Origin of the sequence: Bradyrhizobium sp. IC4059, assembly GCF_020193615.1 — a bacterium.
Classification (GTDB): Bacteria; Pseudomonadota; Alphaproteobacteria; order Rhizobiales; family Xanthobacteraceae; genus Bradyrhizobium; species Bradyrhizobium yuanmingense.
The window spans coordinates 57,672-115,342 of record NZ_JADYVH010000001.1 but is presented as its reverse complement, the minus strand read 5'-3'; the positions used below and the strand labels follow the sequence as shown (position 1 = coordinate 115,342).

55 protein-coding genes (2 of these 55 cut by a window edge) are annotated in these 57,671 nt (G+C 63.4%); 13 read left to right on the top strand and 42 right to left on the bottom strand.

The window, feature by feature from the left end; all coding sequences use genetic code 11:
• The 16 genes from fliP to motA form a co-directional block, all read right to left on the bottom strand.
• A protein-coding gene (gene fliP / locus I6F12_RS00545) for a flagellar type III secretion system pore protein FliP (protein ID WP_036007014.1) crosses the window boundary here: on the bottom strand, positions 1–582 show its 5' portion. The gene continues 159 nt to the left of window position 1, outside the view; the window shows 582 of its 741 coding nt (coding positions 1–582); the start codon lies at positions 580–582; its stop codon lies off the left edge, out of view.
• Entirely contained in the window at positions 579–1,022 is a 444-nt protein-coding gene (locus I6F12_RS00540; RefSeq protein ID WP_057030123.1) for a flagellar basal body-associated FliL family protein, read from the bottom strand. Before I6F12_RS00540 ends, fliP begins: the two co-directional genes overlap by 4 nt.
• A 42-nt stretch (positions 1,023–1,064) precedes the next feature.
• On the bottom strand, positions 1,065–1,763 hold the full coding sequence (gene flgH / locus I6F12_RS00535; RefSeq protein ID WP_036007011.1) for a flagellar basal body L-ring protein FlgH: 699 nt from the start codon (positions 1,761–1,763) through the stop codon (positions 1,065–1,067).
• Positions 1,764–2,510: a MotE family protein gene (locus tag I6F12_RS00530; protein WP_225155254.1), complete on the bottom strand. Its 747-nt coding sequence runs from the start codon at positions 2,508–2,510 to the stop codon at positions 1,764–1,766.
• Positions 2,511–2,577: 67 nt separating this feature from the next.
• Positions 2,578–3,708: a flagellar basal body P-ring protein FlgI gene (gene flgI / locus I6F12_RS00525; RefSeq protein WP_036007006.1), complete on the bottom strand. Its 1,131-nt coding sequence runs from the start codon at positions 3,706–3,708 to the stop codon at positions 2,578–2,580.
• Positions 3,705–4,181, bottom strand: a complete 477-nt coding sequence (gene flgA / locus I6F12_RS00520) for a flagellar basal body P-ring formation chaperone FlgA (RefSeq protein WP_074447553.1) — start codon at positions 4,179–4,181, stop codon at positions 3,705–3,707. The genes flgI and flgA overlap by 4 nt, the downstream gene beginning before the upstream one ends.
• Positions 4,182–4,194: 13 nt before the next feature.
• Entirely contained in the window at positions 4,195–4,983 is a 789-nt protein-coding gene (flgG, locus tag I6F12_RS00515) for a flagellar basal-body rod protein FlgG (protein ID WP_036006992.1), read from the bottom strand.
• A gap of 18 nt (positions 4,984–5,001) precedes the next feature.
• Complete coding sequence (locus tag I6F12_RS00510) at positions 5,002–5,331, bottom strand: flagellar hook-basal body complex protein FliE (protein ID WP_036006990.1); 330 nt, start codon at positions 5,329–5,331, stop codon at positions 5,002–5,004.
• Positions 5,332–5,333: 2 nt separating this feature from the next.
• The gene (flgC, locus tag I6F12_RS00505; protein WP_036006988.1) at positions 5,334–5,750 is read right to left on the bottom strand and encodes a flagellar basal body rod protein FlgC; all 417 of its coding nucleotides are present in this window, start codon (positions 5,748–5,750) and stop codon (positions 5,334–5,336) included.
• 11 nt (positions 5,751–5,761) lie between these two features.
• The gene (flgB, locus tag I6F12_RS00500) at positions 5,762–6,163 is read right to left on the bottom strand and encodes a flagellar basal body rod protein FlgB (RefSeq protein WP_036027427.1); all 402 of its coding nucleotides are present in this window, start codon (positions 6,161–6,163) and stop codon (positions 5,762–5,764) included.
• Between the two features lie 64 nt (positions 6,164–6,227).
• Positions 6,228–7,313, bottom strand: coding sequence for a flagellar biosynthesis protein FlhB (flhB, locus tag I6F12_RS00495; RefSeq protein ID WP_225155253.1), 1,086 nt, complete (start codon positions 7,311–7,313; stop codon positions 6,228–6,230).
• 13 nt (positions 7,314–7,326) lie between these two features.
• A complete protein-coding gene (locus tag I6F12_RS00490; protein WP_109144823.1) occupies positions 7,327–8,367 on the bottom strand; it encodes a flagellar motor switch protein FliG in 1,041 nt (346 codons plus the stop codon).
• Positions 8,368–8,369: 2 nt separating this feature from the next.
• Complete coding sequence (fliN, locus tag I6F12_RS00485; RefSeq protein ID WP_036006979.1) at positions 8,370–8,744, bottom strand: flagellar motor switch protein FliN; 375 nt, start codon at positions 8,742–8,744, stop codon at positions 8,370–8,372.
• Positions 8,745–8,820: 76 nt separating this feature from the next.
• A complete protein-coding gene (locus I6F12_RS00480; RefSeq protein WP_036006976.1) occupies positions 8,821–9,135 on the bottom strand; it encodes a hypothetical protein in 315 nt (104 codons plus the stop codon).
• The gene (locus I6F12_RS00475; protein ID WP_225155252.1) at positions 9,116–10,057 is read right to left on the bottom strand and encodes a FliM/FliN family flagellar motor switch protein; all 942 of its coding nucleotides are present in this window, start codon (positions 10,055–10,057) and stop codon (positions 9,116–9,118) included. The genes I6F12_RS00480 and I6F12_RS00475 overlap by 20 nt, the downstream gene beginning before the upstream one ends.
• The gene (motA, locus tag I6F12_RS00470; RefSeq protein WP_036006971.1) at positions 10,054–10,950 is read right to left on the bottom strand and encodes a flagellar motor stator protein MotA; all 897 of its coding nucleotides are present in this window, start codon (positions 10,948–10,950) and stop codon (positions 10,054–10,056) included. Before motA ends, I6F12_RS00475 begins: the two co-directional genes overlap by 4 nt.
• Before the next feature lie 143 nt (positions 10,951–11,093).
• Here motA and I6F12_RS00465 point away from each other — a divergent pair, with 143 nt between their 5' ends.
• The 5 genes from I6F12_RS00465 (at position 11,094) to I6F12_RS00445 (ending at position 17,515) form a co-directional block, all read left to right on the top strand.
• Positions 11,094–11,882: a DUF1217 domain-containing protein gene (locus tag I6F12_RS00465; protein ID WP_036006968.1), complete on the top strand. Its 789-nt coding sequence runs from the start codon at positions 11,094–11,096 to the stop codon at positions 11,880–11,882.
• Positions 11,883–11,885: 3 nt separating this feature from the next.
• On the top strand, positions 11,886–12,614 hold the full coding sequence (flgF, locus tag I6F12_RS00460) for a flagellar basal-body rod protein FlgF (RefSeq protein ID WP_036027436.1): 729 nt from the start codon (positions 11,886–11,888) through the stop codon (positions 12,612–12,614).
• Positions 12,615–12,654: 40 nt separating this feature from the next.
• Positions 12,655–13,980: a flagellar protein export ATPase FliI gene (fliI, locus tag I6F12_RS00455; RefSeq protein ID WP_225155251.1), complete on the top strand. Its 1,326-nt coding sequence runs from the start codon at positions 12,655–12,657 to the stop codon at positions 13,978–13,980.
• An 813-nt stretch (positions 13,981–14,793) separates the two neighbouring features.
• Positions 14,794–15,429, top strand: a complete 636-nt coding sequence (locus I6F12_RS00450; protein WP_057030112.1) for a MarR family transcriptional regulator — start codon at positions 14,794–14,796, stop codon at positions 15,427–15,429.
• A gap of 1,021 nt (positions 15,430–16,450) precedes the next feature.
• Complete coding sequence (locus tag I6F12_RS00445) at positions 16,451–17,515, top strand: 2-dehydropantoate 2-reductase (RefSeq protein WP_225155250.1); 1,065 nt, start codon at positions 16,451–16,453, stop codon at positions 17,513–17,515.
• A 22-nt stretch (positions 17,516–17,537) separates the two neighbouring features.
• Here the strand turns inward: I6F12_RS00445 and I6F12_RS00440 are convergent, their stop codons facing one another.
• Complete coding sequence (locus I6F12_RS00440; protein ID WP_128263913.1) at positions 17,538–18,122, bottom strand: LysE family transporter; 585 nt, start codon at positions 18,120–18,122, stop codon at positions 17,538–17,540.
• A gap of 242 nt (positions 18,123–18,364) precedes the next feature.
• Here I6F12_RS00440 and I6F12_RS00435 point away from each other — a divergent pair, with 242 nt between their 5' ends.
• A complete protein-coding gene (locus I6F12_RS00435; RefSeq protein WP_225126177.1) occupies positions 18,365–19,879 on the top strand; it encodes an ATP-binding protein in 1,515 nt (504 codons plus the stop codon).
• 3 nt (positions 19,880–19,882) lie between these two features.
• Here the strand turns inward: I6F12_RS00435 and I6F12_RS00430 are convergent, their stop codons facing one another.
• The 8 genes from I6F12_RS00430 to I6F12_RS00395 all read right to left on the bottom strand — a co-directional run bounded on the left by I6F12_RS00430 (position 19,883) and on the right by I6F12_RS00395 (position 27,763).
• The gene (locus I6F12_RS00430) at positions 19,883–20,620 is read right to left on the bottom strand and encodes an ABC transporter ATP-binding protein (protein ID WP_036006942.1); all 738 of its coding nucleotides are present in this window, start codon (positions 20,618–20,620) and stop codon (positions 19,883–19,885) included.
• Positions 20,617–21,465 (bottom strand): ABC transporter ATP-binding protein, encoded by an 849-nt coding sequence (locus tag I6F12_RS00425; RefSeq protein ID WP_225155249.1) that lies wholly within the window; start codon positions 21,463–21,465, stop codon positions 20,617–20,619. Before I6F12_RS00425 ends, I6F12_RS00430 begins: the two co-directional genes overlap by 4 nt.
• Positions 21,465–23,288 (bottom strand): ABC transporter permease, encoded by a 1,824-nt coding sequence (locus tag I6F12_RS00420; protein WP_225155248.1) that lies wholly within the window; start codon positions 23,286–23,288, stop codon positions 21,465–21,467. The genes I6F12_RS00425 and I6F12_RS00420 overlap by 1 nt, the downstream gene beginning before the upstream one ends.
• 53 nt (positions 23,289–23,341) lie before the next feature.
• The gene (locus tag I6F12_RS00415) at positions 23,342–24,499 is read right to left on the bottom strand and encodes an ABC transporter substrate-binding protein (protein ID WP_225155247.1); all 1,158 of its coding nucleotides are present in this window, start codon (positions 24,497–24,499) and stop codon (positions 23,342–23,344) included.
• A gap of 58 nt (positions 24,500–24,557) precedes the next feature.
• A complete protein-coding gene (locus I6F12_RS00410; RefSeq protein WP_225155246.1) occupies positions 24,558–25,133 on the bottom strand; it encodes an alkylhydroperoxidase domain protein in 576 nt (191 codons plus the stop codon).
• Positions 25,134–25,144: 11 nt separating this feature from the next.
• Positions 25,145–25,744, bottom strand: coding sequence for a CMD domain protein (locus tag I6F12_RS00405; RefSeq protein WP_225155727.1), 600 nt, complete (start codon positions 25,742–25,744; stop codon positions 25,145–25,147).
• Between the two features lie 38 nt (positions 25,745–25,782).
• Positions 25,783–26,820, bottom strand: a complete 1,038-nt coding sequence (locus I6F12_RS00400; protein ID WP_225155245.1) for a putative FMN-dependent luciferase-like monooxygenase — start codon at positions 26,818–26,820, stop codon at positions 25,783–25,785.
• A 160-nt stretch (positions 26,821–26,980) separates the two neighbouring features.
• Positions 26,981–27,763, bottom strand: coding sequence for a MetQ/NlpA family ABC transporter substrate-binding protein (locus tag I6F12_RS00395; protein WP_036027487.1), 783 nt, complete (start codon positions 27,761–27,763; stop codon positions 26,981–26,983).
• Between the two features lie 333 nt (positions 27,764–28,096).
• On the opposite strand from I6F12_RS00395, the gene I6F12_RS00390 reads away from it, so the two are divergent.
• On the top strand, positions 28,097–29,884 hold the full coding sequence (locus I6F12_RS00390; RefSeq protein ID WP_225155244.1) for a peptide ABC transporter substrate-binding protein: 1,788 nt from the start codon (positions 28,097–28,099) through the stop codon (positions 29,882–29,884).
• Between the two features lie 285 nt (positions 29,885–30,169).
• Here the strand turns inward: I6F12_RS00390 and I6F12_RS37435 are convergent, their stop codons facing one another.
• The 11 genes from I6F12_RS37435 to I6F12_RS00335 form a co-directional block, all read right to left on the bottom strand.
• Positions 30,170–30,448 (bottom strand): DUF2934 domain-containing protein, encoded by a 279-nt coding sequence (locus I6F12_RS37435; protein WP_036006918.1) that lies wholly within the window; start codon positions 30,446–30,448, stop codon positions 30,170–30,172.
• A gap of 129 nt (positions 30,449–30,577) precedes the next feature.
• Positions 30,578–30,763: a hypothetical protein gene (locus I6F12_RS00380; protein ID WP_074447556.1), complete on the bottom strand. Its 186-nt coding sequence runs from the start codon at positions 30,761–30,763 to the stop codon at positions 30,578–30,580.
• Positions 30,760–30,921 (bottom strand): DUF2934 domain-containing protein, encoded by a 162-nt coding sequence (locus tag I6F12_RS00375; RefSeq protein WP_074447557.1) that lies wholly within the window; start codon positions 30,919–30,921, stop codon positions 30,760–30,762. The genes I6F12_RS00380 and I6F12_RS00375 overlap by 4 nt, the downstream gene beginning before the upstream one ends.
• A 292-nt stretch (positions 30,922–31,213) precedes the next feature.
• Positions 31,214–33,238, bottom strand: a complete 2,025-nt coding sequence (locus I6F12_RS00370; RefSeq protein ID WP_225155243.1) for a S8 family serine peptidase — start codon at positions 33,236–33,238, stop codon at positions 31,214–31,216.
• 47 nt (positions 33,239–33,285) lie between these two features.
• Positions 33,286–33,516: a hypothetical protein gene (locus I6F12_RS00365; RefSeq protein ID WP_036006916.1), complete on the bottom strand. Its 231-nt coding sequence runs from the start codon at positions 33,514–33,516 to the stop codon at positions 33,286–33,288.
• Positions 33,517–33,577: 61 nt separating this feature from the next.
• Positions 33,578–34,726 carry a hypothetical protein gene (locus tag I6F12_RS00360; RefSeq protein ID WP_225126204.1) on the bottom strand — a complete coding sequence of 383 codons (1,149 nt, stop codon included), beginning with the start codon at positions 34,724–34,726 and terminating at the stop codon, positions 33,578–33,580.
• Between the two features lie 97 nt (positions 34,727–34,823).
• The gene (locus I6F12_RS00355) at positions 34,824–35,648 is read right to left on the bottom strand and encodes a BTAD domain-containing putative transcriptional regulator (RefSeq protein ID WP_225155242.1); all 825 of its coding nucleotides are present in this window, start codon (positions 35,646–35,648) and stop codon (positions 34,824–34,826) included.
• A gap of 449 nt (positions 35,649–36,097) precedes the next feature.
• Positions 36,098–37,273, bottom strand: coding sequence for a Gfo/Idh/MocA family oxidoreductase (locus tag I6F12_RS00350; RefSeq protein ID WP_036006871.1), 1,176 nt, complete (start codon positions 37,271–37,273; stop codon positions 36,098–36,100).
• A 15-nt stretch (positions 37,274–37,288) separates the two neighbouring features.
• Positions 37,289–38,344 (bottom strand): sugar phosphate isomerase/epimerase family protein, encoded by a 1,056-nt coding sequence (locus I6F12_RS00345; RefSeq protein ID WP_225155241.1) that lies wholly within the window; start codon positions 38,342–38,344, stop codon positions 37,289–37,291.
• A 144-nt stretch (positions 38,345–38,488) separates the two neighbouring features.
• Positions 38,489–40,609 (bottom strand): glucans biosynthesis glucosyltransferase MdoH, encoded by a 2,121-nt coding sequence (gene mdoH, locus I6F12_RS00340; protein ID WP_225155726.1) that lies wholly within the window; start codon positions 40,607–40,609, stop codon positions 38,489–38,491.
• Positions 40,597–42,102: a glucan biosynthesis protein G gene (locus I6F12_RS00335; protein WP_225155725.1), complete on the bottom strand. Its 1,506-nt coding sequence runs from the start codon at positions 42,100–42,102 to the stop codon at positions 40,597–40,599. Before I6F12_RS00335 ends, mdoH begins: the two co-directional genes overlap by 13 nt.
• 154 nt (positions 42,103–42,256) lie before the next feature.
• Between I6F12_RS00335 and I6F12_RS00330 the strand changes: the two genes are divergently transcribed.
• Positions 42,257–42,394 (top strand): hypothetical protein, encoded by a 138-nt coding sequence (locus I6F12_RS00330; protein WP_157785121.1) that lies wholly within the window; start codon positions 42,257–42,259, stop codon positions 42,392–42,394.
• A gap of 18 nt (positions 42,395–42,412) precedes the next feature.
• Positions 42,413–43,237 (top strand): SDR family NAD(P)-dependent oxidoreductase, encoded by an 825-nt coding sequence (locus I6F12_RS00325; protein ID WP_225123894.1) that lies wholly within the window; start codon positions 42,413–42,415, stop codon positions 43,235–43,237.
• A gap of 244 nt (positions 43,238–43,481) precedes the next feature.
• On the opposite strand, the gene I6F12_RS00320 is transcribed toward I6F12_RS00325, so the two are convergent.
• A complete protein-coding gene (locus tag I6F12_RS00320; protein ID WP_225155240.1) occupies positions 43,482–45,029 on the bottom strand; it encodes a tetratricopeptide repeat protein in 1,548 nt (515 codons plus the stop codon).
• A 1,196-nt stretch (positions 45,030–46,225) separates the two neighbouring features.
• On the opposite strand from I6F12_RS00320, the gene I6F12_RS00315 reads away from it, so the two are divergent.
• From I6F12_RS00315 to I6F12_RS00300, 4 genes are all read left to right on the top strand, one after another.
• A complete protein-coding gene (locus tag I6F12_RS00315; protein WP_225155239.1) occupies positions 46,226–47,923 on the top strand; it encodes a DUF262 domain-containing protein in 1,698 nt (565 codons plus the stop codon).
• A 250-nt stretch (positions 47,924–48,173) separates the two neighbouring features.
• Positions 48,174–49,688: an ATP-binding protein gene (locus I6F12_RS00310; RefSeq protein ID WP_225155238.1), complete on the top strand. Its 1,515-nt coding sequence runs from the start codon at positions 48,174–48,176 to the stop codon at positions 49,686–49,688.
• 747 nt (positions 49,689–50,435) lie between these two features.
• On the top strand, positions 50,436–50,822 hold the full coding sequence (locus I6F12_RS00305; protein ID WP_225134420.1) for a hypothetical protein: 387 nt from the start codon (positions 50,436–50,438) through the stop codon (positions 50,820–50,822).
• A 1,612-nt stretch (positions 50,823–52,434) separates the two neighbouring features.
• Positions 52,435–53,340, top strand: coding sequence for a TauD/TfdA family dioxygenase (locus I6F12_RS00300; protein WP_333913958.1), 906 nt, complete (start codon positions 52,435–52,437; stop codon positions 53,338–53,340).
• Between the two features lie 189 nt (positions 53,341–53,529).
• Here the strand turns inward: I6F12_RS00300 and I6F12_RS00295 are convergent, their stop codons facing one another.
• The 5 genes from I6F12_RS00295 to trbL all read right to left on the bottom strand — a co-directional run.
• On the bottom strand, positions 53,530–53,760 hold the full coding sequence (locus I6F12_RS00295; protein ID WP_225134418.1) for a DUF2274 domain-containing protein: 231 nt from the start codon (positions 53,758–53,760) through the stop codon (positions 53,530–53,532).
• 4 nt (positions 53,761–53,764) lie between these two features.
• Entirely contained in the window at positions 53,765–54,976 is a 1,212-nt protein-coding gene (locus I6F12_RS00290) for a TrbI/VirB10 family protein (protein ID WP_225155237.1), read from the bottom strand.
• Positions 54,973–56,007, bottom strand: a complete 1,035-nt coding sequence (gene trbG, locus I6F12_RS00285; protein ID WP_225155236.1) for a P-type conjugative transfer protein TrbG — start codon at positions 56,005–56,007, stop codon at positions 54,973–54,975. Before trbG ends, I6F12_RS00290 begins: the two co-directional genes overlap by 4 nt.
• The gene (trbF, locus tag I6F12_RS00280; protein WP_036006843.1) at positions 56,004–56,687 is read right to left on the bottom strand and encodes a conjugal transfer protein TrbF; all 684 of its coding nucleotides are present in this window, start codon (positions 56,685–56,687) and stop codon (positions 56,004–56,006) included. Before trbF ends, trbG begins: the two co-directional genes overlap by 4 nt.
• Positions 56,688–56,780: 93 nt before the next feature.
• Positions 56,781–57,671 carry the 3' portion of a P-type conjugative transfer protein TrbL gene (gene trbL, locus I6F12_RS00275; protein WP_225134415.1) on the bottom strand. The gene runs 336 nt beyond the window's last position, so only the last 891 of its 1,227 coding nucleotides appear in the window; its start codon lies beyond the right edge, outside the window; its stop codon occupies positions 56,781–56,783.

The following is a 57,671-nucleotide window of genomic DNA, read 5'->3' as shown; positions in this document are numbered from 1 at the left end:
CGGCAGGATGATGAGGAATCCGATCTCGAACGAGCGCCGGAGCTCGGAAATCATGAAGGCCGGAATGATGACGCGCAGATCGACCCGCTTGTCGTCGAACTTCCTGCGGAAGCTTTCGGCGGCGAGCGCTTCGAAGGTCTGGAGATCCTTGTCGCGGACATGGGCCAGCATGAACTCGCGGAACGGGTCCGTGATCTTCAGATAGGCTTCCTCTTCCGATATCTCGTTCTTCATCAGCGGCTGGACGCCGCTCTCCCAGGCCCGGTCGAAGGTCGGCGCCATGACATAGAAGGTCATGAACAGCGCGAGGCTGATCAGCACCAGGTTGGCGGGCGTGGTCTGGAGGCCGAGACCGGCGCGCAGGAACGACAACGCCACCGCAAATCGCGTGAAGCTCGTCACCATGATCAGCAACCCCGGCGCCACCGACAGCACCGTGATCAGCGCCATCAGTTGGATGATCCGGCCGCTTGTCGAGCCGTTTCCGGGCGGCAGCAGCGAATTCAGGTCGGGAATCTGGGCCAGCGCCGCTTCGGGCAGCACGACCAGAACCAGCGCGAGCAGCAGGACTTTCACCCTCACTGGATCACCAGCGTTTCGATGATCAATTCGCGGACCTTGCCTGACGAGCGGATACTGGCGCGCTCGGTCAGGTCGTCGCGCAGATGCTGGAGCCCGCGCGATCCCTCGAACTGCGCCACCGTAGCCGACCGCAGATAGGTCACGATGTCCTCGCTGATATGGGCGGCCAGAATGCCGGCATCCTCGTCGCTCATGCTGTCGGTCACCATCGAGGCTTCTATGCGCGCCCAATTGTTGGCTGGCGCCGCGAGATTGGTCACGATCGGAGACAATTTCCTGAGCCGCGCGCTGCCGGCGTAGCTCGACGCGATCGGCGGCGATGTGGCGTTCTTCTTGGCGTCGGCAACGCGTTCGGCGGTCGCGATCAGATGCAGACCGGCAATCGCGCCCGCGCCGATCGCGATCAGGGTCAGCACGACGATGGCAGCGATCAGGCGCATGGCGTCTCCTGCCATCGCGGCGCGATCCAGCCGGCTCGGGCCTCAGAATGGTGCCACGGCGTCATAGATCCGGTGTCCCCATCCAGGCTGCTGCACGTCCGACAGATTTCCGCGCCCGCCATAGGACACGCGCGCCTCGGCGATCTTGTCGTAGGAGATGGTGTTGGCTCGCGAGATATCGCGCGGACGCACGATGCCGCCGACCTTGAGCACGCGCATCTCCGTGTTGACGCGAAATTCCTGCGAGCCGCTGATCATCATATTGCCGTTCGGCAGCACGTCGGTGACGACGGCCGCGATCGAGAGCCTGATGTCCTCGGTGCGGTCGATCTGGCCGTTGCCCTTGATCTGGGTATTGGTGCTGAGATTGGCGTTGGCCGAACCCGTGTCGCTCCATCCAGCGATGTCCATCAGCCAGTCGAGCCCGAACTTGACCTGCGAATCGCGCGAACGGCCAGTCTTGTTGTCGAGCTTGGCCTTGTCCTGCATCGAGATGATCACCGTCACGACGTCGCCGGTGCGGCGGGCGCGCGGATCGCGGTAGAGATCGGTGCCGTCGTCCCAGGTCGAGCGATAGCTGACGGGCGTGCGCATGCGCGGCGTCACCGGGATCGGATCGGCCTGCATCCGCAGGCCGCTGCCGACGGGCGACATCTGCGGACCGGTCAGGACTTCGGCCGGATGGTAGCACCCGGCCAGGAGCACCGACGCCGCGAGCAAGGAAAGGATCGGCCTGTTCATCTATTTGCTCTTTCCGTCGTCGACGCGACGCATGCCGCCGAGCAGGTCTGCGAGGTGCGCCGCGCGTGCCGTGTCCATCTCGTTGAAGATCGCGCTCGAGCTGCGCGGGCTGAGCTTGGCGAGCACGGCGGCGGCGGTCTCGTCGGCCATGCCAGCGATCTGCGTCGCCGCAGCTTCGGGCTTCATGCGCGAATAGATCTCGACGACGCTCGCTTCGGCCTTCTTCAGGAAGTCGTCGCGCAGCGCCATCCACTTCTCGTATTCGGCGCGCTTGGCCTCGACCTCGGCGATGCGCTCGCGCAGCAGGCTCTCGGCCTTCTCGAGCTCCTTGAGCTGCCAGGCCAGCCTGGCATCGACGGCGGGATCGGCGACGTTGCTGCAGAACAGCGCGATTTCGTTGTCCGGGGGCGGCGCAGCCTGCGGCGGTGCAGGCTTCGGCGGCGCCGTGACGCTGCCAGGCTTGGCCGGACGGGCAGGCGCCGGTGTCTCCGGCACCGCACCGGTGACCACGGGGCCCGAATCTTCGGCCGCCCATGCCGTGGCCCGGACCGACGCATTGTCGACAGGTGTCGCGGTGGCCGACGGCTGCGGCTTCTGCGGTCCGCCCGCGCGGGCGCGGGCGAAGGAGAGCAGGTTGAGCGGTTTCGACGGCTTGGCCTCGTCCAAGGCGAGCGCGGGCGAGGCGCTCGCGAGCATTGCTGCCGCGGCCAGCAGGAGGAGTTTGCCTTTGTGATCCAGCTTCAGCATCGGGCCGCGTGCGATTCTCGCTTCAGACCTGAGCATTGAGCGACCAAGCTTGCACGACGCTTGCGGATCATTGCACGATGACGTCAGCCTGGAGCGCGCCTGCCGTCTTGATCGCCTGCAGGATCGCGATGATCCCCGATGGCTTCAGGCCAATCTGGTTCAGCCCGCGCACCAGGCGCTGGAGATCGACCCCGCTCAGGATCGCCACCTGCGATCCGGCCTCGTTGGCTTCGACCACGGTCTGCGGGACGACCACCGTCTGTCCCCGCGAGAACGGCGCCGGCTGCGACACAACCGGCATCTCCGTGACGCGAACCGTCAGATTGCCGTGGGTCACGGCGACGGTGGATATCCGCACGTCGCGCCCGATCACGACCGTGCCGGTGCGCTCGTTGATCACGACCCGCGCCGGCGTATCCGGCTCGACCACCAATTCGCCGATCTCGGCGAGGAAGCGGACAGGGCCGACATGACGCGGCTTCGACAGCACGATGGTGCGGTAGTCGCGCTCGAAGGCGATCTGCGCGCGGTAGCGACCGCCGGCGTAGCGGTTGACAGCGTCGAGGATGCGCGTTGCGGTGACGAAGTCCGGGTTCTTCAGCTGTAGCACCAGGAACTCCATCTCGTGGAGACTTCCCTGCACCTCGCGTTCGACCAGCGCACCGTTCGGGATGCGCCCGGCCGTCGGCGTGCCCTGGCTGACGTTCTGCGCCTGGCCTCCGACGCTGTAGCCGGCAACCGTGATCGCGCCCTGTGCCACCGCATAGACGGCGCCGTCCGCCGCACGCAGCGACGTCATCACCAATGTGCCGCCGAGCAGCGACGTCGCATCGCCGAGCGAGGACACGGTGACGTCCATGCGCTCGCCGGGCCCGATCGAAGGCGGCAGGTCCGCCGTCACCATCACCGCTGCGACGTTGCGCGTGCGCAGCGTGGTCGGACGCGGGGGATTGTTGGTGCTCGTGGTCTCGTTCCTGACGTTGATGCCCATGTTCTCGAGCATCGACTGCAGGGACTGTTCGGTGAACGGAGCGTTGCGCAGCGTGTCGCCGGTACCGTTGAGGCCGATGACGAGGCCGTAGCCGACGATCTGGTTCTCGCGCAAACCCTTGATGTCCGCGATGTCCTTGATGCGGACGGCGGCCTGGGCGCCGGCGGCCGACACCAGCAGCATGAGCGCAAGCAGGAGCCTGGTCATGACCCGTCCATGACCTTGACGCTGCCGTCCGGCTGGACGACGCCCCTGATGATCACGCCGGTGTCCGTATTGCGCACGGGGATCAGCGCGCCGGCCGCACCCGACTGCATGGCCGAGCCGTAAGTGACGATGGAGAGGCCGCTGTCCTCGACCACGACCTTGACCATGGCGCCGCGCGCGACGGTCCAGGGGTCCTCCACCGCGTTCGTCGGAATGGGCTGGCCCGGCAACAGCGCGCGCCGCGCCATGCGGCCGACCAGGATCTGACGCGCCTCGATGAACATGGCGACGCCGAGCAGGCTCGGCGCGAAGGCGCGCTCGGTGATCATCTCCTCGCGGATCAGCTCGCCGGCGCGGATCGAGACGGCCGGCACGGGAAGCCGCTTCTCCTCGGCCGCGGCGACCCGCGCCGTTACGAGAACCAGCAGCACGGCGGCCAACCCGCGCACGATCAGGCCCACCCTGTTCAACATCGAGACACCGGAACTAGCGCATGCCCTTCGAGACCGTCTGGGCCATTTCATCCGAGGCCTGGATGACCTTGGCATTCATTTCGTAGGCACGCTGTGCCGAGATCAACTCGGTGATTTCCTTGACCGGGTCGACGTTCGAGGCTTCGAGCCATTTCTGGTTGATCTTGCCATAGCCGGCATCGCCCGGCAGACCGACGACCGGCGTGCCGGACGCCGTGGTCTCCTTGTAGAGATTGCTGCCCAGCGGCTCGAGACCCGCTTCGTTAGCGAAGTTGGCGAGGTTGAGCTGGCCGATCTGCCGCGGATTCACTTCCGTGTCGAGCTTGGCAAACACCTGGCCGGTCTGGTTGACCGTGACCTCGACCGTCCCCTGCGGGATGGTGATCGCGGGATCCAGCAGGTAACCGTCGATCGTGACCAGCTGAGCGTTGGCGTTGACGTTGAACGAGCCCGCACGGGTGTATTGCACCTCGTTGTTGGGGCCGAGCACCTGAAACCAGCCACGTCCGTTGATCGCGAGATCATAGGGATTGCCGGTCTGCGTCAGCGCGCCCTGGATGTGCAGCTTGCGGATCGCCGCCGACTTGACGCCGAGGCCGAGATTGGCACCTTCCGGAATCGGCGAGGAGCCGTTGGTGTTCGCGACGCCCTGCATGCGGTCCATCTGGTAGAACAGATCGGTGAACTCCGCGCGCGCCCGTTTGTAGGAGGTCGAGTTGATGTTGGCGATGTTGTTCGCGATGACTTCGATGTTGGTCTGCTGGGCGTTCATGCCCGTGGCCGCGATGGCGAGCGATTTCACTGGTCCCACTCCTTCAGATCAAATCGACATCCGAACGACTTCCTGGTAGGCCTGGACGACCTTGTCGCGAACCGCGACCGCCGTCTGCAGGGCCTGCTCGGCCGACATCAGCGCTTCCACGACGCGGCGCGTCGATTCCTTGCCCTGCATTGCAGAGATCGATGCCGCCTCGCCCGCCTTCAGCGTCCCGATCGCATCCGACGTCACCTGCTTCATCACCGATTCGAAGCCGACGTCGTCACTGGTCTGGATCGCGGTGGTCGCCGCCGGCGAGACGGCCTGCGTCTCGGTCGCACGGCTCGCGGCTTGCCCTGCGGAAATCGCGGTGGATGAAATCGCCTCAAGCATGGTCAGCTCCTCAAGAGATCGATGGTCATGCCGAGCATGGACCTCACCTGCTTCACGACCTGGAGATTGGCCTCATAGGAGCGGTTGACCTCCCGCATGTCGGCCATCTCGATCATCATGTTCACGTTCGGCAGCTTGACGTAGCCGGCCTTGTCGGCGGCGGGATGCCCCGGATCGTACTCCACCCGGTAAGGCGTGGTGTCGACCCCGATCTCCTTGACCTTCGCGAGCTGTGCGCCCGAGGCGCGATCCATCGCCGCATCGAAGGTGATGGTCTTGCGCTGATACGGATCGGCGCCGGCGGCGCGCCCCGTCGAGGTGGCGTTCGCGAGGTTTTCCGAGACGATGCGCATGCGCGTCGACTGCGCTTCGAGCCCGGAGCTTGCGACCGTCAGCGAGGCGCTCAATGAGTCCAGCATGTCAATTCACCTCAGGCCTTTGCACTCGACAGCACCATGCGGTGAAACGACCGCACAATCGCCGCGTTCATCGAATAGTCGCGATTGACGTCGCTGCCCTTGATCATTTCCTGCTCGAGGCTGACGGAGTTGCCGGAGTGAACCACTTCCCAGCTGTCCTTCTTCGCGGTCGCCCGCGTGTCGGTCTCGGCTGCGGCCAATTGCATGTGCGAAGGCGACGTCGTCGCAAGCCTCACCGGCATGCCATCGAGCACCTTGTTGAACGGCTCGACGTCGCGCGCCCGAAAGCCCGGCGTGTTGGCGTTGGCGACGTTGGTGGCGATGGTCGACTGACGCAGCTCGAGATAGCGCGCCTGCGACGATGCGAGTTCGAAGAGAAAAAGCGGTCCCACGACGGCCCCATTCTGATCCATTCGGGACGAGCCTAGGGCGTTAAGCTTTCGTCAAGCTGTTGCGCGAAGTACCATCCTCGGAAATCTATCGGACGTTCTCGGGCCGTGGCGCCTGCTTGGATTGGAGGAAGTAGATGATCTCGGCAACGGGCCGGAAGAATTCCGCCGGAATCACCTGATCGACCTGGACTGCCTCGTAGAGCGCGCGCGCCAGCGCCTTGTTTTCGATGACGGGGATTCGGTTCTGCTCGGCAATCTCGCGGATCTTCAGCGCGATCACGTCCAGGCCCTTGGCCACGACCAGCGGCGCGGCGTTTTCCTCGCGCTTGTAGCGCAGCGCGATCGCGAAGTGCGTCGGATTGGCAATCACCAGCGTCGCGCGCGAGGCCGAGGCGATCATGCGCTGGCGCGAACGGTCGCGCGCCAGCGAGCGCAGGCGCGCCTTGATCAGGGGATCGCCTTCCGCCTGCTTGTGCTCGTCCTTGATCTCCTGCTTGGTCATGCGCAGCTCGCGCCGCCAGTGGAAGCGCGCCCAAGCGAGATCGATCGCCACCAGCACGATGGTGGCGATGCAGATCGCCGAGACGATTCGCATCGCGATGTTGAGGATCATCTCCGGCAGTGCGACCGGGTCGGTGTACATGGCCTCGAAGGCCCTTGCTTCGGATGAGCGCAGCACGAAGGCGACCACGGCGGTCACCGCGGCGAGCTTGAACAGCGACTTGGCGAACTCGATCAGGCCCTGCGTCCCGAACAACCGCTTCCAGCCGGTGACGGGAGAGATTCGCGACAAGTCAGGCTTGATCCGCTCGAGCACCAGGCGCGGCGCGTTTTGCAGCAGCGAGGCCGCGAGCCCGAACACCACCAGGATGACCACCAAGGGCACCAGGAACCGCAGCGCCTGCAGGCCGACCACGGTGAGCAGGTTCTGCGCGTCCGCACCGGTCGAGAGCGGGAAGCCCTCGGGATCGTCGAGCAGGCTCTTCAGCGTCGGCGTCAATTGCTGCACGCCCTGGCCGATCAGGAATGCCTGGATCACCATCAGCGCGGCCATCGAGGCGAAAATGGAGGCCTCCCGAGAGACCGGAATCTTGCCCTGTTCGAGCGCATCGCGGACTTTCTTCTCGGTCGGCTCTTCTGTCTTGCTCTCCTGATCGGATGTTTCTGCCATGCCCGTTCAGCGGTCAGCGGAAGACCAGCTCATCCTCCTGCTCGGGGTTGAGCTCGATTTCGCCCTTCTCCGCCAGCTCGAGCGCAAGGTCGGTGATCACGCGTCGCGCCTCCAGCACGTCGCGCTGGTTGGACGGCTCGCCGATCGCGAGCTCGGCCTCGACGACGCGGCGGACGCGCGAGGCGACCGCGGACAGGATCACCTCGCGGAAATGTTTGTCGGTGCCCTTCAGTGCGACCACGATGCGGTCGGTCGGAACCTGGTCGAAGATCATGGTGCGCGCCTTCGGCGCCAGGTTGATGACGTCGTCGAAGGTGAACAACAGCTCCTTTAGCACCTCGGCCGACTTCGGACGCTTCTCCGACAGGCTCTTCAGGATGTCCTCGATGTGGCCGCGCTCCATCTTGTTGATGATGTCGGCGACGCGGGCGTAGGTGTCGGCGCCGAGGTTGCGGGCGAAATTCAGCGTCAGATCTTCGTGCAGCGTCTTCTCGAGGACCTTCATCGCGTCATCAACGATCGGCTTGAGGCTGAGCACGCGCCGCATCAACTCGTTGCGCAGACTCGACGGCAGCTGGCTCATGACCTTGGCGGCGCAGGACGGCTTGACTTTGGACAGGATGAGCGCCGCGGTCTGCGGATGCTCCTTGGACAGGTAGGTGGCCAGCGAATTTTCCGACACCGACGAGACGCGGTCCCACACAGAGCGGCTCGAATTGCCGAGTAGGTCCGTCATGATCGCCGAAACCTGATCGGCCGGAAGCACGTCGCCGAGCACCGCTTCCAGGCCACCGAGGGTGCCGAGAATGTTCGCGCCCATCGAGAACTGCTGGGCGAACTCCTCGACGATCCCCTCGAGCTCCTGCGCGGTGATCGGCCGCAGCTCCGCCGCCGCCTTGGTGACGATGCGGATCTCCTGCGGCTCGAACTGCTGAAGCACGCTCGCCGCCGCCTGCCGGCCCATGGCCAGCAGGAGCGCGGCGACCTTTTCCGTGCCGCCCAGCGTGGTAACGCCTCGCTGCTTGACGGGAGCGATGCCGACCGGTGCCGCCATGGTCAGGTATCACCCTGCCCCAGCGGTCCGACGATCTCCGTGAGTGAGACGCCGAAGCGGGAATTGTCCTCTTCGACGACGACCACCTCGCCGCGGGCGACGATGCGGCCGTTGACGACGACGTCGACGGGCTCCCCGACCCGGTGATCGAGCGGAACCACCGCGCCGCGTCCGAGCTTCATCAGGTTCGCCACCGGAATGGTCGCCGATCCCAGCACCACCTGCATGGTGACGGGAATGCGCAAGATGGCGTCGACATTGGCGAACTTGCCGGTCTCCTCGGCCGTGCGCTGGGCGATCTCGGCCAGGCGTTCCAGCGGTGACGTCTCGGTCTCAGCCGATGCAGGTGCAGACTCGTAGTCGAATGATTGCGCCATATGGTATCGCCTCTTGGTACTTCCGCTGCCGGAGCGCCGTGGCGTTCCGGCCGTATTGCTCTGCCGGTGCCGGCATTCAGTGCTTGTTCAGCTCGGCGGTCGCGGCCGTCGCCGCGGGTGCGAGCCCGCTGCGCGCATCGAGCGCTGCGATCGCCTCGTGAGCCTGGTCGATCTTCGTGCTCAGCACGTTGGCGAGGCGTCCGAGATTCGCCGTGGAATCGTGCGCCGCGGTGATGACCGTGTCGAAGGCACCCGCGGTCTCGTGCATGATGGTTGAGAATTCGCCCTGATAGCTGCGCAGCCGCGCCAGCTCGCGATGCATCCTGGTCACCCGCAGGCTGGTGAAGGCGAGCGCAACCAGCAGCACGATATCAACGAGATAGGATATCATCGACGAACTCCCGCTTCTGATCGACGGGATCTGCCACCTGCATGGCGTAATAGCCGTCGAGCTGGCCGATCTGACACCAGAACAACACCTGATTGTTGCTTTCGAGACGGGCCAGCGTGCGCGGCGTGGCCTCGAGCTCGAGCACCTGCCCGACCTCGAACTTCACGACGTCGCCGAGCGTCACCATCTTCTCGTCGAGGACGGCGCTGAGGGTCACCTCGGTCCGCTGCACCTCGCTTTCCATCTGTTCGCGCCAGCGTGGGTCGGCGGCGCGACCGTCGCTGACGACCACGTGAGCGAGCTTCTGACGCAGCGGGTTGAGCGCGGAGTGCGGAATGATCAGGAACATCTGACCGCCGCGGTAGAGTGCCTGCACCATCATGTTCGCGCAGATCGACATGTTGCTGGCGCGTCCGATCGCCAGCGACGCCATCGCGGTCTCGACACGCTCGACGCGGAAGGTGACGTTGGACGTTCCGGCGAAGGCGCCTTGCAGCGCCTTGGCGAACCGCTCGAACAGCGCCTGGACCAGCCGTATCTCAATGTTCGAGAACGTCCGTTCGACGTCAAGCGGCGGTTCCGCTCCGTCAGAGCCGAACATCGCCTCGACCATCGTGAATACGAAGTCGCGGTCGAGCATGATAATGACGCGCGAATCCCACTGCTCGGCATAGAGCACGGCCGCGACCGCGTTGCCCTCGTAGTCCTTGATGATGTCGCCGAGCGGATCGTTGGTGATGCCGTTGACCGAGAAATAGCAGGGCGTTCCGGCCATCGGCTGCAGGCTGTCGGTGCACGATGCCGCCATGCGATCGAAGATCACATTGAGCATCGGCATACGCTCGATCGATATGCCGGCAGCGTCCAGCAGGTAGTTCGGCAGCTGCTTGCGCTGGTCGACTTCTGCGCCTTCCATCATCATGCGCGCGCCGCCTTGGGTTCAGCGTCGGCAGCGACGGGCTTGGGACCTGCGATCGTCTCGTTTTCGACGACGTCGATCGAGGGACGCTCGCTGCTGGAGATCATCTTGCGGCCGTGCTCGACGGCGATCTGCGGCATGGCACCGTTCATGAATGCCAGCAGCGTCTGCTTGACGATGATGTAGGGCCGACACTTCTTCTCGCGCGTCATCTTGATCTTGATCGCGAAGGGCGAAAGCACGCCATAGGACAGGAAGATGCCTGCGAAGGTGCCTACCAGGGCTGCACCGATAAAGCCGCCCAATAGCTTCGGCGACTGGTCGAGCGCGCCCATCGCCTTGATGACGCCAAGCACGGCGGCGACGATGCCGAGCGCCGGCAGCGCCTCGGACACCGTCACCAGCGCATGATAGGGCGCCAGCTTGCCTTTCACGATGGTATGGATCTCCTCGTCCATCAGCGCCTCGATCTCGTGCGTGCGCGCATTGCCCATGATGATCAGGCGGACATAGTCGCAGATGAACTGGAGCAGCGAGGGATCTCCGAGCACGCTGGGGAACGCCTTGAAGATTTCGGAGGAGGCGGGATCGTCGATATGCGCCTCGACTTCGTTGCGCCCCTTGCCCCGCAGCTCGCGCATCAGAGCGTGGAGCGCGCCGAGCAGGTCAAGGTAGTAGCGCTGGCCGGGCACCGCGCCGGTGATGGCCTGCATGCAGGCGACGCCCGTGTCCACCACCGTCTTCCATGGATTGGCCACGATAAAGGTGCCGACCGCGGTTCCCATGATGATCACGAACTCCCACGGCTGCATGAGCACGGCCAGGTGCCCGCCCATGGCGGCAAAGCCGCCGAGCAGCGCCGCTACCGTGATGAAAATCCCCACGAAACTGCCCAACGCGCCGCTCCATCGCCGATCCCACCTGGAATACCTAGTCGGCGACGCTTGCGCGAAGCTGGCTTCGAGGTCGCCAGCCCCGCGCAAGCAATTGGCGGCAGCTTGAAGCGGGGTCGCGACCTGCGGCCAGAGGGGCGCGTGTCATGCTATCCACCATCGCGGACTACACCAGGCTGACCAAAGACATGGGCAAGTCGCTGACGCAGGTCGCGAAGCAGCCGGACGTCAGCCGCGACACCGACTATTTCCTCGGCCATATCGGCAAAGTGAAGACCATCGACGATTTCCTGAAGGACTATCGTCTCTATTCCTATGCGATGAAGGCCTATGGCCTCAGCGACATGACCTACGCCAAGGCGTTCATGCGCAAGGTGCTGACCGAGGGGGTCACGAGCAAGGACGCCTTCGCCAACAAGCTGACCGACACCCGCTACCGGCAATTCGCGACCGCCTTCAATTTCGCCGCACTCGGCGACAAGGCGACCCAGACCGCCGCGGCCACGACCGGCACCGCGACCCAGTACGTCACGCAGACGATGGAGGAGAAGGCCGGCGATCAGAACGAAGGCCTGCGTTTGGCGCTGTATTTCACCCGCAAGGCTTCCACGATCACGACCGCCTACCAGATCCTGGCCGACAAGGCGCTGACGCAGGTGGTGCAGACCGCGCTCGGCCTGCCGTCGACGATCAGCGCGGCCAACATCGACGCCCAGGCCAAGATGATCGCGGACAAGATCAAGCTCACCGACTTCCAGGATCCGGCCAAGGTGACCAAGTTCGTGCAGCGCTTTGCGGCGATGTGGGATGCGACCCAGGCCCGGAACGACAGCTCGACCAATCCCGCGCTGGTCCTGATCGCCGGCGCCGCGACGTCGGTCAGCATGGATACCAACGTGCTCACGACGCTTCAGAACATCAAGTTCAACAGGTAAGTCATGCAATCGGCTCTCTATGTGGGATTGTCGGCGCAGGTCGCCCTCGAAAAGCGCCTCCAGACGATCGCCAACAACGTCGCCAACGTCAACACGGCCGCGTTCCGCACCGACGTGGTGAAGTTCGAGACCGTGCTGTCCAAGGCCGGTCCGACGCCGGTGGCGTTCTCCTCGCCCGGCGACAACATCATCTCGCGCGAGATGGGCAACATCACCGAGAGCGGCAACCCGCTGGACGTCGCCGTGGTCGGCCAGGGCTGGATCGCCTTCGCCGGTCCGAACGGCACCGTCTACACGCGCGACGGCCGGCTCCAGATCGCCCCAAACGGCGATCTTCAGACCGTGAGCGGCTTTCCGATCGTCGATTCCGGCGGCGCGCAGATCACGCTCGACCCGAACGGCGGACCGATCTCGATCGCGCGCAGCGGCGCGATCATCCAGGACAACAACGAGATCGGCACCATCGGCCTGTTCAGCATTCCGGCCGACGCCAATCTCGAACGCTACGGCAATTCAGGCGTGACGCCCGACCGGCCTGCGACCGCCATCGCGGACTTCTCCCGGGACGGCTTCAAGCAGGGCTATGTCGAAGGCTCCGGCGCCAATCCGATGCTCGAACTGACGCGGCTGATCTCGGCCTCGCGCGCTTTCGATGGCACCAACTCGATGATCGAGGGCACCGAGAGCTCGCTGCAGAACGCGATCCGGACCCTCGGCGAACCCGGCAAGTAGATTGCGCGCCAAGCGCGCAGGATGAGGTTGGACGGTTTCCTTGAACGCTCTTCGGCAACTCGAGTGGGCGCTGCTGGAGCTTCAGCAGAGCACTCCCCTGGCAAGCGTCAGTGGCGCGATCTCCGAGATCGCGCCGACGCATTTCCGCGTCTCCGGCCTGTCGCGCTTCGTCAGGCTCGGCGAGCTCATCGGCGTCGATTGCGGCGGTAAGCGCCAGATCGGCGAGGTGGTGCGGATCGACAGCGACGGCATCATCGCCAAGCCGTTCGACCGGCAATTTGGCGGCGGGCTCGGCTCGGCGGCCTACCGGATGCCGCCGCTGTCCTTCGCGCCCGATCCGAGCTGGAAGGGCCGCGTCATCAACGCCCTCGGCGCGCCGCTGGACGGACAGGGGCCGCTCACGCAAGGGTCGCAGGCGGTCTCGGCGGAGGTGGAGGCGCCGTCGGCCATGAAGCGTGCGCGCGTGCACAAGCCGCTGCGCACCGGCGTACGCGTCATCGACCTGTTCGCGCCGGTCTGCGCCGGCCAGCGCGTCGGCATCTTTGCCGGATCGGGCGTCGGCAAATCGACGCTGCTCGCGATGCTCGCCCGCAGCCAGGGCTTCGATACGGTCGTGCTGGCCCTGGTCGGCGAGCGCGGCCGCGAGGTGCGCGAGTTCATCGAGGACGTGCTGGGCAACGACCGTCATCGCGCTGTCACAATCGTCTCGACGGGCGACGAAAGCCCGATGATGCGGCGACTGGCGCCGAAGACGGCGATGGCGGTAGCCGAATATTTCCGCGACCGCGGCGAATCGGTCCTGCTGATGGTGGATTCGATCACCCGTTTTGCCCACGCCGCCCGCGAGGTCGCGCTCGCCGCCGGCGAGCCCGCGGTGGCGCGCGGCTACGCGCCGACGGTCTTCACCGATCTGCCGCGCCTGCTCGAGCGCGCCGGTCCGGGCGAGGAGGGATCCGGCACCATCACCGGGATCTTCTCCGTGCTGGTCGATGGCGACGATCACAACGAGCCGATCGCCGACACCATCCGCGGCACGCTCGATGGGCACATCGTGCTCTCGAGGCACATCGCCGACCAGGCGCGCTATCCGGCCGTCGACGTTCTGGCCTCGGTCTCCCGCCTCGCCCACAACGTCTGGGACCCCGAGGAGCGCGAATTGGTGAGCAAGCTGCGCGCCATGATCGCGAAATACGAGGACACGCGCGACCTTCGCCTGATGGGCGGCTATCAGCCGGGACGTGATCCGGGCCTCGACCAGGCGGTCGAGATGGTTCCGCGAATCTACAACGCGATGCGACAGGGCGCGTCGGCCTCGCCGAGCGCCGATCCGTTCCGCGAGCTTCGGGACATGCTCAAGGGCGACTGACGGGTGGAGAGGGTGAGGCGCCTGCCGTCCGCCCGGCCCGTGGTTTTCGACAAGAGATTGCGCATGTCGCTACGCTTCCAGCGCATGCGCGTGCACACCGGCTCACCGATTTTCGTCGTGAGCGAATTCGCTGCTCGGGTGTGCACAGCTGGCAAGCGCTGTGCAAGCGATCGAAGAATCTATTCTGCAAGCAGGACGGGAACAACCGCCGCGTGCAATTCCAATGAGTTCCCTCGACGATTCCGCGGCAGAACGCACAAGTTGTGGATGACGTGCCGCCAAACGTCATCGTGATGCACAAGCTTCGATCAGTTTGCATCAACGCAAGACAACAACGCGCGTGCAATCAAACTCTCACATTATCGAGTGCATATTACTCGCCGCGCCATGTATTGCGTTCACCATCATGTGTTCCGAACAACGAGATTGCCCTTGAACGTTACATTCGCCTGCGACGACATCCAGCCTGTGAGAGGGTCTCTACTTGATTTTGTTGAGAAGCTCATCCATCGTTTTGGTTGAGTATAAGAAACGTCTGCTTGTGACTTGAACTTTGGGGGCTCCGGTTGAGCTACTCCGATCCACCGTTTGCCGGCGACGGCAACCCGAGCTCCCGCGCGACGACCACGCCGTTGGCATGCCATCAGCGATACGGCTTCTCGCTGCGGACGATGCGACGCTCATCGGCCGAGGTCGGGCGCGGTGCGATCCGCGCCATTGTGCGAGAGTTCGACAGGGCATGCTCGTCTGACACTCAGGGCGCAAAGCGGCTTCGGGACGCCGCAGACGAAGTTCCGGGGACGAGGTAGATTCATGCCATTGGCGCGGGAAGCCGTCGAGCTGCTGGTTCAGGCGGCGCGGGCTTGGTATTTCGAAGGCAATCAGCATGGATTGCGCGATCGGGAATGGATGGCGCTGCGCTTTCTCGGGCGCGCCAACAGGTTTTCGCGCACGCCGTCCGCACTGGCCGGCTTCATCGGCGCCACACGCGCGACGGCGTCGCAGATCGTGAAGACTCTGGAGAGCAAGTCGTTCCTGGTGCGAAAGCCGTCGCATGAGGACAAGCGTTCCGTCGTCCTGCACGTCACGTCCCAAGGTGAGAAGTGCCTGAGCCAGCACGACCCGATCAATCACGTGGTCAACGCGGTGACGTCGCTCGGGACCGAGGAGTGCATCAGGCTGCGCGACTCTCTCCGCGAGATCCTCAATCACCTCGATGCTGCCCATCAGCGGCTCGAAGCGAGCATCTGCCGGGACTGCATGTTTCTCGCAGAGCGCGGGCCGGGCACCGGCAAGGGGCGTGGAAACGCCGAATTCATGTGCCGGCTCTATCGTGCTCCGATCTCGCTCGAGGAGACCGAGCTGCTCTGCACCAGCTTCGAGCGCACGCGTGACCGCCCCAAGATCGAGCAGCATCTCGACCGCGAGCGCATGGCGAGCCAGGGCTGAGGCCGCCAAGAAGCGGCGCTCCATCAACGTCATTGCGAGCGAAGCGAAGCAATGACGGAGTATGAGGCGATAGCTCGCTCTCCGAGTGACGGCTGTCATTCCCCGCGAAGGCGGGGAATCCAGTACGCCGCGGCCTCTGCATTGAACAACTGTCGTCTCGGAGTACTGGATCGCCCGGTCAAGCCGGGCGATGACAGCGAGTGTGTGGTCGCAGACGTGCATATTCATTCTCGCGACTGATTTCGCCCGAGCTTTGCTTCGTCTCGCCGCCCTCATCGGCAAGAGGGCGCAGGGAAGACCGGGTGCTGACATCGCACCCGCGGTCTGCTGCGCAAAACGCACACGCAGAAAACCGCACAGCAGCATACAGGTGGTGCCAATCACTCGGCCTTCCCTGCGCGATGGTCGGACGGCTTATGCCGTGCTCTCCCGGGAGCCGAGTTCCTTCTGGCCTCCCTCACCCTCGCAAAAGTCACCGGCACCGCGCCGGTTGACGCCAATGCCGCATTCGCGAGAGCTTGACCGTAGCAACGACGGCCAGGACCACACGGTTTTGCCGTACGCACGGCCTGCCATTTCGCCGCAGTTTTCCCAGCTCCGTCGACAGAGCCGGAAACTTACAGACGAGACGAAACCTAGCAGCGCCGTTCGTCCGCGCGCGGCCGCGAGCTCACCGGGGACTACCCTCCCTGCCCGCACCTTTCGCGCCCGACGCTGCCGCGTCCACCGCAAGCCCGGCTCGCGACAATGACGACCTCATGATCGCCCCTCGAGATTGAGCCGGGACGACCGACACATACGACAAATCCGAATTTCGGTAAAGAAGAATATCTTTGCTTCACTGGGTTGACACGAGACCGAAACAGGCCGCCAGGCTGGCCCTGGAACCCGCGGGACCAAGATGCACCCTTGTATGCATTATCCCAGTTGCTATCCCCCTGCGCTTCGCTTTACATGCCCTCAACTGCCCCGCGGAACGGCCGGGGCCGGAAAAATCACACAGATTTCCAGGGGACGGAGCATGGCGCGCAACATATTGATTCTTGGGGCTTCTTACGGCTCCCTGCTGGGCACGAAGCTGCTGATGGCCGGGCACAACGTGACCCTGGTCTGCCGCGCCAAGACCGCGGAGCTGATCAACCGCGACGGTACCGAGGTGCGCATTAAGCTACGCGACGAGGCGGTGCACCGGGCGATCTTCTCCCGCAACCTCCCTGGCAAGCTCGACGCGGTGACGCCGGCCAATGTCGACCTCTCCCGCTACGATCTGGTCGGCCTCGCGATGCAGGAGCCGCAATACACCAACCACACGGTGCGCGTCCTCATGGTCAAGATTGCCGCGGCGAAGCTGCCGTGCCTGTCGATCATGAACATGCCGCCCCTGCCCTATCTGAAGCGGATTCCGGCACTCGCCGACATGGATCTCGAGGAGGCCTACACCAATGCGCAGGTGTGGGAGCGGTTTGAGCCCGGGCTGGTGACGCTGTGCTCGCCCGACCCGCAGGCCTTCCGGCCGCCGGAAGAGGCCGCCAACGTGCTGCATGTCGGCCTGCCCACCAACTTCAAGGCGTCGGTCTTCGCCGACGAGAAGCACAACAAGCTGCTGCGCGAGCTGGAGGCCGACATCGACGCGGTGACGCTCGACGGCCACGACGTGCCGGTGAAGCTGAAAGTGTTCGATTCCCTGTTCGTGCCGCTGGCGAAATGGTCGATGCTGCTGACCGGCAATTACCGCTGCATCACGCCGAACGAGCCGCAGTCGATCCGCGACGCCGTGCACGGCGATCTCAATCGTTCGCAGACGATCTACGACCATGTCGATGCGATCGCCCGCCGCCTCGGCGCCAATCCGCAGGACCAGGTGCCGTTCGCGAAGTACGCCAAGGCCGCGGAGAGCCTGCTCAAGCCGTCATCGGCGGCGCGCGCGGTCGCGAGCGGTGCGCCCTTCATCGAACGCGTCGACCTGCTGGTGAAGCTGATCTCGCATCAGCTCGGCGTGCCCAACGCCGAGATCGACCGCACCGTCGACACCGTGGACCAGAAGCTGAACGAGAAGATCGTGCAGGGCGGCTCCGGCGCGCAGTAGCGCCGCTCCCACTGAGGTCCGCTCAGGCAACCAGGAAGGATTGCAGCCAGATCAGGCCGGTCACGGCGACCAGCGTAACCGCGCCGGTGCGCGTGACGAGGTCAGGGCGCCCGAGGCGACGGGCGCCGCGGCCGAGCGTTGCGCCGAGAATGATCCACGCGGCGCCGGCGGTGAGAATCTGCAGCGCGATCACGCCGAGCCACGGCAGCAGTTCGAGCGGCCCGGCCCCAAGCGGCAGCAGCAGGAACGCGAAGACCAGTGCTTTCGGGTTGAGCAGCGTCGTCAGCAGCACCTGGCCGAACGTCACCGCAGCGCCGTCGCGCAGCTCGCGCGTGTTGACGCGCCAGAGCATGACCGCGAGGCACAGGATGTAGATGGTCACGGCGACGCGGAGCAGCAGCGCCGCAATCGGGATGTCGCTGATGATTGGACCGAGCGCCAGCCGCAGCACCGCGATCGCCAACAGATAGCCGCACAGTTCCGCCGCAAGCAGATGAAGGGAGCGCGAGATGCCCGCTCCGGCCCCCGATGTCGCCAGCAGGGTGTTGGTCGGCCCCGGCACCGCCAGCAGGAAATAGGTCGCCGTGAAGAAGGTCAGAAAGGTCATACGGCCGGATAGCAGGTCTCGGGCCGGTCGATCTTGATCTGCGTCATTTCGGGCCGAGCGATGGCGGTCTGCACCATCTTCCCCGAGCCGAGGCCTTTCGGCACCGGTTTCCTGCCGCTGACGGCGGATGCTTTCCGGTTTTGGCGTGGGCAACACCACCTGATTCGCGCTGGAGCGCTCGACGCGCCGCGGCTGGATTGATAAGCCGCTGTCCGCGAATGACGGGACTTTGAGTCGGGGACATGACGGTTGCGATCGAGATGGGGCAGACCACGGCAGGCGCCGCGGCCGCCATGGACCTCGAGGAACTGCTGGCGACCCGTCTCCTGGTGCAGGGCAATTCGGGCTCCGGCAAGTCGCATCTCTTGCGGCGGCTGCTGGAACAGAGCGCACCCTGGGTGCAGCAGGCCATCATCGATCCCGAGGGCGACTTCGTCACGCTGGCCGAGCGCTTCGGCCATCTGGTGATCGAGGCCGAGGATCACACCGAGCGCGGCCTCCAGGTCGCGGGCGAGCGCGCACGGCTGCATCGCGTCTCCACCGTGCTCAATCTCGAAGGGCTGGATGCCGAGAACCAGATGCGGCGCGCGGCTGCGTTCCTTGGCGGGATGTTCGACGTCGACCGCGATCATTGGTACCCGATGCTCGTCGTCGTCGACGAAGCGCAGTTGTTTGCGCCGGCGGTGGCGGGCGAAGTCTCGGACGAAGCACGCAAGCTCTCGCTGGCCGCCATGACCAATCTGATGTGCCGCGGCCGCAAGCGCGGGCTTGCCGGCATCATCGCAACCCAGCGCCTGGCCAAGCTCGCCAAGAACGTCGCGGCCGAAGCCTCGAACTTCCTGATGGGGCGGACCTTCCTCGACATCGACATGGCCCGCGCCGCCGACCTGCTCGGCATGGAGCGGCGGCAGGCGGAAGCCTTCCGCGATCTCGAGCGCGGTCAGTTCATGGCGCTGGGACCTGCGTTGTCGCGCCGGCCGCTGCGCCTCAACATCGGCCCGACCGAGACCAGCCCGCGCAATTCGACACCGCGGCTGATGCCGCTGCCGGAAGCCACGCTTGAAGATGCCCGCGCGGTCATCCTCGCCGCACCGCCGCCCGATGCCAGCCGGCCGCAGCGACGGCCGGCTCCGGATCTGCTCGAGCAGCTTCGCGCGGCGAAGGCCGCCGCGGTGCCGGAGATTCGGGTCGAAGTGGTCGAGGCTCCCGTCAGTGCCGAAGAGCTCGCCGAGCGGCGCGATCGCGTGGATCGCACGCTGCGTGCCGTGATGGCCGAGCCCGACGCCGGCTTCCGCGCCATCGGCGTGCTCTATCAGGAGTTCGTGGTTCGCTGCCGCATCGAGGGGTTAGGGGCGGCGGTGCCCGATCTCAACGAATTCCGTCGCATGCTGACGCATGCGCGCGCCGGGCTCGGGACGGATCTCACCGAAGACGACGCCTGGCAGGACGTGGCGCTGCGCGCCTCGATCCTGCCCGACGACATGCAGGGCGTGTTCATGATGATCGCGCGCGCGGCGAAGGAAGGCTGGCCCTGCCCCGGCGATGCCGCGATCGCCCGTGCCTACGGCTCGCACTCGCTGCGCCGCGCGCAGCGCCTGCTCGGCTACATGGAGGAGCAGGGCCTGATCGTCGTCCAGCTCGACGGCGGCGGCCGCCGGATCGTGACGCTGGTGGAGCTCGCCTGGGCGACCGCGCCGGGCGATCCCAACGGCGATGATCAGCCGGCGGAGCAGGTCGCAAGCGCGGCGTCGGCTTGAGCGTCAGGCCGCCTCGGAGCCGCCGAGATAGGCGTCGCGGATGCGGGGGTCGTCCTTCAGTGCGCGCGCGGGGCCAGACAGCACGATCTTGCCGGTCTGCAGCACATAGGCCTCGTGCGCGATCTCGAGCGCGAGGCTGGCGTTCTGCTCGACCATGAAAACCGAGACGCCCGCCTGGTTGATGCTGCGGATCAGCTCCAGCACGCGATCGACATAAAGCGGCGACAGGCCCATGGTCGGCTCGTCCATCACGATCATGCGCGGGCGGCTCATCAGCGCGCGCGCCATCGCCACCATCTGCTGCTCGCCGCCGGACAGCGAGCCGGCGCGCTGCGACAGCCGTTGGCCGAGCTTCGGGAACAGCGTCAGCATCCTGTCGAGATCCTGCGCGATGGCGTCGCGGTCGTTGCGCACGAAGGCGCCCATCAGGATGTTCTCGCGCACGCTCATGTCGGCGAACAGCCGCCGCGCCTCCGGCACCGAGGCGATACCGCGGCGGACGATCTGCGGCGTGGTGAGCCCGATCAGCGAAGCGCCGTCGAACGTCACCTCGCCCGAGCGCGGCTTCACCAGCCCTAAGATGATCTTCATCGTGGTCGACTTGCCGCTCGCGTTGCCGCCGAGCAGGCAGACGATGTGGCCGCGCGCGACCGTGATCGACAGGTCGAAATGCACCTGGGCCTGACCGTAGAAGGTGTTGACATCAGACAAAGCCAGCAGTGCTTCGGGTGCGCTCGTCATGCCGCGCTCTCCTGCTCCGTCGTCCCTGACAGTCCGTGGCCGAGATAGGCCTCGATCACCTTGGGATCGGTTCGCACCTGCTCGCCCGGCCCTTCCGCGATCTTCTTGCCCTCGTCCATGACGATGACGCGGTCGGACAGGCGCATCACCATCTCCAGCTTGTGCTCGATCAGCAGGATGGTCAGCCCTTCGGCTTTCAATTCGGCGACGAGCCCCTGCATCTCCGCGGTCTCGGTCGGGTTCATGCCGGCGGTGGGCTCGTCGAGCAGCAGCAGCCGCGGCTTCAGCGCGAGCGCACGCGCGATCTCGACGCGGCGGCGGTTGGCGTAAGACAGACTATAGGCGGGCTGGTCGATGCGCGGCAGCAGCCGTTCGCCGAAACGCGCGAGGATGGCCTTCACCTCCTCGCGCAGCCGCTCCTCCTCGGCCCTGACGCGCGAGGGACGCAGCAAGGCCAGACCCAATTCCAGCAGCGGGCCGATCACCGGCACGGCCGGCTTCACCGCGCGCAGCCGCGTGTGCGCGCCGATCAGGACATTGTCCATGACGCTGAGATTGCCGAACACGCGGCCGAGCTGGAAGGTGCGCGCGATGCCTTCGGCCGCGAGCCGCTCCGGCGACAGGCCGGTGATATCCTGCCCTTCGAAGCTGACGGTGCCGGCATCGGGCCGATCCAGCCCGGTGACGAGATTGAACAGCGTCGTCTTGCCGGCGCCGTTCGGGCCGATGATGCTGATCAATTCGCCCTTGGCAAGATCGAGGTCGATCGTATCGACGGCGGTGAGGCCGCCGAAACGGCGCGTCAGGCCGCGCAGGGACAGCATGGCGTGAAGCTGCTTCTCCATCAGACCGTTCCCAACAGGCCCTGCGGCCTGAACCGCACCAGCAGCAAGAGAACGATGCCGTAGATCAGGATGCGGTACTCGGCCGCGATCCGGAACACCTCGGGCAGGCCGACCAGCGCCACCGACCCGACGATCGCGCCGACGACGTTGCCGAGGCCGCCGAGGATGACGACGGTCAGCGCCAGGATGGATTGCTGCGTGTTGAAGGTCTCGTGGTTGATGTAGGAATAAAGATGCGCGGCGATGCCGCCGCTGACGCCGGCGGCGAAGCCGCCGAAGATGAAGGCGATCGACTTGTAGCGGTTCAGGCTGAGGCCATAGGCGCGCGCGGCGATGTCGTCGTCGCGGATGGCGCGAAAGCTGCGGCCGAGATGCGAGGTGAGCAGCCGTCCCTGCAGCAGCGCCAGCACGACCATCACCGCAAGGCTGAACCAATAGACCGAGGTCGGACTGATCAGGTCATAGCCGAATAGAGCCAGCGGCGGAATGCCGGAGATGCCGATCGGGCCGCGCGTCACGCTCTCCCAGTTCAGGATCACCAGCGCCACGATCTCGCCGATCGCGAGCGTCGCGATCGACACGTAATGCCCGCGCAGGCGGAAGGACGGCGAGATCAGGAGCGTGCCGAGCGCGGCGCTCATCAGGCCACCGCCGATGACGGCAAGTCCGGCCGGAACGGCCAGCGTCAGCGACAGCAATGCGGAGGTGTAGGCGCCGATCGCAAGCAGCGCGGCATGACCGAGCGAGACCTGCCCCATCGTGCCCGCAACCAGCGTCAGGCTGAGCGCGAGCATGCCGAGCAGCCAGGCGTTGATCAGGGTCTGGAGCACGTAGAAGGACACCGGAAACAGCGGCAGGATCGCAAAGCCGGCAACCGCGACCAACAGCGCCCAGCGGGGAATATTCACCGGGTGGCTCGGCGCGATGAACGTGCCGGTGAGCGGCTCGGGCGGCGCCTGCCGTGCGCTGACGAACAGGCCGTTCGGCCGCAGCACGAGCACGACGACGAGCAGCAGGAACGCGAACAAGTTGCGGTAGCTGGTGCCGAGCACGGCGACGCCGTAGCTCTCGACGAGGCCCAGCAGCAGGCTGCCGATCACCGCGCCCGGCACGTTGCCGGCGCCGCCGACGACTTCCGCGACGACGCCCTTGAGCGTCGCCTGAAGGCTCATCGCCGTGTCGATCTGGTTGTAGTACATGCCGACCAGCATGCCGGAGACGCCGCCGAGCGCCGCCGCGATACCGAACACCGCTTGATTGACGCGGTTGACGTCGACGCCCATCTGCATGGCGGCGTCGCGGTCCTGCGCGGTGGCACGCACGGCCCAGCCGAGCTTGGTGTAACGCAGGAACACGAACAGCAGCAGCGCACTGGTGAGGCCGACGCCGGCAATGAGCAGATCAAGCGGCCCGATCGTCCCGCCACCGACCTGGAAGCGGACATCGGGCAACTGGCTCGGCAGCGCGCGCGGATTGGGCGAGAAGATCAGCATCACCAATTGATCGAGCACGAAGCTGATGCCGATGGTCGCGAGCAGCGGCGCGATGCGCACCGAGTTTTGCAGCGGCCGTAGACCGAACCGCTCGATGATCAGACCGACGATCGCCGCGGCCACGGCGACCACGATGATGGTGAGAGGCAGCGGCGTGTGCAGTTGCACCACCGCGATCCAGCCGATATAGGCGCCGACCAGATAGATCGAGCCTTGCGCGAAGTTGATCAGCCGGCTGACGCCGAAGATCAGCGCGAGCCCGACTGCAACGAGCGCGTAGACATTGCCGACGATCAGCCCGTTGATGGTGTGGTCGAGCCAGGAGGACACGCAGCATTCCTAATCAGGGAGAAGCGGCCGGAGCGATCGCTTCGGCCATCACATCAGGTCGGCTTGCCGTCCCAGAGCGCGAACTGGCCCTTGCGCACGACGAGTTCGGCGTTCATGGCGCCCTTGACGCGGCGGCTCTCGACGTCGAACGTGGCCTGACCGAAGATGACGCTGGAGACGTCCTTCACCTTGGCGAAGGCATCGCGGATGGCGCGGCGGTCGGTGCCGCCGATCTTCACCACGGCAGCGGCCATGTTCATCGCGTCATAGGAGTATGCATTGAAGGCGTCGGGCTCCTGCCCGTTGTACTTGGCCTTGAAGCCGTCGATGAACTTCCTCACCTCGGGCCGCGGATCTTGCGGGAAATAGCGCGTGCCGAGATGGACGTCCTCGACCGCCTCGCCCCCGAGCTCGATGAATTTCGGCGAATACACCGAGCTGGCCGCGCAGATCGTCTGCTTCAGGCCGACCTGGCGGGCCTGGCGCGCGATCAGCGCGCCGTCGGAATAATAGGAGATCAGGATCAGGCCGTCCGGGCTGGCGTCGCGCACGCGCACCAGAGTGGAGCGGAAGTCGCGTTCCTCCGCGATGTAGCCCTCGGTGATCGCGACCTCGGCGCCGTATTCCTTGGCCGCCTTGACGAAATGATCGCGGCTGGTGCGGCCCCAATCGGTGTTGAGGTGCAGCACCGCAAGCTTCTTCAGACCGAGCCGCCTGACGGCGTAGGACGCCAGCAGCGGCTGCTCGTCGGCCTGGCTCACGGACGTGCTCCACATGAAGTCACCGCCCTTGGTGAAGTCGGGGTGCGAATTGGTGAAGCCGAACTGCACCAGGCCGCCGCGCTGATAGATCGGGGAGGCCGCCATCGAGGCGGGACTGGAGAAATCGCCGAGCTCCATGACGATGCGGGGATCGGAGACGAATTTCTGGGCGATCGCGACCGACTGGCGCGGATCGCTCTGGCTGTCCTCGAACTGGTAGGCGAGCTTGCGGCCGTTGATGCCGCCGGCGGCGTGAATCTCGTCGAGCGCGAGATCAAAGCCCTGCTTCCACTGCGCGCCATATTGCGCGTTCGGTCCCGTGAGGGGGCCGCTGACGCCGAGCAGGATCGGTTCGGCGGATTGCGCCCATGCGGCGCGCGAGAAGGCCGTGCCCGCCATCATGGCGGCGAGCGAGCCTTTGACCAGGGTACGGCGATTGATGTTGCTCATGCACGGCTCCATCCATTCAATGTTGATACAGCAGCAATTCTCGTGCCGGTGAGATTGCCTATTTCGAGGGCTCGCCGAGCGACAGCATCAGCCGGTTCGCCCAGTTGAAGAACGCGGCGCCGTTGATGACGTCGACGATCTCGGCGTCGTCGAGACCGGCGCGGCGCAGCTCGGCGATATTGTCAGGCCCGAATGCGATCGGCGTTGCGGCCAACGCCACCGAGGCCTTGACCACCGCATTCCAGCGATCGCCGAGATCGGCCCCAACGCCCTGGTCGAGCAGGCGCTGCACGTCGTCGCGCCGCTTGGAATAGGTGCTGGCGAAGCGCGCATGCACGGAGGCGCAATAGATGCAGCCGTTGTAACGCGAGGTCGCGGCAGCGGCGAGCTCGCGCTCGGCGCGCGGCAGGCCGTCGGCGACGTTGTAGAAGATGTCCTTGTCGGTCTTGGTGCGGGCCTCCAAAACTTCGGGATCGCGCACCAAGAGACGAAAATATTCCGACTTGGCGCGGGCGCGGTCGACGAGGCCGGCGTAGTGCCGCTCGGTCAGCTCGGCCTCGGGCAGAGGGTCGATCCACGAGACCCAGCCGAGCTCGTCCTGGGTGAAGGCGACGGACGGATTGACGGTGCTCATGATTGGACCTCCTACGCGTTCGCTGCGGCGAGCGTGCGCAGGCCGCTGACGACGCGCACCTGGAACGACAGGAACGCAACGAGCTGGGACAACGTGACGATGCCGGTGGATGACCAGCCGGCAGCCAGTAGCGCCTTCATGTCGGCGGACGCGGCATCGCGCGGGTGGAAGAGAAGCAGATGCGCGTGCTCCAATGCTGCGACCAGCCTGGCGCCGAGGACAGGCTTGCGCTCCGCGCTGACGCGATAGATCAAGCCGGCCTTGTTCTCGATCGACAACGGACCGGCCGGATAGGCGCCGTATGGGCCGGAGGTCTTGCCGCGCTCGATCTCGGCGTTGATCGCATCGAGCAGAGGCGCGCCATCCGCAGTCGCGGCAAGCTTGTCGCGATAGAAGGCGGCGACGGGGGACTCGCCATGGAGCCCGGTCACGAAGGCCGCGACCACCGCGCGCTCGGCCAGCGAAAAATCGCCGGCGTCTACCGGCTCGAACAAAGCGAGATAGCTCTTCTGCGCATTCTCGCGCGCCTGCAGGCGGCGCGCGCGGATGGCGTCGAGTGTGGAGCCGGGCTCGATCCCGGCGAGCGTGTCGATGATGTCTTGCGCACCCATCATTCAGCCTCGTGCAACGCGATTTCTATTCATTCCGGCTAACCTGCGAGGGCAATGTCTTTGGCGGCCGTCCGGGTCCAGCCCAGCACTGGGGCGACCTTGTCGGCGACGAGCTCGATCGAGCGCAGGACGTCAGGATGCGGCGCATCGACCGAATGCACCTGGAAGACGAGATCGGTCACCCGTTCCAGCGTGGCGTCGGTGCGGAGCGAGGCAATGACGTGGTCGGCATCGCCGACATGGGTGTCGAACGCGGTGATCATCTCCTCCAGCGTCTCGCCCGGAGGGGGATGTCCGCCCTTCATGAATTGCGGCAGCGCGCGGCGCAGTCCGATATCGGCAAGCCGCAGCGCCTCGCGATGGTCGTCGGCGACGAAGATGCTGCGCGAGGCCATGATGCGCGGCTCGCAGCCCGGCGGCAGCGCGGCGAGATAGGCGTCGATGATCGGGTTCTGGATCTCGGCGAGCGTCGCGTTCGGCGCGTCCTTGGCCCGCGGCTGCGTGCGCGAGAGCAGGAGGCCGTCGCCGGCCTTGCCGGCGCGGGCGCCGCCGGCAACGGAGAACGTCGCCTGCCAGATGCGCTTATCCAGTTGCGGCCGCTGCGGATAGAGCGTGTCGCCGCCATTGAGCGGCTCGCCGGTCAGGGCCTTGCGGACGATGTTCAAATTGCGGGCAAAGATCTCGTTGCGCTGGGCGCTGTCGAGGCCGAAAGCGGCGAAGGCCGACGGATTGCCGCCGGTGCCGACGCCGAGCTCGAAGCGGCCGTTGCAAAGGAGATCGAGCACCGCGGCGTCCTCCGCCACCCGCACTGCGTTCTCCAGCGGCAGCGTGACGATGCCGGTGCCGAGGCGGATGCGCGAGGTCTGCGCGGCCGCATAACCCAGGAACGTGAAGGGCGACGGCAGGCCGCCCTCGCGCTCATGGAAATGATGCTGAGCGATCCACGCGGAATCGAGCCCGGCCTTCTCGGCGCGCACGATCTGCTCGGCGGCGAAGCGATAGCGGTCCGCCGCCGGCGCCTCGTCGAGCAGCCGCGTGAAGAAGCCCAGACGTTTCAGATTGGCAAAGCGTTTCATACGATCCCTGTCGGGCGAGGATGGGCCCCGATGATGTCGGTTGCCGCAGTTCCCGACAAGCGGGCATTACGCAGGGCACATACGCAAGATTCCTGCGCAAGGCTGATCGCAAGGCTGCCCGCCGGATCGCCTTGATGTGGACTCTGGGCGGGCAGATTGCCTACCAGCTCGGCAGCACCGCGCCCTTGAACTTGGTCAGGACGAACTCCTTGACCTCAGGCGTGTGGTAGCTGTCCACGAGGATCTTGACCCAAGGCTTGTCCTTGTCGGCGCTGCGCACCGCGATCAGGTTGACATAGGGCCCCTTCGGGTCCTCGCGCAGGATCGGATCCTTGACCGGATCGAGGCCCGCCTGGGTTGCGTAATTGGTGTTGATCGCGGCGGCGTCGACGTCGTCGAGCGCGCGCGGTGCCTGCGCCGCGTCGACCTCGATGAACTTCAGCTTCTTGGGATTGTCGGTGATGTCGAGCACGGTCGGCTTGAAGCCGGTGCCGTCCTTCAGCTTGATCACGCCCTTGTCGCGCAGCAGCAGCAGCACGCGGCCGCCATTGGTCGGATCGTTCGGGATCGAGACCTTGCCGCCCGCGGGGATATCGCCGAAGGCCTTGTGCTTCTTCGAATAGACGCCGATCGGGAAGTTCACGGTCAGGCCGACGGATTCGATCTTGTAGCCGCGGTCGGCCTTCTGGTTGTCCAGGTAAGGCTGGTTCTGAAACGAATTGGCCTGGATCTCGCCGGCATCGAGCGCGGCGTTCGGCACCACGTAATCGGAGAACTCCAGGAGCTGGATGTCGAGGCCCTGCTTGGCGGCGATCGGCTTCACCGCTTCGAGGATCTGCGCATGCGGCCCCGGCGTCACGCCGATCTTGATGGTCTCGGCCGCGGCTGCGGCGGACCATGCGGCCAGCACGGCAGAGAGAATCAGGGGAAGGCGAAACGGCATCTTGGTCTCCTTGGGTCTTGCGGCAACGGACCCGTATTCCCTTTTCTGCGGTGCGAAATCAATGAAATGGAAATCCATATTGTCCGCGGCTCGGAGCCAGCCTTTCTCCATTCGGCCGCAAACGGAAAACGAATGCAGAGTGCGACAAAGTGCGCGCGCGTAACCCGGATGAAGCGCCGCGCAAGCAGGGCTGCTGCCGCTCGTGGCAAGAATCCCGGATTGCACTTTCGTTCCATCCGCAGCCGGGCCGGCGTCCTTCTCTTTGACTCCACCACGCCCGACGTGCTGAGTTAGCGCGCACTGAGCCGGTGGCGACGAAGTGGGGATCATCCAATGAACGAGAACGAAATCCGCAATCTGGTCGCAGAGGTGAAGCAAGGCACGCTGTCGCGGCGCTCATTCATCAGGACAATGGCCGCGGTCGGAATCGCGGCGCCGATCGCGAGCCAGATCCTGGTCTGGCACGACGTCGCGATGGCTAACGCCACGCTGCCGTACAAGCCGGCCAAGGCCGGCGGCGGCGGCACGCTCAAGATGCTGCTCTGGCAGGCGCCCACCCTGCTCAATCCGCATTTCGCGCTCGGCACCAAGGACCAGATCGCCTCGCGCATCTTCTTCGAGCCGCTCGCCGGCTGGGACAAGGAGGGCAACCTCATCCCCTGCCTCGCCGCCGAGGCGCCGACCAAGGCGAACGGCGGCCTTGCGGCCGACGGCATGAGCGTGATCTGGAAGCTGAAGCGGGGCGTGACCTGGCATGACGGCAAGCCCTTCACCGCCGACGACGTCGTCTTCACCTGGCAATACGCCGCGGATCTCGCCACCGCGGCCTACACCACGGGCTCCTACAAGGACATCAAGGTCGAGAAGATCGACGACCACGCTGTCAAGGTGATCTTCCGGGCGCCGACGCCGTTCTGGGCGGATCCGTTCGTCGGCTCGGTCGGGATGATCCTGCCGAAGCATCATTTCGGCGAGTATGTCGGGGCCAAGTCGCGCGAAGCGCCGGGCAATCTGAAGCCGGTCGGCACCGGCCCGTACAAATTCGTCGAGTTCAAGCCGGGCGACATGATCCGCGCCGAGCGCAATCCCGACTATCACATCAAGAACCAGCCGCATTTCGACATGGTCGAGATCAAGGGCGGCGGCGACGCGGTGTCCGCGGCGCGCGCCGTGCTGCAGACCGGCGAGTACGACTTCGCCTGGAACATGCAGGTGGAGGAGGAGGTCCTCAAGCGCATGGAGGCCGGCGGCAAGGGCAAGCTCGAGATCACGCCTTCAGGCAATGTCGAGTTCATCATCCTCAACACGACGGATCCCTGGACCGAGGTCGACGGCGAGCGCTCGAGCGTCAAGACCAAGCATCCGACGCTGTCCGATCCCGCCGTTCGCCGCGCGATCAACTTCCTGATCGACCGCGATTCGATCCAGAAGTTCATCTACGGACGCGGCGCCATCGCCACCGCGAGCTTCGTCAACGCGCCCAAGCAGTTCAAGTCGCCCAAGCTGAAATACGAGTTCGACATCGACAAGGCCAACAAGATCCTCGACGAGGCCGGCTGGACCAAGGGCGCGGACGGCATCCGGGAGAAGGACGGCAAGAAGCTCAAATACGTATTCCAGACCTCGACCAACGCGCCGCGCCAGAAGACGCAGGCCATCATCAAGCAGGCGTGCCAGAAGGCCGGCATCGACATCGAGATCAAGGCGGTCACCGCCTCCGTGTTCTTCTCCTCCGACGTCGGCAATCCCGACACCTACTCGAAGTTCTATGCCGACATGGAGATGTACAACACGACGCAGCCGCAGCCTGATCCGGAGCGCCTCTTGAACCAGTGCGTGTCCTGGGAGATCGCCACCAAGGACAACAAATGGCTCGGCCGCAACAATTCGCGCTATTCCGATCCCGAAGCCGACAAGGCCTACAAGGCCGCGCAGAACGAGCTCGATCCGGTCAAGCGCGCCGCGCTGCTGATGAAGGTCGACGAGATCTTCTGCGAGGCCAACGTATTCCTGCCCCTGCTCTCGCGCCACGTCGTCAACGCCGGCGCCAACAATTTGATGATCGACATCTCCGGCTGGGACACCATCACGTGGAACCTGGCGGCGTGGTACCGGACCTGAGGGGCTCGTGAGCGCGCTGATGGTTGCAGCGCAGCGCGGGATTCAGATCGCGATGCCGAATCCCGTCCACTGTGTGCTCCAGATCACAGCGGAATCGCGCACCATCGCCTACAAGGATCGGGCATGGCCGCAAACAAGGTAACGGCGGTACGCACGAGGCTGGGGAGACGTTCAACAGCTACGGACTTTGCGACGCCGCCAGGGTGAAGAACCCGGCGGCTTTTTTCTTGCTCGGGCGACCGGCACCTGCGGTCCGCGCGCAGAGGACGGAGATACCGCCCGGCGCTATGAAGCGCCCGAGCTCTTTCGCTCCTCGCGTTCATCTTCGATCTGACGTTCGGCTTCCAGCCAGAACTCCAACTCGCGATTGCTCGGCCGTCCCGCCTGCTCCCAGAGCTCATAGGCGCGTGTGCGCACCTTGCCACGGCGCATTATGCGAAGCAGCTTTCGTTTCAGTTCCTCCGCGAAGCTCCTGAAGCGTTGTCCGGTGGTTTCATCCCTGACGAGCGAGGCCGCTCGCGTTGCGAGTTCGATCTGGTGCTCTAGCTTCTTCTGCTCGTCCACCACCGAAACTGCCGCGGAAAGAATTGTTGTCGGAGCCGTGCGGACAGTAAATTCCTTTCCGGGATGGTCCGTTCCCTGAGGTGCAGCGTTTCGGAAGTGACCAGCCGAGCAGGCATCGGTTGGGCGCCGCTAGTGCCACGTCGTGTCGGCTTCGACGATCACCACCCTGATTTCAGGGTCCTCAGTCGTGTTGCAGGAGCAGGGCATGCCCTCGCCACAGCGGCAGCCGCCGAGCTTCTCGCTCCAGACCCGGAGCGGATGGTTTTCGCAGACCCATCCAAGACCCTGGCAGAATGGGCAGGTCTTGTCGGTCACAGCGTATCCGGCGTCCGCAGCGTGCTCGACCTGTCCTCGTTGCGCAGCTCCTGCTCCGCCGCGTGCCAAAATTCCTCCTCGCGCCCTTCGGGCTTGCCCGCCTGCTCCCACAATTGGTGCGCGCGTTCTCTGATCTCTTGCTCGGTCGGCTCGGACAATTGCACCTCCTGCTTGGAAGCACGGCCCCACCCAGGGGGGTATGGGGGGCTTGGAGGCGGGGCCGTGCAGGCCAGCGATCGGCGGCGATGCTGACCCGCGGAGTCAAGTTTCGATCGGGCGCGAGAGTTCCAAGCTGCGCCTGTGCGGCACGACGCCGCGAAGGAAAATCCAGGAAGCGGCAAACAATCCACCATGTTCCCAAGGCGAGCGGCCGCAGCAATTGCCTCAAGGCAGTCGGCACTCGGGGCACAGCTGCTGCTGTGCCCCTTTCTGAGATGCCAAGGACGCGCGTTAGAGCAATCCCACCCTGTGCATGATTTCCCGGATCTGCGCCGGATTCGGATCCACCATCATGGGCGCGACTGCCGCGCCTGCGGTCTGTGCGGGACCGTGAGCGACGGAGCTCGATCCGTTCTTGATCGGATCGACGGACTGCAGATTCATTGCGGCCGCCGTTTGTGCCGGACCGCGCGCCACGTGGATCGCACTGCCGTGCACGTGATCGGCGGACGGCGGCGGCGACCCCACGGGAACCATGCTCGGCGCTTCGACCGACTGCAATCCAAGCAGACGCCGCAACGTTGCCAGCGCTGGATCGGTTGCGGTAGCGGCGGCGATCACCGGGGCGACGCCGGTTTCCAGGCCGAGTGCCCGCATCACGTTCGGCAATCCCGCGCCGGTCCGATTTGGGTCGCCAAACTGCAGCGGCGTCGCGGTTTCCTTCAGAATTTGGAACAGCCGCTCGACACGGCGTGCGTCGCGATTCTGAAAGTTGCCTTTGGTGAAGTCTGGATGATGCGCCAGCACCAGCGCGGCCAGGCCCGTGACATGGGGAGTCGCCATCGAGGTGCCGTCCCATGCTCCGAAGCCATCGGCGGGAAGCGACGAGACGATCGCCACACCAGGCGCGCAGACGTCGACCTCCGGACCGAAGCAGGAGAACTTTGCCGGAAAATATCCGTCGCGGCTCTGGAAGCCGTCGAGGGCCTGCTGCGAGTGATAGCTGTCGTTGGGGAATTCGCCCCACTTGCCGATCGCGGCAACCGCCAGGCAATGCGGCGTCGACGCGGGAAACTGCACCGGCCCCGAGGAATTGCCCGCGGCGATGATGCAGGCCATACCCATTTGCTTGGCCCGGATGATGCGTTCCTCGATAATGCGCGAAGGCTCGCCGCCGCCCAGGCTCATATTGGCAACATCGATGCCATGCTCCATGCAGTAATCGAGCGCGGAGACGAGATCGCTGAACCGGCCGCCGGGGAAGATGCGGCAGACGTGGATTTCCGCCGCGGGAGCGAAGCCGCGGATGCCGCCACCGGCGCCGACGGGTCCGCCAGCGATGATTCCAGCGCAATGCGATCCGTGGCCGATCGTATCGACGGTCCAGGCCGCCTTGTCGGTCCCGACGATACTGGTGCCTGCCGTGATGCCGTGCAGATTGCGATGGGTCGGCGCCAGGCCGGAATCGATGACTGCGATCTTCATGCCGGCGCCATCGAAGGACGGAGGCAGACGATCAAGGCCCATCGCGCGCTCACCCCATCCTATCAATTGCTGGCCGGGGAAATTCCGCAACACCGCGCCGAGCGCCCTGGCAACGATCCGGTTGACGCTGTTAGGAACGAGCTGCGGACGATCGAGCCAGAAGGTCCAGTAGTCGATCTTCGGTTTGACCAGGATCGAGCGGATGGTCTCGGGTCTTTCGCCTTGCAGGGTCACTGTGGCGCGGCCGGTGGCGTCGGTGATGCCTTGGGCCGGCCACATGCTGCCGAACACATAAACCTCGGCTTCAGGCAGCGGACCATCCTGGCCCAGCACTTCGATCGTGGTCGTGAAGCCGTCGGCCAGCGGTGTCAGCACCCCCGGATTGGGCAGCTGCGGCGTGGTCGGATCGAGCATGTAGCTCAGCCGCTCGTCGCGCTCCACCGCGCAACGCTGTCCCGCCTGGGTCTGCAGCAACTTGGCCTTGTCAGGAGTCATCTTGGCGAGGACCAGCGGGCTGAGCGGCACTTGTCCGAGCTCTGCGCTCTGAAATCCGAACAGGCGCGGCGGAGAGACCGTTTTCACCACTTCGATGTCGGGACTGTTGCTGAGCTGCTGAGTCAGGAAATCGACGCTGAAGGTCGCAAGCCCGGGCTGCTGCTGCGGCGCGATCATGAATTGCGCCGGGCGCGCTGCGATCGTTGCGGGCTCCTGCCCCCGTGACGATGATGGAGCGGTGCCCTGGTCCGGAACGGACCCATTGCCGTTCATCGCGGCTTCGGTCGCGTCGTGCTCGCCCTGCGTGGAAGTTCCTGATTTGCCTTTCGTGGCCATCTGCGGCCTCCTTGATGTTTTGCGTGTCCAATGTTTGCCCACCGACGTCAGTCGGCATCGAATGGCTTCAGCGCTGAATCCGGTTCGACCACCAGCGTGGCAAACGTCGATTTCAGGCGATCGGCCTGTGTCGTCGTCATCGACAGGATGACGACATCGGGTGCGACTTGCGCGACTCGCTTCACGCCGGGTTCACGCTGCAAGTGTTCGTTGAGCTCACCGGATTGGACCGGGCCTCCCTGCACGATGAATTGCTGCGACGCGGTTGAATCGGCCATCTGGTTTCCATTCACGTCTAAGCGCAGAGGGCGGGCTTGCGCCCGCCCCCACGCGTTGGGTCTAGTGCATCGTGCCAGCGGGCTGGCCGGCGTTGAAGACTCCGAGCTGACGGCCGATATCGAGGCCGGTCTGGGCGCCCTGGCCGATCTTCTTCAGCACGCTCCAGAAGCCCTGCAGCTCGATGTCGGAGACCTGCGCCGCCGCGGGCTGCAGGCCGGGCTGGGCGCTGAACACGCCGAGCTGCTTGCCCACATCCAAGCCGGTCTGCACGCCCTGGCCGATCTTCTTCAGCACGCTCCAGAAGCTCTGCAGCTCCATGTCGGAGACTTGCGCCGCCGCGGGTTGCAGGCCGGGCTGGGCGCTGAACACGCCGAGCTGCTTGCCCACATCCAAGCCGGTCTGCACGCCCTGCCCGATCTTCTTCAGCACGCTCCAGAAGCCCTGCAGCTCCATGTCGGAGACCTCCGCCGCCGCGGGCTGCAGGCCGGGCTGGGCGCTGAACACGCCGAGCTGCTTGCCGACGTCCAAGCCGGTCTGCACGCCCTGGCCGATCTTCTTCAGCACGCTCCAGAAGCTCTGCAGCTCCATGTCGGAGACTTGCGCCGCGGCAGGCTGACCGCCGGGGCCGGCACTGAACACGCCGAGCTGGCGACCGATATCGAGGCCGGTCTGGGCACCCTGGCCGATCTTCTTCAGCACGCTCCAGAAGCTCTGCAGCTCGATGTCGGAAACCTGCGCCGCGGCGGGCTCCAAGCCGGGCTGGGCGCTGAACACGCCAAGCTGCTTGCCGACATTCACGCCGGTCTGCACGCCCTGACCGATCTTCTTCAGCACGCTCCAGAAGCTCTGCAGCTCCATGTCGGAAACCTGCGCCGCCGCGGGCTCCAGGCCAGGCTGGGCGCTGAACACGCCGAGCTGCTTGCCGACATTCACGCCGGTCTGCACGCCCTGGCCGATCTTCTTCAGCACGCTCCAGAAGCCCTGCAACTCCATGTCGGAGACCTGCACGGTACCTTGCATGTCCGGACCGGCCGAGAACGGCAGGAAGCCACCACCGATGTTGCCGATCGCGCCGCCGATCTGCTTCCCCTTCTTGCCGCCGAGCAGGTTGCCGATAACGCGTCCGGCCGCGCCGCCGAGGATCGAGCCGAAGATCCCCTGCGGGTCCAATTGGCCGTAGTCCTCAGTCTGTTGCTGAAATCCAGTCATGTTCAAAATCTCCTGATGAAGTGCTTGAGCCGTGAGCGACACGCGCTCCCCACAGGGAGGCGGGATCACTGCGCACGATTGTGCGAGCGGCTGAAGGCTACGACAGGGATCGTGATGCAGGCGTCACGTCGAGCGTGAAAGTTGCGTCAGAATTCTTATCACGAGGCAATTTGAGTGAAGTAGATCTCACAGCGGCTCGGAACGTGTGCCGGATTTCGAGCTGCAGCCGTTCCGTCTCTCGCTCCGGCGCTGCGCGAACCTCGCGCCACAGTACGGAGCGGCAGAGATCGTACTGACGGAGCGCATCGGTCCGGCGGCCTTGCTGCGCGTAACAGCGCATCAAGATGCGATGAATCTCTTCCTGCAACGGGTCGATTGCGAGGATCCGTAGCGCGAGTGCGATCGCGATATCCATGTGTTCGCGCCCGCCGGAGTCGAGCAGGCCCGCAAGCGCCCGCATCGCCTGGGTCCGCAGTCGCTGGCGCTCGGCAGACAGCCAGGCCTCGAATTGGCATGAAGTCGAGCCGATGCCCTCGAGAAGGTCGCCGCGATAAAGCACCGCCGCGCGGGCCAGACGTTCGGGATCCCCTCCCGTCAAAAGCCGCTCGAATTCCCCGACATCGGTGCTGATGCTGTTCGGACAGATGCGTATATCATCGCGATCGGCCAGGATCACATCCGAATATCGCGGCAGCTCACGCCGCAACGTGAGCAGGGCTTGTCGAAGACTGGCGCGCGCGCGATCGCCGAAATGACGGTCCCACAACAGCGTCGCGAGCTTGCCGCGCGAAATGGCGCGAGGAGAACTGAGCGCCACGTAGCCCAGGAGAGTTGCAGCCTTGCGACTGGGGATCAACACCGACTCGCCGGTCGCACACACGACCTCGACACCGCCGAAGAGATTGATCTGGAGCAGCGACATTGTCCTTTTCCTTCGGTCATTGTCTTCTGTCCCTCATTCTATCCGGGGGCGAACATTCTTCTTATGATCATGATCACTAGGACACGGACAGCGCCGATTGGCCGCACATCGTCGATCAGACCGGATGCTCTTACGGGCACCATACAATCTAGGTTAGACAAAGCAATGGAACTCGCCTTGGCTCCGCGTCAGCAATTTGTGAGAGCGGAAATTTCAGATGTGTGAGGTAGCCCATAGTCAGCATGCAAATTGCAGGCGCCACAATTGCTCGCATTTGATGCATTTTTCGTGCGGACGCCGGGCGCCGCAAGCTGTCGCATGACGTGACGCACCGAATGCCGTGCAAGTTGTCTCACTCGGCGGTACTCGACAAAGCGAAGTCATCGGTCACGATTGCATCCATATAGAGCAGATCCGTCGACAACGGGTTCCGCGGCTTCGCGACCGCCTTACGTCATCCGAACCCAGACGCCATTACCCGCGGACGACTTCACCGCAGCATCGATCAACTTCACGCCGGCGAGGCCATCCTCGACCGTCGGGAAGACGACATCGGGATGCGGCTTTTCACCGGCCGCTGCCGCGCGGATGGCGCGCGCCGCCTCGGCATAGATCGTTGCGAAGCCTTCAAGGTAGCCCTCAGGGTGGCCTGATGGGATGCGGCTAACGCGGGCGGCCTCGCCCATTGCGCCGGCTCCGCCGCGGGTCAGGAGCTGCCTGGGCTTGCCGTAGGGTGTGAACCAGAGATGGTTCGGATTCTCCTGCGCCCATTCGAGGCCGCCTTTGCTGCCGTAGACGCGCAGCGTGAGCCCGTTCTCGTTGCCGACGGCAACCTGACTCGCCCACAGCATGCCCTTGGCGCCGCCCTTCCACTTCAGGAGGATCTGGACATCATCGTCGAGCCGCCGCCCCTCGACGAAGATCGACAATTGGGCGAGCAATTCGTCGAGCTCGAGCCCGCTGACGAAGCAGGCAAGATTGTAAGCATGGGTGCCGATGTCGCCGATGCACCCGCCGGCGCCGGACCGGGACGGGTCGGTGCGCCACGCCGCCTGCTTCTGGCCGGTGGTTTCCAATGGCTCGGTCAGCCAATCCTGCAGATACTCGGCCTTGACGAGACGGATCTCGCCGAGATCGCCATTCGCGACCATGGCGCGCGCTTGCCGGATCATGGGATAGCCGGTGTAATTGTGCGTGACGACGAAGATCCTGCCGGTCTTCCTGACCAGCGCCACCAGTTCCTCGGCCTCGGCCACGGTCGTCGTCAGCGGCTTGTCGCAGATGACGTGGATGCCGGCTTCAAGGAAAGCTTTCGCGACCGGGCTGTGCAGGTGATTGGGTGTCACGATCGAGACCGCCTCGATGCCATCCGCCCTCGCCGCTTCAGCCCGCGCCATCTCCTCGAAGGAGCCATAGGCCCGGCCGTCAGCGATACCGAGCTCCTTTGCGGTCGTCTTGGCGCGAACCGGATCCGACGCGAGCGCGCCGGCGACCAGCTCGAACTGGTCGTCGATGCGCGCGGCAATGCGGTGGACGGCACCGATGAAGGCGCCCTGGCCCCCGCCGACCATGCCGAGGCGGATACGGCGATGGCCGCCGGTTTCATTGCTTGCTTCGATCGCCATGTTGCACCCTCTCTTTTAGGAGATGCCGAGCATCTTGCGGTTGGCAGCCGCGTCAGCGCCGCCGCCTGCGAAATCGTCGAAGGCTTTCTCCGTCACCCGGATGATATGGTTTCGGATGAACTCGGCGCCTTCGGCCGCGCCTTGCTCGGGATGTTTCAGGGCACACTCCCACTCGAGCACCGCCCAGCTATCGTAATCGTATTGCGTGAGCTTGGAGAAAATGGCGCCGAAATCGACCTGACCGTCGCCGAGTGAGCGGAAGCGGCCGGCACGGTCGACCCAGCTCTGGAAACCGCCATAGACGCCCTGGCGACCGGTCGGATTGAATTCGGCGTCCTTGACGTGAAACGCCTTGATGCGCTGGTGGTAGATGTCGATGTAGTCGAAATAGTCGAGCTGTTGCAGCACGAAGTGCGAGGGATCGTAGAGCAGGTTCGCGCGCGGATGATTGTTCACCCGCTCGAGAAACATTTCGTAGGAGACACCGTCGTGGAGGTCCTCGCCAGGATGGATCTCATAGGCGAGATCGACACCGTGCTCGTCGGCATAGTCGAGGATCGGCCGCCAGCGCCTGGCGAGTTCGTCGAAGGCGGTCTCGATCAGGCCGGCGGGACGCTGCGGCCAGGGATAGACATAGGGCCAGGCAAGCGCGCCGGAAAAGGTTGCCTGGGCCGTCAGCCCGAGCCGCCGGGACGCCAGGATGGCGCGCTTGACCTGATCGACGGCCCATTCCGTGCGGGCCTTGGCGTTGCCACGCACGTCCGGCGCGGCGAAGCCGTCGAACGCCGCATCATAGGCCGGGTGAACGGCGACGAGCTGGCCTTGCAGATGGGTCGAAAGCTCGGTGATGGAAAGCCCGTGCCGAGCCGCAACACCCTTCACCTCGTCGGCATAGGTCTGAGACTCCGAGGCTTTGTTCAGGTCGAAGAGCCGCCCATCCCAACTCGGAATCTGAATTCCCTTGTAGCCAAGCGAGGCGGCCCATCCGCATATGGCATCGAGCGAATTGAACGGCGCCGCATCGCAAGCGAACTGAGCGAGGAATATCGCAGGCCCTTTGATCATCTTCATCGCGTGCTTCCTTCCTTGGACGTTTTTGGGGGCGCTTTTCCGCGCACTTGGTTCGAGGATGCCGGCCATCAAGGGAGAGAGCAATACCGGACTATGCAACGAGAAAAGCTTCAAACGGCCGCAGGACAGATCCAGGCCGCAGCTTCATCGCTTCTGCAACACGCTGGAAAGCGCCGGACCGTCATTCAAGATCGAGAAGATTTCCCGCGAGGATAGATGCTCTGCGGCCTCCTCGAAAGTTTCGCTTGCATCGACCTTGGCACGGCCGACCGCCAGGTTGGCGTCGACCGTATCGGGCCTGGTGGCGCGAGGAGGCAGCAGCTGCGCGAGGTGGAAGGCCAGGAGCGCGGGGTCTTGGCGCAGCTCCACCAAGGCGGGGCTGCCCCCTACGTCTGCCGACGCGCTGAGTTCGTTCGCTCGCCGCAGCACGGAAGGCGGCTCTCGTTCTTCGGGAGTAACAAACAATCTTCCGGAGGCGGGCATGGCGGTCAGCGCGCCTATGGGAACGGCGAACAGCAGCCCAACGATGACCGGCGACATCCAAAGCAGAAGGGGCACCGAAACCGCGTACGCGCTTGCGGCCATCGCAACGCCGCACAGGGTTGGAATGCCGTACTTCCGATAGAGTTCGCGGCGCTCCACCGTGCCGTCGTCGCGCCTCTGGGTCTGCCAGCCGGCATCGCGGCCGGCCAGAATCTCGACGACGGCGATCGACTGAAAGATCATCATCACCGGCGCCATCAGCGCGGACACGACGATCTCTGCGAGAACTCCGGCCGAAGCACGCAACGCGCCGCCGAACTGGCGTCTCACCGAGCCCCGCATCCAGACGAGGACCAGGCTGAGCAGCTTCGGCAACAGCAGCAACCCCATGGTGGCGACGAATACCCAGATGGCGAGCACGGGATCCTGGGCCGGCCAGGTCGGAAACAACGAGAACCCCTTCGGAAAATACTCCGGTCGCACGAAGCGGGCCTGCAGCGAGATCAGCATTCCCAGCAGCAGGAACAGCAGCCACAGCGGCGCCGTCAGATACGCTCCTATGCCCACCATGAAATGCACACGCGATACCCAGTGAAGACCCCGCGCTGGCACGACAGCCAGATGCTGAAGATTGCCCTGACACCAGCGTCGGTCGCGCGCCGCAAAATCGAGCAGCGAAGGCGGCACCTCTTCGTAGCTCCCGCCGAGCGTCGGCAGCATGTAGATGCCCCACCCGGCCCGCCGCATCAACGCAGCCTCGACGAAATCGTGGCTCAGGATGTGCCCGCCGAATGGCTTGCGTCCGCGCAACTGCGGCAGCGCGGCCGATTCCGCGAACGCCTTCACCCGGATGATCGCGTTGTGGCCCCAGTAATTACCTTCCGAGCCGTGCCACCAGGCGACGCCGGCGGCGATCATCGGTCCGTAGAGGCGGCCTGCGAATTGCTGGACTCGGCTGAACAGGCTTCGCGCGTTGACGACCATGGGGAGCGTCTGGACGAGGCCGGCGCTCGGATTGCTCTCCATGGCATGGACCAGTCGGACGATGGTCTGCCCGCTCATGAGACTGTCGGCGTCGAGCACGATCATGAAGTCGTAGGCGCCGCCGAACCGCGTGATCCACTCGGAGATGTTGCCGGCTTTCCGAGCCGTGTTGTCGGCTCGATGGCGATAGTACAGCCTGGGCGTTCCGACGGCTTGTCGCAGCACGAGGAGCGCTTTTTCCTCGGCGACCCAGATGTCGGGATCGGTGCTGTCGCTCAGAACGTACCAGTCGAACAGCCTTCCTTGGGAGGTCGTCTCCAGGGATTCGATGATCGCGCGAAGCCGCGCCGTCAATCGGTGCGGATCTTCATTGTAGGTGGGAAGCAGCATGGCGGTGCGGCTTGCGATCGCAGGCAGCTCCTCGTCCGGCGCAAAGGCGCCTGGACGATGGGCCAGCAGCACGAAGAAGCCGGCCAGCGCGGAGGCGAAGGAGAAGGCGACCCAGGCGAGCAGGACCAGGAAGAGCGCCAGCACCATGGCTTCAAGGACGGTGACGCCGCCGACCTGCAGCACGCGATACATCTCATATCCGCCGGCCCCCGTGAGCGCCGCCGTCGAGAGTAGGATGAGGCCGCGCCGCCAGGCCATTGCGGGGGCAGCCGGCGCAGGAATACGGTCGGGTACCAGGCTTTTTCCGAGGTCGCCAGGAGCCATCGGAAGGGGGGCCTCCGTCGGCAGCAGGCGCTGGGTCGCGATATCGCCGGCAATCGGCCGCGGTGCAGTGCTCAGGGTGCCCATCGGTAGACCCAGATTTCCGACAAGGGCTTGTCGCCTTCTGCCAGAAATGCCCGCAGCTCGATCGGCTCGCTTTTCACCTGGCACTGGAAGCTGAGCCGCCACCCACCGGTGTAGGGATTAGGCTGCGTGACGATGTTCTTCACCTCAGACTTCCCCGCCGACACCACGCCTTTGACAGCGGCAGGATCGACGCCCTTGAGGTTGTCGCCATGCAGATCGAGCACGAACAGGCGCGCATCTCCGCCCCTCGCCCCTATCCCGCTTCGCGTGAATCTGGCCAGCGAATGCGGCTTCGGGCTATCCGGCCCCCAATGCAGCCGATAGGTGTAGTTGTGTTCGCCCTTGGCCTGGAGCGGGCTTTTCGGGCGCCAGAATGCGGCAATGTTGTCGTGGATCTCCTCCTTGGTCGGGATCTCGAACAGCACGACGCCGCCCTCGCCCCAATCGCCGATCGGCTCCATCCAGAGGCTTGGGCGTTTTTCGAAACTGGATTCGATGTCCTGGTAGGCGAAGAAGTTTCTTTCCCGCTGCATCAGCCCGAAGCCACGCGGATTGAGATCCTGGAAGGTGCTGATCTGGAGATCGCGGGGATTGCTGAGCGGCCGCCACAGGCTTTCGCCCTTCCCGTTGAAGATCGCAAGGCCATCGGAATCGTGGACGGAGGGGCGGAAATCGTCGATGTCGTTGCGGTCGTTCGGACCATAAAAGAACATGCTGGTCATGGGCGCGAGACCGGCGCGCGGCATCTCGACGCGCGGGTAGACCGACATCTCGACGTCGAAAACCGTCGTCTCCCCGGGGCGCACGGTGAATCGGTAGCTCGCGGTGCAGCTCCTGCTGTCGAGCAGAGCATGAATCACCAACGAGGTCGCACCCGGTGCCGGCCGCTCGAGCCAGAAGGCCTTGAAGAGCGGAAATTCCTCGCCCTTGGCTTCGCCCGTATCGATCGAAAGTCCCCGGGCGGAGAGCCCGTACGTCTGCCCCTTGGCCACGGCGCGGAAATAGCTCGCCCCTAGGAAGACGCAGACCTCGTCGTAATAGTCGGGACGGTTCATCGGCGCATGGATGCGGAAGCCCGCGAACCCGAGATCGCTGTCCTCGAACGACGGGACCTTCTCGCCGAAGGAGAAGTCCGCCTTGCGGTACTTGAGCTCGGATGCCTTTCCGTCCGCGACCTCGAAGATGTTCACTCTGTTCTTGTAGAAGAAGCCGCGGTGGAAAAACTGCGCTTCGAACGGAAGATTCTTGCCGCGCCAGAGCGCCCGCTCGGGCAAAAATCGGATCGAACGGTACTGATCGTAGTCTAGGTCCTTCAATCCGCCCGGGAGCTTCTCGTCCGGCGCCTCGTAGGGCTTGCCCGCCAGCCTCCGCGCCAGGTCCCTCACGGTGGACGGCCCGAACATGTCATCCGAAGGGGCGGCCAGACTGCATCGGGAAGCAAGCAGCAACGCCGGCAGCACTGCCGACCCTTGAACAAGCTGGCGTCGGTTCACGTGCTCTCCCCGATCGTTACTGCTGCCCCGGCCAAGCAAACGACCATCACGCCCACGAGTTCCAGCCGGTCCGGCGCCCAACTCGAGGAGCGGCCAAATAGAGGTAAGCAAAAATGCCCAAACCGGATGAAATTCGCCGTCCGGCAGTGTCTCTGTGCGAACGCGCGCCATCGAGGGCGCCAGCGCCGTCTTCAAGATCCAGGACATGCCCAAGCCGGTGCTCCGCACGCGGGTGGCGCCGATGTGCCTGGTGCAAGCGCTGGCGATCGGCTTCAATGTCGCAGCGGAGTGACATAGCAGGAAGAGGACCATGGCATCGCCTGACAGGACGAGGATTTTGGCTGGGCAGGTGGCCCTGGTGACCGGCGCAGGGCGAGGGCTCGGCCGCGCCTTTGCGGAAAAGCTCGCCGCGCTCGGTGCCAGCGTCGCGATACACGGCATGCGCGAGAACGGACCGGCCGAATATGGCGAGGGCACCACGCTCACTGCCGTTGCCGCGGAGATCAGCCGAGAATTCGGCGTGAGCACCGTGCGCGTGCTTGGCGATCTCACCAGGACCAACGATATCTCGCGGGTGATTGCCGAAACCGAGGCCGCTCTCGGTCCGATCGACATCCTCGTGCACAATGCGGGCGGCGATATCGCGGCTGCGGGTGGCAAGCCCGATCCGAACGATGCCGTGAACATCAAGGAAGCCGACATACGGGCTGTGCTGGAACGGAACCTGCTCTCGACCATCCTGACCTGCCAGGCGGTCGCGAAGGGCATGATGGAGCGGCGGCGCGGCCGCATCGTCACGCTCGGCTCGGTCGCCGCCTTCAAGGGCCGCACCAACGGCTCGATCTATGCGGTGGCGAAGGCCGGCGTGACGCATTACACGCGTTGTCTTGCCGACCAGCTCCGTGCCTACGACATCGCCGTCAACTGCATCGCGCCAGGTGACACCCGCACCGGCCGATTTCTTGGCACCCGAGCGGTCGACCCCAACCGGATGGTCGAGACCGGGACGCTCGACCGCATCGCCACCGTCGACGAGGTCGCGCGCGTGGTCGAGTTTTTTGCAGGACCCATGGGTGCCTTCGTCTCGGGCCAGGTGTTGCGGATCGACGGCGGTGGACAGGCGTGGCCGGCGTGAGCGGCCGAAAATGTCACCATGTCGCAAGTCCGATTGTCGGGCACGATGCGTGACCCGCGGACAGGGCCCTTGCGCCGATGGACCAGGGGGCAACATGCCTCCGACAGGCGCCACTCATTGCAGGCGACCTAGCAGCGCCGTTCGTCCGCGCAAGGATGAGCCCGGATGGGCGGGGTGTACGATACTCCGAAATTCGGCTCAATACCGTGAATTTTGGCCCGCGCGACAGCCAAAGCCTTGCGTCTCATTTCCCCGCAACGAAGTAAAAATCCTGCCGGCCCGAGACCGATCCGTAGCTGAACGGTTTTTGTGCACGATTGGTCGCCTCCATGACGTCGTCACGCACGACGTCGAACAGCCGACGCACCTCGAGACCGGGCTTGCGCATGTTGTTGACGAACGCCGTGGCGAACGGGCTGTTCCTGCCCTCTCCGTCGAGCGCCATCTCTCCGTCCTTGGCGGCATACACCACCAGCGTGCCCGCCTCGGGCTCGATCGCCGCAAGGCCGCGCGATACCGAACGCGACGCCAGCGTCATGGTGCGCTTCATCTGGTTGGCGAAGGGATTGTCGCGGCAGGCATCGAGGACGATGAGGCGCAGCCGCTTGGCGCGTTCCGCCGCGTTCAACACCTGGTCCAGCGCCACGGCTTCGAAGCTGACGTCGCGGTCGGAGGCGATCTTCGCGTCGATCGGGATCAGGTAGTTGACGCCGCCGACCTCCATGCCGTGACCGGCGTAATACACCATCGCCCAGTCGGCGATTTCCGCCTGCCTTGCAAAGTCGCGCAGCGCCGCGGTCAACGCATCCTTGCGCAGATCGGTCAGCAGCGTGACGGATTCGAATCCGGTGAGCTTGAGCGTTTCGGCGACGAGCGCCGCATCGCGCGCCGGATTGGCGAGCGCTGCGACATTCTCATAAGCGGAGTTTCCGACCACGAGCGCGATGCGCCTGTCATTTCTGCTTGACGGTCCCGGCAGCGCGATGACCGACGTGGTGGTGGCGGGAACGGTCTTGATGGACGTATCGTCCAGCGCGGCAAGGCGTTCGCGCGCCTTGTCCATCGACCATTTCGCGCTGTCGTACTTCTGCGGGGCAGCCAGAGCTGCGTTGAAGTCGGCGCGGGCCTTTGCGACCTCGCCCAGCTTCTCGAACACCATTCCGCGGTTTACCAGCGCGCTCTGATGTTGCGGATCGTTGCGTAGCGACTCATTGAAATCGGCGAGGGCTTGATCGTATCTGCCCTGAAGGAGATAGATGTCGCCGCGGTTGTTGTAGGCCAGCGTCGTCCTCGGCAAAAGCCGGATCGCCTCGCTGAAATCGGCCACGGCACGCTCGGACTGGCCGGTGTCCCGATAGGACAGCCCGCGATTGTTGAACGCATAGCCGTAGGTCGGGTCAATGCGAATGACCTCGGAGTATTCGGCGATCGCCCGCGTGTGGTCGCCCTTGCCGGCATAAAGCCGCCCTCGATTGAAGTAGGCGAACTTGAACTTCGGATTGATGCGGATCGCTGCGTTGTAATCCGAAAGCGCGCGCTCGGAATCACCTGCAGCGGCATAGGCCATGCCGCGGTCGTTGAAGGCGTTCAGATTGTTTGGATCGAGCCGGATCGATACGGTCAGGTCGGCGATGGCCCGATCCACCTCGTTCCGGCGAAGCAGGGCGGCGCCGCGATGCTGCCAGGCAAGCGCGTATTTCGGATCGATGCGGATGGCCTCGCTGAAATCGGAGATTGCGCGATCGTAGTCGCCCTTGTCGCCATATTCGGCACCGCGATTGTCGAACGCCACGGCGTCGCGCCCGCCGCTCTTTGCGATCAGCCGCGAGCACGCGGCGATGCGGTCGTCATGGCCGCGCTGCGCGCAGATTGTCCGGTCGTCTGCGGCCGCAGGATCAGCGGCTGCCAGGGAAGTGAAAAAAAGGAAACTGAAAACCAGTGCAATCCGATTCCGCATGGTCGCCACCCTGCCTCCGAACCGCAGTATAGACAGGGAAAGGCGGCCGCGCCTGTGATGGTGATCACAAAACCGTCGGTGCCAAAGCTCGGAGCGGGGCATCAACATCACGCAGATGCGGCGGCGCGCCGCGGTCACCCCAGCCCACACTGGCCATTCGCCAATCAGCCTCGATTCCAAATGCCGGACGCAGTTCCGCGTTCTCGCGGCTGATTTCGCCCGAGCTTTGCTTCGTTACTCCACCCTCTGAAAGCCTAGAGGGCACAGGGAAGGCCGGGTGCTGACATCGCACCCGCGGTCTGCTGCGCAAAATGCACACGCAGAAAACCGCACAGCAGCATACAGGTGGTGCCGATCACTCGGCCTTCCCTGCGCGATGGTCGGACGGCTTATGCCGCGCTCTCCCGGGAGCCGATTTCCTTCTGGCCTCCCTCGCCCTCACCGAATTCACCGGCCTCCGCGCCGGTTGACGCGAGATGCCGCATCCGCAAGAGCTTGACCGTAGCAACGACGGCCAGGACCACACGGTTTTGCCGTACGCACGGCCCGCCATTTCGCCGCAGTTTTCCCTGGCACCGTCGACAGCGCCGGAAACTTGCAAGACGAGACGAGACCTAGCAGCGCCGTTCGTCCGCGCGCGGTTTTGGGCTCACGGAGAGCAATCCGCCTGCCCTTCACCCTTCGCGCCCGACGCTGCCGCGTCCACCGCAAGCCCGGCTCGCGATCAAGACGACGACGCGATCGCCCCTCAGGATGAGCCGGGATGGGTGGGGTGTACGATAATTCCGAATTTCGGTAAATAGGAATATTTTTGTGGGGAGGGGTTGACGGGGCGCGAAACAGGGTCTTGCCTGACGAGCGTGTGAACCAAAGTGCTAGAGATTTGCTTGCACGGACGGTCGTCTTCACAATCACCAAGAGCCCGCCGCCACCATCGAGAAACAGAAGCTCTGCTCTTCAGTGGAGAAACCATTTTCGTCTCGACAACTCCCAGTCCTGATGCAATCATTCTTCCACTAACGGGGGAAACAATGGTATCGCCACTGTCAGCGCACGAGCAGCCAATCTCAAAGATCTTCGGCGGCGACTACGTTTTCGAAATCCCGGGGTTTCAGAGGCCATACGCCTGGACAGTTGAACAGGCCCGGGATCTTTTCGATGATTTATGGGATGCGGCCAAAGCACACGATCCCAGCGAGGACCTGTCGCCATACTTTCTAGGAAGCGTAGTCCTCATCAAGCCTGAAAGCACCCCGCAGTGCCAAGTTGTGGATGGCCAACAGAGACTAACGACGATTACACTATTGTTGTCCGCAATTAGGTCCAATCTTTCGCTTGCGGAAGGCGCCGACATTACGCAGCTCATCTACGAGAAGGGCAGCCAAATCTTAGGTACGCAAGACCGGTTTCGCCTCTCGTTAAGGTCACGCGATCTAGAGTTTTTCCAAACCTATGTGCAACGAGAGGACGGCTTTGCAAAGCTTCTCTCCCTCGGTGAACAAAACTCCGACAGCCGGCAAAACCTCCGCAAGAATGCACTCTTCTTCGACGAGCGATTGAAGGAGCTGAATGTCCAAGAACGTCTGAAACTCGCGCAGTTTGTTGTGACGCGCTGCTTTCTAGTGGTCGTATCTACACCCGATCTCGACTCCGCCTACCGCATCTTTTCAATCCTCAATAGCAGAGGTCTTCCGTTAGCGCCGGGTGATATCTTAAAGGCAGAGATTGTCGGCGCCATCGAGGATAGCCAACGTGATGTATACACGAAAAAGTGGGAGGATCTGGAGGAGTCGCTTGGGCGCAATGAATTCAGCGAACTCCTAAGTCACGTCCGGATGATATACCGAAAGGCAAAGCCAAAAGGCACCGTGCTAAAGGAGTTTCGGGAGCACGTTGCGCAGAGCTACACGCCTAAGAAGCTCATTGACGCTGTGATTGTACCGGTCGGTGAAGTTTTTGCCGAGCTAACGGACTCGGCCTACGTGAGCTCTGAACGCGCTGAAACAGTCAACGAACATCTTCGATGGTTGAACCGGCTGGAATTCAACGACTGGCTACCCCCCGCTTTGGCATTTGCGGTTCGTCACCGCAGTCAGCCGAAGCAGATGGAAAGCTTTTTCCGTGACCTCGAGCGCCTCGCATACTCGATGCTGATAAGGAAAAGCAGTAACAATGATCGCATCGAAAAGTTTTCACGTCTGACCAAAGAAATCGAAAGCGGCGACGATCTTGCAAATGCAAAGTCCGCCCTCCAACTATCTCAAGCGGAACAGGCAGGAACGTACAAAGTCCTAAGTGGACCGCTCTACGACACGTTGGCCGCGCGCGCGCGATCTGCCGTTCTACTGCGCCTTGATGCGCTGATGTCGGGAGGCGGCGCAACCTACGACTACGAAACAATCACTGTCGAGCACGTCCTTCCACAAAATCCCAAACCTGAAAGCAAATGGACGGAATGGTTTCCAGATGCTCAGAAGCGCCTCGAATTAGTCCACTCGCTTGGCAACCTAGCCCTTCTCACCCGCAAGAAGAACGCTTCCGCAAGCAACTATGAGTTCGACCGTAAGAAGAGCGCCTACTTCGCAAAAGGCGGCGTCTCACCTTTCGTCCTTACTACGCAAGTGCTCGAACACACGGAATGGAAGCCCGATATCGTCGCTGCGCGTCAGAAGCAGCTTTGCGACAAACTCGAAGCCCATTGGCGCCTGCAAAATCGAAAGACTGCGTGATGTGACTCAGCAGAACATAGAGCGGGAATGCTTTCTCACTCTATCAAGTATTCCGGCTTTCGATTTAGAAGAAGTTATCTTCGGATTGCGCTAGCGAAATAATGGATAGAGCGAAGCTAGGCCCATTGCCCCATCGTTCGGGCAACCTGTTGGGTGCTAGACAGGTCGGCGACAGCCTCAAAGCTTGAACGGACGGCACGACCTCGGATCCCATCGTACCGCATCGACCTGAGACAATCCGGGAGGGATAATGGGTAAGCAGAGAAATCTGTCAGTCGCCGAAATTGCCATCGTTAAAGCGATGCTCCGGAAAGGCTGGCGGAACGACGTCATTCACTTCTACTTCAACAAACCAGAACGACTGATCAGCCCTGGCAGAATTGCTCAAATTAAAAAGGGCACATACGGCGCATTGGTCGACGAAGCTCTACCGGAAGAGTTGGAAACATTCCTGTCGGCTTGGCGAGATTCCGAGGCCAAGCCACCGCCGGCTCCCTCACCGGTAGACATGAAGATCATTCGATCCATGTTCGTCCGCGAAAGCGGCGCATGGCGACTTGCAGGAGGTGAAACGGATCGAACCGAGTGCAAAGCCAACTTTCGCGTACAACCCGCAGAGAGCTTTTCGAAGGCGCTCCGCGCCATCGCGGGGCTCGCCAACAATAAGGGAGGCTATCTCCTCTTCGGGATTACTGACGGCAACTTTCAAGCAGATGGCCTTGTCGACGAAACATTTGCCACGTCCGACGTTGGACTCATTAACAGGGTCCTTGCAGGCTCTCTCGATCCCGTTCCCCACATCACCAAATCGCTTATCGAACTCGGTGGCAAAAAGGTCGGCGTCCTGTATGTAGAAAAGCACGATCATGGACCAGTCGTTGCGATCAAGAACGTCGGCCAGGACGTTAAGGAAGGAGGCATCTACTTCCGCTACGTCGGTGAGACCCGCCTAATCAAGCCGGGCGAGCTTCGGCAGATTATTGCTGCGCGGGAGCAACGGGCGGTTGCGGAGTTCAGCGCTCGCATGGGCCGCGTCGCAATTGGCAAGGAAGCCACGATCGATCTCGACTCGGGGGAGGTAGCCGGCACCAGCGGCAAATTCGTCATCGACAAGGCTTTGCTGCCGAACATCCAGTTCGTGCGCGAGGGCGACTTCAGCCAGACGACCGGTGCGCCTGCGCTCAGGCTTATCGGCGACGTCGAGCCGGTGTCGGAAGCGGATCGAGAGCGGACTAGGGTCATCCGCGAGAACGTTACGCCCGACGCCGTAGTCCGCAACTTTTTACGCAACGAAAAGGTCGCCGAACCCATGCAATACATCCACTTCCAGGCGCATGCCCAGCGGAAGTGGTTCCCTGTCTGGTTCTACGTCGATCAGACCAAGTTAACCGCCAACGGAGTCGTCGAAGATCTTCGCAGGCAAGTCGCGACCTACCCGTCGTCTCGAGATGCGCTGGTTAACCGGCTCACCGGGAAAGATGCGGCATTTCGTCAGTCAACAGGCAAGGCCGAGGCCCTGCGCGCAAAGCTTGTTCGGGGCGAGATTACCGCGCCGACCGACATCGATCAGGACGTCGTCTTTGCGGCAGCCGTACAGGCGCTACCTGCGACGGTCAAATCGAAGGATCTCGAAACCATTCGAAAAGCGCTTCTGCCTTGTCTCGACCGAGCGCAAGCCGCTGATGCTCGAAGCAGCAATCGACGAGGCTCGATCTACCGTGCTGCTTGCCGACTCGACGAGTTGCTGTACGCGAAAATAACCTAGCAAATTGGCCTCAGCGAGCACTCAGGATTGTAGAGGCGGGCCTCTTGGCATGAGAGCCAACGTCAGCGTGAGCCCTGAGGTCACTCTCGGCGCTGCGGCACGTTGAGTCGGACGACTGCGACGTTGATCAGCCCCCTTGCCGACATTTCCAATGAGACGTCTTCTCGTCGAGAAGTTTATCGGCCAAGGCGGGGAAATCCAAGGGATAAGCTGGTTTGGTAGCGGGGGAGCGCTACCGCCTACCCCCACACCGACCAAACCTACGATATCTTATCCAACCGTCCGCGTAAGACTTTGCGGAGGGCTCCCACCGCGGGCGTCGACGCCTCAACTGCGTCGTCACTCCGGCTCAGACCGGACGATCCGTGAAGGATGGCTGAATGGGCCTGCCGCCGAGTACCCGATGTGGTGGTGTCGCCTTCACACGACGCGGACGAGGTTCCACCAACGGTGCCAGGACACCCCAAGCCGGCTGTGCGAGGATCCCCGCCCTGGCACCTGGTGGCATTCATAAATGACGACGCTTGAAAGGCCAGTAATGTACGCCAAAACGATCGAGCATGGCCGTTTTCCCGCGAGTAAGGCTCGCCTCGTGCGCGAAACGTCTCGAACCCAAAATGGAGCTGGTTGACCTCGCCTGAATGCCAAGACGATCGAGCAGAAATACCGCAGATGAAGGACCTTCTGCGCTGATTATCATCATGGCCACCATGCTAACGTAGCCCCGCTACTTGCTTGGGGCCAACATTGTCATCGCAGGAAATTTCTCCCCAGTCGACTGCTGCAGCCGATCGGGATCTAATCTTCCTAGTGATCGAGCGACATCGCGAGCTGTTGGCACATTACGATGCGGCCCTGTCCGTATCGGCAAAGCTCGATTCGGGACCCGAGTTTGATGCCGCCGACGAAATCAGCTGTCAAAGGAACCGTGCTCTCGCGGAGCATGGGAACGTGCTCATCCGTTCAACCCCAACCACGATCGCAGGCGTGATTGCTCTGACGCGTTACGTCGGCAGCCTACAAGAATGGGACCTTCCCGACGATGACGCGTGGTATCGGACTTTCTTGGAAGGGCTGGCAGACGCGATCGATGGAATCGCCATGGCGCAGCGGCTTGGGCAAGATGGCGATTAAAATGGCGCTCGCTTTCATCTTCCGCGGCATACTTTTCTGGGTGGCAATCGCTGCGCTTCTCTATTTCGTGTGGAAGTTGCCCTTCTGAAGTCTGACGATTGGGGGCTCGCCCGAGCCAGCATCGAGGCAATGAGGAGGGCCGGCTCTTGAACCACGGTACTCGCCGGATCCCTGGAAGATGGATGCGATTTCAGTTTCCTGGCCTTGCCCGAAGCTGATCCGTCGTAGAATCGTCGACCACGACGCCGTTGCCAGCGCTGCGCGGCAGGCGCGCCTGCTCCACTGCTGCAGAAGGGGCATCGCTTGAGAAAGATCAAGAGAACTGCGCCCAAGTGAGGCAGCGACGTGCCAAGGGGCCCCGGGGCCCATAAGCCTCACGAATAGCTGCACGGTCGTTCCGCTAACAGCGCTTAAGTGCCCGAGAAAGCATCCGTTTCCTGGAAATTGGGATGCTTCCGGACATTACGGAACAAACGACCGCAGGAGCCGCTGTGGACCAGCCCTACCGCCGGTGCCACGACGTTCCGCACCATGGCGGCGGCTCGGTCTATTGTCCAGTAGACAAAGACGCTGGGCAAGCCGCCGGCGAAGTGAACTTAGCAATCCGCAATCGCGCATTGCCCGATCGGACCGCTCTGGCGATCTTTACTGGCGCAGAGGCTTGCGAGACGCCATCCTGGTCTCCCAGCAAGCCACAAGCCGAACATATGGTGCCGACATGGAATTTACATCGCGGGCCACGCCAATGGGCCGATTGAATTCTTCGAGAATCTCAATCGCCCGCTTCAGATCGTGAGGCGACTGACGAATCTCCATGAGACGTGACGTGCGACGCCGTGGGCGGTCAGCGATGCTCCCGCGGATTTCATCGCGATCACCATGATAGAAGGCAAGCGCAAGATGAGCCACCGCCCGTGCCTGATCGTATTCGTTTCTCCACCCGCCTAGCGGCCAGCAAACTGACGCAGGACCAGGAAATTGCAGCTTTTATCCTACTTCAGGACCGAGACGATAATGTGCATAACTGCCGCCAAGAGCGCCGCTCGAAAGAGAGCGATCTTACATCTGCAACTCTCACGGGCTCCATCGGCATTACGGGACATTACCTCGGGTCGTCAATTAACTCGCGAATTCGCCAATGGAACAGTCAGCTTGAGCTTACTAAAGTATGTGGAGAGTTGTCGGTATTCCGACAGAGCCCAAATCCCGTGTCAGGTCGAGTACAGCGCGTAGTAGCGAACTCTCGAAAAGCCCATTCGGCGTTATGGCTTGCCCAGCGCCGCCTGGTATGGCCATTGCCTAAAACGATCTATCAAGAAACAGAGCCACAAAGCAGCAAATGGTCACGCTTTCCACCCGCATTTCATCCTTGAGGAACGGGTCAGCTGATTCACATCGCGGACATACCCGCTATGACCATCCGAGACATGTAGACCAGCAAATACTCTCGAACAGGTTGATTTGGCACGATGCCGTTCGATGACTCGCGGCAAATACCACGATTCGTTCAGTGCCTATTGTCCAGGACATGTTGGTCTTTCTGGCACGATGCTTGCTGAAGATCATTCGCTCCAAGGGGGGCGGGAGACCTGCCAGGGCCTGGAAAAGCGAGATCAGCGCAATGACTTTGATCGGTGGCGTCATTCCGAGCGCGGATATTGTGAAACGTGCAGCGCGCATCGGTGCCGAAGTCAAAAATATCAAGCTATCAGGCGATCTACCGGATCACGCGATAGCTGCGATCAACAGCTTATTGCTAGAGCACAAGGTGATCTTCTTCCGCAATCAAGGACATCTCAATGACGCCGAGCAGGAGCGCTTTTCCGCTCGTCTGGGAAAGCTAGTGCCACATCCGATACTCGGCGCTACCAAGGGGGCGTCGCTCCTCGAACTGGACTCCACTCGCGGTGGCGGTCGCGCCGACGTTTGGCATGCGGATGGGACCTTTGCCGACGCCTATCCCAAGATCTTGGTCCTGCGGGCCGTGGTAATGCCACCGTTCGGAGGCGATACCGTGTGGTCTAACACAGCTGCCGCTTATCTTGGTTTGCCGTCGCCCCTACAACGGCTCGCCGAGGGCCTATGGGCCGTTCACAGCAACGTTTTCGATTACGCTGGGATCGCGCGTCTCCGCGAGGTCGACAAGAAGCACTTTGACGAGGTGTTCACCAAAGCCGTTTTTGAGACGGAGCATCCCGTCGTACGCGTCCACCCCGAAACAGGCGAGCGGACGCTAGTGCTCGGCGCCTTGGTGAAGCAGTTTGTTGATGTCCCCAAATACGACGGACAAAAGCTGTTCGACCTATTTCAGTCTCACATCACCGCGCCCGAAAACACTGTGCGCTGGAACTGGTTAGAGGGGGATATTGCGATATGGGATAACCGCGCAACGCAGCATTATGCGGTCAACGATTACGGGAACCAGCATCGCGTCGTACGTCGGGCCACGATCGAGGGTGAGGTGCCTGTCAGCGTCGATGGCCGGAGCAGTGTAACGCGCCTGAAGGTGACCGAATGACTGCACGACGACGCCCAGCGCTCTCGCGTCTGAAAATCGAGAAAATCTGGCAATCGGACTTGTTTAAGGTAAACGCGAAAACACACTTTCGGACGCGATATCTCAGCTCTTAAGGCCAACTCGGCAGCGCCTAGCTTGATGCATGCAAGCTATTTAGCGTCGACCGACGGCTTCGAGGAAACTGGAGCATCACTGTCCTTGGCCAGCGGCCTCACGTTTCAGCTTAGAAAATCCTCGATCAGTGGCCATAAAGCGCGCCAACATGGGGGCGATGAGTTTAGTCGGATCGACCACTTGACCACCCTGACGCGTAAGCGCTTCTGCATATGCAATGAGATCACGATGCACCGCCGCAGGCAGCTCCGCACTTACTTTGACCGGCTTGTCGTCTGGAAGCTCTCCTATTTTTAGTTTTGGCATTTTGTTACCCTCTATAGGGTGTAAGTATGAGGTCATGATTGACAAGAACACGAACCGGGACGCCAGGTCGCACGGTTAGAGTGGGCTGGACGCTGAGACTGCGGCGAACCACCTGCTGCCCCGTCTGGTTTAGTGAGTCCGACGCGCCGTGTCGCAATGCCTGGATGATTGCACTGTCGTTGCTATTGGTGTCCGAGCCGGCGCCCAGTTCGGTCCCGATCGCCAGAAACGTCGATAGTGCCGCAGCCTTGAACAACTCGCCCCAGTGATTGTCGACCTGATCTTCGAGACCTGCGTATCCGGCAGTGTCAGCGCCAGGCTGCCGCTCGAGAACGATCGACCGTCCATTCGGCATGATCAGCCGTGTCCAGACGAGCAGGACGCGGGACTGGCCGAAAGTGACCTGGCTATCGTATACCCCGATCAGGCGCGCGCCCTGCGGTACCAACAAGAACCGACCGGTGGGCGTATCGTATACGTTTTCCGTCACCTGCGCGGTGATTTGGCCTGGAAGATCTGATCTAATCCCTGTGATCAGCGCTCCCGGAATCACCGTCCCGGCCTGCACGATATATGGTGTGGCGGGCCTGGTGACGCGGTCAGGGCTGACCGTACGACGGTCCACGGAGGCGTTCACGAAGGCAAGCTTTCGGTCCTGACCGCTTTGTGCAGATGCGTCATCCCCGGTCACCGTTGGATTCGATGGCACGACGCGATCGCTTCCAACAAGCGGCGCGGAGGGCGGACGTACTTCACGTCCGTTCGTCGAAGCGAATAGATGACTGATGCGGGCTGCCTCGGTCTCTTGATCCCGGCGCTGCTGGTCCGGATAAGCGCCAATCGCCGGCGACTGGCCTTGAGCGGCAAGGATCGGTCGACCGAGGTCCCCGGGGAGCGGCGGACCAAGCTGCGGGATTGGCTGGCGCGGAACGCCAGCATAATCCTTCGGCAGGGTCGTAATACCGTCGGCAACATTGTGGTGGTCTGTGCTATAAATCTCCCCCGCCGCCTGATTACGGGAGCGATTATGCTGCAGCGACCACAGCACAGCCCCACCGATGACAAGCAGGGCGACCGCGCTCCCGCCGGCCAAGAGCTTCCGCGACAACCGCGTCACGCGCGGATGCTCTGCTCTCAAGCGGAAGCTTTCTGACCGCTCCACTTGTGTCTCCGGTGGAACTGTTTTCTCGTGATGGTTTCCGTTGCCGGTGTTCATGACGACGGCCTCCCGTCGGTCCTGACGATCCTGACCTTCTGCTGGTGCTCACCGCCGAGCCGGAGTTCGGCGGCTGCAAACAGCCAATCGACGATCAATACGTTACCGTAGGCGCGATAATTGACGAGCTCGGTCTTGCCCTCCGGGCCGATGACAAAAAGCGGTGGCATCTCGCCCTGCACGATGCCTTGCGGGAATTCAACATAGACCTTGCGGCCATCGTCATATGCGGCGATCGGCCGCCAGGGTGGACTGTCCCCTTCGATGACATAGCGGGAGATGCGCCGCGCCGGCTCCGGAAGAACGGGTTTCAGAGCAACTGAACGCGACTGCTCGCGCACTGCTTCCGGATAGTACCAGGCAACGGATGGCATATATGGCCGCTCGCGGGAGCGCAGTTCGATCAGGTAGGTCCGCCGATCGGTATTGACGACCAGGTTGGTCTCGATCGAAGCTCGGGTCGGCTTGACCAGGATATGGACGCGCCGTGTGTCGCCGCTCCCGCTCTCGGTATCGCCCACGACCCAGCGTACGGTATCTCCGGCCGCGATCGGCCCTGATCCCGTCAACTGTTCTCCCTCCTCTAGCGCGATATCCGTGATCTGCCCCGGTGCGGCGTAAATTTGATAAAGCGCCCCGGGACTGTAGGCGTAGATTTGCGCCGCGTTGAAATACCCGCGCTTGCGCGGTTCAACACGGGCCGCACTGTTTGCCATCTCAACCCGGCTCACCGGCTCTACGTTTTCCTTCCCTCCTGACTTACCGCCGAAAGCTGGCTTCCAGAGGGGTGGAACGTGAAGCGGTCTCGGTTTGTCGTCGAGAGCCACCGGTGGTGCCGGCAGCGGAGGAACTTCAGCGTCATAGCTGATCTCCGGCGGAATGTAGGTCGCGCATCCACCAAGCATCGACGAACAAAGCAGGAGAGCGTGGAAACTTGCTCGCTTCGCTAACACGAGCTTGGGCCGAGTCGAATTGAGCCCGCTTTGCGCACCTGGATGCTTCGAATGAACGTCAGACGGCGTCTTGGTCACTGACTCAACTCCTTTGACCAGTTGATGGCGCGGACGTAGACGCCAAGGGGATTCTTGCGCAGGCGTTCGGCATCGCGCGGCGACTCGATTGCGATCGTGAGAATTGCTGTCCAGCGTTCGGTCGAACTCAGCGAACCGTTGTCGTAACTGCGTTCAGTCCATGCGACCCGAAAGCTCTCCGAAGACGCGCGAATGACGCTCGAGACGTCTACGGAGATTTGAGCCTTGCCCAGCTTGGCAAAGGGGTCATTGTTGCGCGCATAATCGTTGAGCGCAGCCGCGCCACGATCCGTTGTAAAATCATAGGCCCGGAGCCAATTCTGGCGCAGAACGATACCGTCGGCCGGCAAGCCTCTGACGTCCTCGATGAACCGCGCCAGATGGTAGGCGATCTGAGCGTCAGTAGGTTGATAGTCGATGTTGGCCGGCGCAACCCTTTGGGCTTGGCCGAGATGATCGACTTCTACTACCCAAGGCGTGATCGATCCCTGGCTCGATTGCCAGACAAGGCTGCCAGCGAGACCGGCTGAAAGCATCAGGCAGCCGAACGCCATTAGGCGCCAGTTCTTGGCCTGCACGCGGGCAGATCCAATGCGTTCGTCCCAAACCTGCGCTGCCTTTTGGTACGGCGTAATCGGCTCGGGCATGCGCCCGTAGTGAACTGATGGTCGTTTGAACATCGCTGGTTGCCCCCTGATATCGAGTGATTGGTTTCAAGTCTTGCGATAGAAGGTTTGAGGCGCTGCTGTGCGGCGGAGGTGCAGTGGTGCGTCTCAGCGTTCTCCTTCGGACAAATCGACGGAGGAGCCGCTGCCACCATGATCGCCGGAGCGGACGGCGTGGCCAGCGGCGGAGGCACCATGCCGAATCATCTGAGCACGCTTCATGCGGCGAGCCCAATCAGGCTGCCCTTCGGCCGGAGCGCTCGCGCTCTGGTCGCCCGCTTGGCTACCTCCGAAGGCAGCCGCTGCTCGACGCAATGGACTCGTCGCAGCCGAAGCGCCAGCCTCCGCGACGCCGGCAAGGCCGCCGCTTCGATAGGCGGCTGTTGCTCCGGTTATGACAGCGCCGCCACCGCGCGCGGCGCCTGCAACCGCACCGCCAGCGAGACCGGCACCGCCAGCAGCAAGTCCCGCACCTGCCGCAACAATGCCGCCAGCAGCAAGGCCTGTTCCAATCGCGGCGCCGGCGCCGAGTTGAGGTCCGCCCGACACTAGGCCGTTTGCGATACCCGGACCGAAGATGCCGAGGCCCAGCAAGGAAAGCGCCGCGAGCACCAGCGTCATTGCGTCTTCGATGGTCGGCTGTGCACCGCCGAAACCTGCGGTGAACTGCGAGAACAGGGTGGAGCCGATGCCGACGATGACGGCCAGGACCAGGATCTTGATGCCGGAAGATATGACGTTGCCCAGAACGCGCTCCGCCGCGAAAGCGGTCTTGCCAAACAGGCCAAAGGGAATGAGCACGAAGCCGGCCAGTGTCGTGAGCTTGAACTCGATCAGGGTGACGAAGAGCTGGATCGCCAGAATGAAGAAGGCGAGCAGCACCACGACCCACGCAAACAGGAGAACGACGATCTGGACGAAATTCTCGAAAAAGCTGATGTAGCCCATCAGGTTGGAGATCGACTCGAGGAGCGGCCGACCGGCATCGAGACCGACTTG

Coding starts and splice junctions, on each gene's coding strand:
- flhB (WP_225155253.1), bottom strand. CDS start 7,313: ATGGCAGAAACATCCGATCAGGAGAGCAAGACAGAAGAGCCGACCGAG.
- flgI (WP_036007006.1), bottom strand. CDS start 3,708: ATGACCAGGCTCCTGCTTGCGCTCATGCTGCTGGTGTCGGCCGCCGGC.
- I6F12_RS00440 (WP_128263913.1), bottom strand. CDS start 18,122: ATGACCTTTCTGACCTTCTTCACGGCGACCTATTTCCTGCTGGCGGTG.
- I6F12_RS00510 (WP_036006990.1), bottom strand. CDS start 5,331: ATGCTTGAGGCGATTTCATCCACCGCGATTTCCGCAGGGCAAGCCGCG.
- fliN (WP_036006979.1), bottom strand. CDS start 8,744: ATGGCGCAATCATTCGACTACGAGTCTGCACCTGCATCGGCTGAGACC.
- I6F12_RS00400 (WP_225155245.1), bottom strand. CDS start 26,820: ATGAAACGCTTTGCCAATCTGAAACGTCTGGGCTTCTTCACGCGGCTG.
- I6F12_RS00350 (WP_036006871.1), bottom strand. CDS start 37,273: ATGGCGATCGAAGCAAGCAATGAAACCGGCGGCCATCGCCGTATCCGC.
- I6F12_RS00445 (WP_225155250.1), top strand. CDS start 16,451: ATGGCGCGCAACATATTGATTCTTGGGGCTTCTTACGGCTCCCTGCTG.
- flgA (WP_074447553.1), bottom strand. CDS start 4,181: ATGTTGAACAGGGTGGGCCTGATCGTGCGCGGGTTGGCCGCCGTGCTG.
- I6F12_RS00530 (WP_225155254.1), bottom strand. CDS start 2,510: ATGCTGAAGCTGGATCACAAAGGCAAACTCCTCCTGCTGGCCGCGGCA.
- I6F12_RS00480 (WP_036006976.1), bottom strand. CDS start 9,135: ATGATATCCTATCTCGTTGATATCGTGCTGCTGGTTGCGCTCGCCTTC.
- I6F12_RS00475 (WP_225155252.1), bottom strand. CDS start 10,057: ATGATGATGGAAGGCGCAGAAGTCGACCAGCGCAAGCAGCTGCCGAAC.
- flgB (WP_036027427.1), bottom strand. CDS start 6,163: ATGGATCAGAATGGGGCCGTCGTGGGACCGCTTTTTCTCTTCGAACTC.
- trbF (WP_036006843.1), bottom strand. CDS start 56,687: ATGTTCAAACGACCATCAGTTCACTACGGGCGCATGCCCGAGCCGATT.
- I6F12_RS00345 (WP_225155241.1), bottom strand. CDS start 38,344: ATGAAGATGATCAAAGGGCCTGCGATATTCCTCGCTCAGTTCGCTTGC.
- I6F12_RS00410 (WP_225155246.1), bottom strand. CDS start 25,133: ATGAGCACCGTCAATCCGTCCGTCGCCTTCACCCAGGACGAGCTCGGC.
- I6F12_RS00310 (WP_225155238.1), top strand. CDS start 48,174: ATGGGTAAGCAGAGAAATCTGTCAGTCGCCGAAATTGCCATCGTTAAA.
- flgC (WP_036006988.1), bottom strand. CDS start 5,750: ATGCTGGACTCATTGAGCGCCTCGCTGACGGTCGCAAGCTCCGGGCTC.
- I6F12_RS00325 (WP_225123894.1), top strand. CDS start 42,413: ATGGCATCGCCTGACAGGACGAGGATTTTGGCTGGGCAGGTGGCCCTG.
- flgF (WP_036027436.1), top strand. CDS start 11,886: ATGCAATCGGCTCTCTATGTGGGATTGTCGGCGCAGGTCGCCCTCGAA.
- I6F12_RS00315 (WP_225155239.1), top strand. CDS start 46,226: ATGGTATCGCCACTGTCAGCGCACGAGCAGCCAATCTCAAAGATCTTC.
- I6F12_RS00390 (WP_225155244.1), top strand. CDS start 28,097: ATGAACGAGAACGAAATCCGCAATCTGGTCGCAGAGGTGAAGCAAGGC.
- I6F12_RS00435 (WP_225126177.1), top strand. CDS start 18,365: ATGACGGTTGCGATCGAGATGGGGCAGACCACGGCAGGCGCCGCGGCC.
- I6F12_RS00365 (WP_036006916.1), bottom strand. CDS start 33,516: ATGGCCGATTCAACCGCGTCGCAGCAATTCATCGTGCAGGGAGGCCCG.
- I6F12_RS00465 (WP_036006968.1), top strand. CDS start 11,094: ATGCTATCCACCATCGCGGACTACACCAGGCTGACCAAAGACATGGGC.
- I6F12_RS00295 (WP_225134418.1), bottom strand. CDS start 53,760: ATGCCAAAACTAAAAATAGGAGAGCTTCCAGACGACAAGCCGGTCAAA.
- I6F12_RS00450 (WP_057030112.1), top strand. CDS start 14,794: ATGCCATTGGCGCGGGAAGCCGTCGAGCTGCTGGTTCAGGCGGCGCGG.
- I6F12_RS00425 (WP_225155249.1), bottom strand. CDS start 21,465: ATGGAGAAGCAGCTTCACGCCATGCTGTCCCTGCGCGGCCTGACGCGC.
- I6F12_RS00360 (WP_225126204.1), bottom strand. CDS start 34,726: ATGACTGGATTTCAGCAACAGACTGAGGACTACGGCCAATTGGACCCG.
- I6F12_RS00355 (WP_225155242.1), bottom strand. CDS start 35,648: ATGTCGCTGCTCCAGATCAATCTCTTCGGCGGTGTCGAGGTCGTGTGT.
- I6F12_RS00490 (WP_109144823.1), bottom strand. CDS start 8,367: ATGGCGGCACCGGTCGGCATCGCTCCCGTCAAGCAGCGAGGCGTTACC.
- I6F12_RS00290 (WP_225155237.1), bottom strand. CDS start 54,976: ATGAACACCGGCAACGGAAACCATCACGAGAAAACAGTTCCACCGGAG.
- I6F12_RS00415 (WP_225155247.1), bottom strand. CDS start 24,499: ATGAGCAACATCAATCGCCGTACCCTGGTCAAAGGCTCGCTCGCCGCC.
- I6F12_RS00405 (WP_225155727.1), bottom strand. CDS start 25,744: ATGGGTGCGCAAGACATCATCGACACGCTCGCCGGGATCGAGCCCGGC.
- I6F12_RS00370 (WP_225155243.1), bottom strand. CDS start 33,238: ATGGCCACGAAAGGCAAATCAGGAACTTCCACGCAGGGCGAGCACGAC.
- mdoH (WP_225155726.1), bottom strand. CDS start 40,609: ATGGGCACCCTGAGCACTGCACCGCGGCCGATTGCCGGCGATATCGCG.
- I6F12_RS00540 (WP_057030123.1), bottom strand. CDS start 1,022: ATGCGCCTGATCGCTGCCATCGTCGTGCTGACCCTGATCGCGATCGGC.
- I6F12_RS00395 (WP_036027487.1), bottom strand. CDS start 27,763: ATGCCGTTTCGCCTTCCCCTGATTCTCTCTGCCGTGCTGGCCGCATGG.
- flgH (WP_036007011.1), bottom strand. CDS start 1,763: ATGAACAGGCCGATCCTTTCCTTGCTCGCGGCGTCGGTGCTCCTGGCC.
- I6F12_RS00430 (WP_036006942.1), bottom strand. CDS start 20,620: ATGACGAGCGCACCCGAAGCACTGCTGGCTTTGTCTGATGTCAACACC.